This window comes from Paenibacillus sp. PL91 (assembly GCF_012935325.2).
GTDB lineage: Bacteria > Bacillota > Bacilli > Paenibacillales > Paenibacillaceae > Pristimantibacillus.
Map to the genome: position 1 here is coordinate 1 of NZ_JABBYG020000023.1, position 57,400 is coordinate 57,400.

Genomic DNA, 57,400 nt, shown 5'->3' on the forward strand with positions numbered 1-57,400 from the left:
TTAGACCGCAGGGTCTTGGGAGAGTAGGACGTCGCCAAGCACGAGAGACCTATCGCATGTGATGCGATAGGTTTTTTTGTTGTTTTTACGGTATGATAAGGAGATAGGGAAAAGGAGGGTATGAAAATGGCCAACGCAATTGAAATTAAGTATATGGGTGCAGAACAGTTTAGCGACAGCATGGCATTAATGCAATTTGCTTTCCAGTATGAGTATTCGGCTGATACGCTTGAGAAATTAAGAGAACATTTTATGAGTGAGCCTGCAGTATATTATGCCTCTTTCGTAGATCAGAAATTCGCTGCACAAGCTATAGTCCTTGATCTGCAAACGTATATTGGAGGAAAAGCATTTCCCATGGGCGGTGTTGCAGGTGTAGCAACTTGGCCAGAGTATAGAAGGCAGGGCTTGGTCTCTAAGATGCTTGTGCTGGCGTTAAAGGAAATGAAGGAAAAAGGCCAGCTTATTTCCATGCTCAGCCCCTTCGCGTTTGGCTTTTATCGTAAATTTGGATGGGAGATTTATACCGAACATAAAGCCTATACCATAAAGACCGAGCTGCTGCCGGCCAGAATTGCGTATGAAGGGCATATGGAGCGGTTTAGCGGAAATTACAGCTTGCTCAGCGATATTTATGAAGCCTATGCATCAAAATATAACGGATCGCTCAAGCGTACCGAGTTGTGGTGGAACAATCGCATTAGCAGGAAAAAGCCTGGTCAAATTGCTCTTTATCACGATAAGAGCGGAGAGCCGATGGGCTATGTGATCTATGAAGTGAAAAATAAGCGGCTAACCGTCCACGAGTTTATTTATTTAAATGAAGAGACAAGAGCAGCCTTGTGGTCATTTATTGCCCAGCATGACTCGATGATTAATGAAGTGACTATAACGGTGCCTTCAGATGACAAGCTTCCGTATCTACTGAGCAATCCAAGAATTCAGCAGGAAGTTATCCCTTATTTTATGGCTCGAATAGTAGATGCTGAAGCGTTCATTGGGCGATATGATTTTGAAATCGCTGCGAGTAACGATGATATCCCGATCGAGATCACCGACGAGCATGCGCCTTGGAATAATGGGTACTATTTGCTTGAAATAGCTCAAACTGGCATGGCTGCACTACGTCGATTGGATGAAAAACAAAGAATAGATGGAGCAATAAAAGTGGATATTGGTACTTTTACTTCCTTGCTGCTAGGGTACCTCAGACCGATGCAATTATCCCAATTGGGCCGTATTGAGGGAGATATCGCTTCGATTAAACGCTTACACGATCGTATTCCCGAACGAATAACGTATTTACCTGATTTTTTCTAAAGAAATAGCATGCTTGGCTTGTCCCAAATACAGTATTAAGTGGTTATAACAAAGCCGTTTATCAGCCTTGACAGCCTATACCCCCTCTGCTAATATTGCAATAATATATGTGAGACGTACTTAAAATTAAGGGAGGAACATACTCGTGTGGGAAACGAAATTCGCCAAAGAAGGGCTAACGTTTGACGACGTCCTGCTTATTCCGCGCAAATCAGAAGTGCTGCCTAGAGAAGTTGACATCTCGATTCGATTAAGCGAGAACATTAAGCTAAACATTCCGCTCATAAGCGCAGGTATGGACACCGTTACAGAAGCCGCATTGGCGATTGCAATAGCGCGTGAGGGTGGCATTGGCATTATCCATAAGAACATGTCGATTGCACAGCAAGCGGAGGAAGTAGACCGTGTTAAACGTTCGGAGAGCGGTGTAATCACGAATCCGTTTTCGCTTACCCCTGAACACCATGTTTATGACGCAGAAGAGCTGATGGGGAAATACCGCATCTCGGGTGTGCCGATTGTTGATCAAGACAAGAAGCTTGTCGGTATTTTGACAAACCGTGATTTGCGTTTCGTACATGATTATTCCATTAAAATAAATGAAGTAATGACTCGCAAAGATCTCGTTACGGCACCTGTCGGCACGACGCTGCAGGAAGCGGAAGTGCTTCTACAGAAGCATAAGATCGAGAAGCTGCCGCTTATCGATGAGTCAAACACGCTTAAAGGACTTATTACGATTAAAGACATCGAGAAAGCGATCCAGTTCCCGAATGCGGCGAAGGATAAGCACGGACGGTTGCTTTGCGGAGCGGCAGTCGGTATTTCGAAGGACACGATGGACCGGGCAGAAGCATTGGTACAATCGGGTATTGATGTTCTTGTCGTCGATTCGGCACACGGACACCACATCAACATTTTAGAAGCGGTTCGTAAGCTTCGTGCTACTTACCCAGATCTTACGATAATTGCAGGAAACGTTGCTACAGGCGATGCTACACGCGATCTAATCGAGGCAGGAGCATCTGTTGTTAAAGTAGGTATCGGACCTGGTTCGATCTGTACGACTCGTGTTATTGCAGGTATCGGCGTTCCGCAAATTACAGCGATCTATGACTGTGCAACGGTTGCTCGTGAATACAATATTCCGGTTATTGCAGACGGCGGTATTAAGTATTCAGGAGACATTACGAAAGCAATCGCATCTGGAGCAAGCGCGATTATGATCGGAAGCTTGTTCGCAGGAACGGCTGAGAGCCCAGGCGAAACTGAAATTTTCCAAGGACGCAGCTTTAAAGTATACCGTGGTATGGGCTCACTTGGCGCAATGAAGGAAGGAAGCAAAGACCGTTACTTCCAAGAGAACGAGAATAAGCTTGTTCCGGAAGGTATTGAAGGTCGCGTTCCTTACAAAGGACCGCTTGCTGACACCGTTCATCAATTGCTAGGCGGCTTGCGTTCAGGTATGGGCTATTGCGGAACAGCGTCTCTGGACGAGCTTAAGAACGATACGCAGTTCGTTCGTATTACGGGATCAGGTCTTCGTGAAAGCCATCCGCATGATGTGCAAATTACGAAGGAAGCTCCTAACTACTCTCTATAAGATTAGAAGCATAAGCTTCATCATAAACCAGGCAGGGAACGGCGATTCAATCGCTTTTCTTGTCTGGTTTTTTTATGAAGGATTACTCATTCTTTCAAGGCCTGCTAGAGGTTTAATTGTTAGGCTTTGATATGTTACAATTAACAACGGACAAACCAAGTGGGAAAAGGGGAGACGACGTTGAAGGAAATGGTAAGACCGGTTCGGTTAAAGTCGGTCATCGCTGCAAGTTTGGCGGTTTGGATGGTAATGCTGTCGCTTGGTTCTGCGGTGGCGCTGGCAAGTGGATATCAAGGAAGACCCAGTACGGAAAACTCTTTAGGCTTACAGGTCAAAGCTGCAATATTAATTGATGCGGATTCCGGTCAAGTATTGTATGAGGTTAATGCAGAGGAACCGCTTCCTGCGGCAAGTATGACCAAGCTAATGACGGAATATATCGTTCTTGAAGAAATATCGAATGAGCGCCTATCATGGGAGGATGTCGTGACGACTAGTGCGGAAGCAGCCTCTACCCCTCCGGATGGATCATCTGTATTTCTAGCACAAGGCGATCAACATACGGTTAGAGATTTATATAAAGCTATGGCAGTAGGCTCAGCCAACGATGCAACGATTGCACTTGCTTCGCAAATTGCTGGAAGTGAGCAGGGCTTTGTTACTAAAATGAATGAAGTAGCCGATAAGCTCGGCCTTAAAACAGCTATTTTTACAAGTGCAACGGGTCTTTCGGATACGACGGTCATTTCTGCGTCCGATATGGCCAAGCTTGCACAAATTATTTTGAGCACTCATCCCGAGTTTTTGGAATACTCGAAGATCCAGGAGTACAAGTTCCGTGAGCGTGACAAGGATCCGATCGTCAACATCAACTGGATGCTCGGCACGAACACGAACCAAACTGGCCTTAAGCATTTAGCGTATCAAGGCGTTGACGGGATGAAAACAGGCTTTATCAATTCAGCCGGCTACAACTTTACGGGTACCGTAAAGCAAGGCGAGCAGCGTTTTATTAGCGTCGTTATGGATACTGCGACCAAATCGGCTCGTTTTAACGAAACGGCGAAGATGTACAACTATGGCTTCAGCACGTTTGAGAAAAAGACGGTGCTTCCGCCAAAATCCGTGGTAGAAACGGTGAAAACAGTTAAGATTAAGAAGGGTAAAAAGAAAACCCTGCCTGTTGTAACGGAGAAGGATATCACGTTCATGGTTAAGAAGGGCGCTGAGCCTAAGATTGAGGTTGTTGACAGCAAAGTGAAAACAGAAGCTGAGCTTGTCGCACCGATTCCGGTGGGTACTGTTGTCGGAACAGTAACGTACAAGTACACCGATGCGGAAACGAAGCAAGAGCTGAAAAAAACCGTGAATCTGATTACGACTGAAGACGGACAAAAGGCTGGCTGGTTCCGCTTGATGTTCCGTGCAATTGGAGATTTTTTCGCTGGCTTGTTTAACGGAATCGTCAATCTGTTCTAATCCAAGCAGAAAACAAGGAAATAAAGTAAATCAAGGCTTGTCGATTAATCTTGGTTCCTGTAAAATCAATGGTTAGAACAACTTCGGTAATATACATTTATAATGGATGACAATAGGAGGATTTGTAACATGGAAACAGGTACATCGCGCGTAAAACGCGGCATGGCAGAAATGCAAAAAGGCGGCGTCATTATGGACGTTATGAGCGCCGAGCAAGCGAAGGTAGCAGAAGCAGCAGGAGCAACAGCGGTAATGGCGCTTGAGCGCGTCCCTTCTGAAATTCGTGCTGCAGGCGGAGTAGCTCGTATGGCTGATCCGACAATTGTAGAAGAAGTAATGAAGGTTGTTTCGATTCCAGTAATGGCAAAGGCTCGTATCGGCCATTATGTAGAAGCGAAAGTACTTGAATCATTGGGCGTTGATTATATCGACGAGAGCGAAGTACTTACGCCAGCTGATGAAGTGTTCCATATTAGCAAGCAAGAATTTACAATTCCGTTCGTATGCGGAGCCAAAGATCTTGGCGAAGCATTGCGCCGTATTCAAGAAGGAGCAGCAATGCTTCGCACGAAGGGTGAGCCAGGAACAGGCAACATCGTTGAAGCGGTTCGTCACCTTCGCTTGATCAACGGACAAATTCGCAAAATCCAAGGCTTGTCGAAGGACGAGCTTTACCACGAAGCTAAAATCCTTGGCGTAGCTTATGATTTGCTGCTTGGTGTTCATGAGACGGGCAAGCTTCCAGTCGTTAACTTCGCAGCAGGCGGAGTAGCAACACCATCCGATGCAGCTTTGATGATGCATCTTGGCGCAGACGGCGTATTCGTTGGTTCAGGTATTTTCACATCGGAAAACCCTGAGAAGTTCGCTCGTGCAATCGTTGAAGCGACTACACACTACCAGGATTACAAGCTTATTGCAGAAGTGTCGAAAAACTTGGGAGCACCGATGAAGGGTATCGAAATTTCCAAGCTTAACGCTGCTGAGCGTATGCAAGACCGCGGTATCTAATAGATGTAATATGCAGGTGCCGGCTTAGCGCGTATAGCGCTGCCGGCCCTTGCCCGTAAAGGAAGGCGAGTAGAGCAGATGAAGATAGGTGTTCTTGCGCTTCAAGGCGCAGTGGCAGAGCATATACGAAGCTTAGAAGCGGCGGGCGCGGAGGCGGTCGCCGTTAAGCGGGTTGAGCAGCTTGATGAGCTGCAAGGGCTTGTAATCCCTGGCGGCGAGAGCACGACAATCGGCAAGCTGATGCGGAAATACGGTTTTATGGAAGCAATTGCAGATTTCTCTGCACAGGGCAAGCCTTTGTTTGGTACTTGTGCGGGTCTTATCGTATTGGCCGACGAGATCGAAGGCCAAGAGGATGCGCATTTGCGCCTCATGGACATGACGGTTGCGCGTAATGCATTCGGACGCCAGCAGGAAAGCTTCGAGACGGATTTATCCGTTAAAGGTATCGATGAGCCCGTTCGGGCAGTCTTTATCCGTGCACCGCTGATCAAAAAGGTCGGATCTGGCGTAGAGGTGCTGTCAACGTACAGAGATGAGATCGTAACGGCAAGGCAGGGACATCTTCTTGCGGTTTCCTATCATCCAGAGCTTACGGATGACTATAGACTGCATGCTTACTTCGTCGATATGGTGAAGGAAGCAGCTGCAGGCAACGAATAGAGCTTTTACAATAATAAAATTACTCCCTTCAGAGAGGGGCTTTTGAGACGTGCTGGATGTGAAGTTGTTAAGAAACGAATTTGAGAAGGTCGAGACCGCGCTGCAAAATCGCGGAGCTTCGCTTGACCTCATTGCAAAATTTCCTGCGCTCGATACACGGCGCCGTGATCTTATCCAAGAGACGGAGAACCTGAAGAGCCGCCGGAATACAGTTTCGCAGGAAGTCGCTAAGCTCAAAAGAACAGGCGAGGACGCAGAATCGCTCATCATTGAGATGAGAGAGGTTGGCGATCGCATTAAAGAGCTTGACGATGAGCTACGCGAGCTGGATGTTCAAGTGATAGAGCTAACGCAAGCGATTCCGAACATTCCTAGCGACAGCGTGCCGATCGGCAAGTCGGAGGAAGATAATGTAGAGCTTCGCAAACATGGCGAAGTGCCAAGCTTTGAATTCGAGCCTAAGCCGCATTGGGAGCTTGCGCAGTCGCTTGGTATTCTAGACTTCGAACGCGCCGCTAAGGTAACAGGCTCGCGCTTTACCTTCTATCGCGGCTTGGGTGCGCGTCTCGAGCGTGCGCTTATTAGCTTTATGATGGACTTGCATAGCGACAAGCACGGTTATGAAGAGATTCTGCCGCCTTATATTGTTAATCGCGATAGCTTGATTGGTACGGGTCAGCTTCCGAAGTTCGAAGAGGATTTGTTCAAAATCGCGGATTCGGATTATTTCCTAATTCCGACGGCTGAGGTTCCGGTTACGAACCTGCATCGCGAGGAGATTTTGCCGGCTGAAGAGCTTCCTAAGTACTTTGTGGCATACAGCTCATGCTTCCGTTCGGAGGCGGGCTCGGCTGGGCGCGATACACGCGGCTTGATTCGTCAGCATCAGTTCAATAAGGTTGAGCTGATCAAATTGACGAAGCCAGAGGATTCCTACGATGAGCTTGAGAAAATGACCGCTAATGCCGAGAAGGTGCTGCAGCTGTTAGGATTACCGTATCGTGTTCTGACGCTTTGTACGGGCGATATGGGCTTCACAGCGGCCAAAACGTATGACCTTGAGGTGTGGCTGCCAAGCGCGGGCACGTACCGTGAAATATCATCATGCTCGAACGTAGAGGATTTTCAAGCACGTCGTGCGGGCATCCGTTTCCGGAGAGACTTGAAGAGCAAGCCGGAATTCGTGCACACGCTAAACGGATCGGGCTTAGCCATCGGTCGTACTTTTGCAGCGATCATCGAAAATTTCCAGCAAGCAGACGGTTCGGTAACGATTCCAGAAGTACTGCGTCCGTATATGGGTGGTATCAGCTCGATCGAGGCTGCTAAGCTTTAAAATTTTTTTGCCATATGGCCAAAATATAGTTGCATCTTTGTTTTGGCCTGTGGTATAATCTTTCTTGTGACAATTAAATGATGGAGAGATACCGAAGCGGTCATAACGGGGCAGTCTTGAAAACTGTTAGAGCGCAAGCTCACGTGGGTTCGAGTCCCACTCTCTCCTCCATATTTTTATCAGCTACATATGAACAAGCCCGGACGCTTTGCGTTTGGGCTTTTTTTGTTACTTAGCTCCCCGTATAAAATGAAGTCGCGCTTCGCATGTTATACGGTGTGGAGGTGCTTTAATTAATGGGCAAATCAGATGAGCTGCAAATGAATCAGGAAAACTTAGCAGATGCTTGGCGACAAACCTTGCCGGAGACGCTAAATAGTGCTGATCGCTGCAAGGTGCTGCCGGATGAAGCCGATTCGAAGTCGCTGCGCGTAACGATCGATACGGCTGGCCATCAAATGTATTCGTTTGATTTTAAAGTTACTTATGTAGACAGCCGCGAAGTGAAGGTCGAGTTTATTGACGTGGAGAAGGATAAGATCAATGTCGATGAACGTGGAGACGTCATTCAAGAGCTTATACAGGATTACACCAGACATTTGCATGAATGTGCACAAGCGCTGCAACGCTTGACGCACGCATAGAGGAGACCATCAATTATGACGAAAGCCAAAGGAACCGCCGATAAAAACTTATCGAATGTCGTGGATGCTCTAGAAATAGAGCCGGTCAACAGCCATCAGGCACAGCAGCTGCAGCAGGATAAGAACGACAGGCGTCATCAGGATGCGTTGAATCATGATCAGCCTGCGAATATGGAGCATCAAAAGAGTTAACTTGAAGGAGTGATTCTGAATGTCGAAGCCAGAAAGCATACCTGTGCCGGATAGCAATCCGCAGCAAAATAAAGCAAACCGCGATAACGGCGGGCAACAGGAGCCGTTATCCGGATCTAAGAAAACGAAGCAGCATAATCATGTGAGCCATAATAACCCGCAGGGGTAAATCACGCAATAGTCATTAATGAATAGATCAAACGTCCCGTTTCAGCATGCTGAAACGGGATTTTTTGGAGATAACTTCTAAAAGGGGCTTTTATAGTATAGAATGGAGGTGCTTATAAAAAGATAGGGGAGGAACTTTTTACATGAAAAAGGTACAGAAAATAGCGGTACTCTTGTTAGCCGTTATTTTGGTTGTGATCGCTGGCTGCAGCTCGGGTAAGCCGCCGAAGGAAGCTTTGCAAACGGCTATGATGAAAATCACAGAGGCGGACTCATATGCAGTTAAAATGTCATTTGGTTTAGATGAACTCGAAATTCCGCAGGATGCAGCGATGCAAGGCGACGCGGCAGCCACAGCTGCGGTCGTCGGGATGATTAAAGATGCGACGATTACTGTTGATTCCGTTTATCAGAAGAAGCCGCTGCGTACGGATTTGAATATGGAGATCGTGCTGCCTGGCGACATGGAAATGAAGCTGACGGTTCCGATGATTCTGACAGAAGAAACGCTGTATGTAAAAATACCGCAAATTCCGATGCTGCCGTTGCCTGAGACGATTACAGGCAAGTTCATTAAAATTGATCTCAAGGAGCTTGCAGAGCAGCAGGGCGCCGCTGGCGCGCTTGATCTTGCAACCCAGCAGAAGCTTGGCAAGGAAATCAGTGAAGTGCTGCTTAAGCATTTTGACGAGAAAACGTATTTTAGTGAGCCTAAAGCAGAGGAAGCTGGCCTGCCAGAGGGACTAAAAGCGGATCAAATCATTTCTTTTGAAATCAATGAGGGCAATTACCCGAAAACGGTGGATACCGTTGTGAACCAGGTTTTGCCTGAAGTGCTTGACGTGCTGCTTAAAAACGAAGCATCTTTAAAATCGCTGAACTTGGAGAAAGCTAGCGTTGAGAAGATGAAGGCGGATCTGGAGACAAACAAAGCGGATATCCTTGACACGCTCAAAAACGATGTCAAAGCGAAGACGCTTAATGTAACAGCCGCTATTTCGGATGGGTATCTTTCTTACCAATCGGGCAAATTCAATGTTGAAGCATCCGATAAAGAGAGCGGGCAGAATATGAAGCTTGGCCTTCATTATGACGTTACTTATTCCGATATCAACAAGGCACCGAGCTTCAAAAATGAAATTCCGACAGACGCCATTACGCTTGATGAGCTGACTCAGATGTTCCAAGCGCCAACTGGACTGTAAACGAGTCTAAAGCTGCTCCTGCACCACGCAGGAGGGTACAGAATATAAGAAAACGAGTCCTTAAGCGCTATCGCTTTTAAGGGCTCGTTTTTGTTTTTTTATTAATGCTAAGCGACCACCATCGATTTTTTCAAAAGCTCCTTCATCATTTGGGCCGCTTTCACTTTAACGTTCAGGCACGTTGATATTTCAAGCTGATAATTTCCGTTTATAAGCTCGCCGCGCAGCTGTTCCGCCGTATCGCAATCATTGTCTAATCGGTTAATGACGCTGCCGAATTGCAGAGGCTGATGGGAGTCGCTTCCCGCAATGGCAGGCAATCCTAACTCGTCTGCAAACTGCCGAACTTTATCCGCCATGCCAAAGCCGTATTGGAACAAATCCTTCGCGTTCACATCCAGTGCATCGAGGCGCTGAAGCGTCTCGGCGGCGTGATGAGTGAGCGGCGTACTTTCCCTCATCGGATGCGCGCCTATGCGAAGCAAAGGATAGCCATCCGTTCGATCAAGCAGCTCCTCAAGCGGCATGAAGCTGTCCTTCGCCGTATGCGGCTCAAGCTGCTGACGCAAATCCCGAATAATAGATCGATTTCCGATGACCAAAATATGTCCTTTATTCGCGACATCCACCTCCATACCGGAAAAAACCTTTAGCCCTTCCACGATATAGTAATCATTTCTATAGTCAAAATGCTGATCCAGCTGATCCATCATATCGGTAAAATTCAACGTGTTGAAATGCTCGGTCAGCGCCACGGCTTGCAGGCCATTCTCCTTCGCTTCATGAGCCATGGACAGGAAATAATCCATTGAAAATTGTGTTTTCTTTGACAGCTTGCCATGCGTATGCAAATCGATGTTCATCATCAGCGTGTAATCTCCATTCAGTCATTTTATTAGAAAGAAATGAATCGTCCAAGACTGCCCAAAGCGGCCATATACAGCAGGGAGCAGCCTAGAAAGACAAAATCAAGCGGGCGAACCCGCATATGCGAAAGCTTCAGCTTCTTCGCTTCGGGGCTGACTAACGCATACGTAAAGCCTCGCACCTCTAACGCTTCGACCGTCGTTCGTGTTCGCTTTGCCGTGTTCAAGATAAGCGGATAGAAAGCGCGTACGCCGATCTTAGCCATATAGATGAGTGAGCGAATGCGCAGGAAACCTTTATTGCGTGGCGCGCGGCCGCGCAGTCGGAACGAGTGAATCAGATTATGGTATTCCTCGATTAAGATCGGAAGCATCCGGTAGCCGTAGGAGACGCCGAAGCTGAATTGCCCCGGCATGCCCATGCTGAGCAGTGCATCGCTTAGCTTCTCGGGGTCCATGCTGGAGAAGACAGCAATGCTGGCCAGTGAGATGATCAATATTTTCAACGTTAGCGTCAAGAGAGGCCAAACACCTGCAAGGCTTCCGCCGAAGAAGAGCGACCCGAATAAAATATAGCTGATTTCACTGACAAGTCCGATGCCCATGATGATTAGGACGAGCGGGCTCACCTTCGAGGATATCGTAAGGGCGATCATCGGGATGAGCATGCCTAGCAATACCGCTTTATTATGGATAAACCACGGAGCTATGGCGAAAAAGGAATACCAGACGATCAGGACGCGCGGATCAAAGCGAGACAGCAAGGTCGACTGTCTGCCAAATGCAGTACGCATCAGCTCAATCTTTATTTGTTCTACGCTCAGTTTATCGAGCACGCTTTGCTTAAGTGCGTCCAACAGTAAAGCCCTCCTTGCTTAATTGGAGTTTTTGCGGCGATTGCTTCAGACCGCCGGCGAGGCGCGCAGTGAACTCGGCAACGGAAAGGCACGGCGGCTCCAGGCCGAGCCTTTGGCTAAGCTGCGTAATTTGCGGAGCAAGGAGTCCTGCTTGCTCGAGAATTGCAACGTGGCTGAATAACGAGCGCTGGTCGGTATCCAGCGCCACTTGGCCATTATGCATGACGATGACCCGATTCGCCCATTCGGCAACCAGCTGCATATCATGCGTCGCAATAATTGTCGTTTTCACATGATCATGCAGCTGGGCGAGCATATCGGTCATTTCGTGGCGGCTTGCTGCATCCAGGCTGGCCGTTGGCTCATCGAGCAGCATGACAGTTGGACGCATCGCAAGTCCGATAGCAAGTGTGGCTCTACGCTGCTGACCGCCGCTTAGCAGCCTGCCGTCACGCTCCTGTAGGCCGGTCAGCCGCAGCCGCTCCAAAATTTCATCGACAAAAGGGCGATAATCCGCACTGCCGCGCGCTTTTAAAAAATATTCCACATCCTTGCGAATGGAGTCTTCAATAAACATCTCCTCTGGGTTCTGATAAATATAGGAGACAAAATCGGAGAGCAGCTCCGGCGATGACTGTTTGGTGATATGCCCGCAGACTTCCAGAAGCCCAGTATTCGGGCGCCGAATGCCGGAGATAAGCTTAAGCAGCGTTGATTTGCCTGCGCCATTGTTGCCGACAAGAGCGATGCGGTCGCCTTCACGGAAGCGGATGGTCATGTTCCGGATGACCGGGTGCATCTCTCTGGTAATGGTTTTGTAGCCATAAGACACGTTCGTAAACGTGACGAGCGGTTCTTTAGCTTGCCATGAATCCGCAATCGCTTCCCTTTTATCGATTGTGCAGTCTGTAAGGGTTAAGGGCTGTGCGAAGCTGTTCTTAAAATATTCTGCAGCCTCGTCGATCGTAATCGGGTATAGCTGGTTATCAGATCGTTCAAGCATCAAAGCAGCTTCCGTATCGCGCACCGCGAGCGTAACCTGCGGCGGCAAAATATTTCGTGCTGCGAGCTCTTCAACGGCGGATAACGCTTCATGGACAGGCTTCATCCAGCGTATCGTTCCGCTATCCATAAGGACGACCTTATGGCAGTAGTCTGCAATAAATTCGGTATGATGCTCGATGACGATAATCGTCTTGCCATATTGCTCATTTAACATTTTGAGCTTGTCATAGATGAGTCTGGCATGGAAGGGATCGAGCTGCGCCACCGGCTCATCGACAATAATAATGTCAGGATCGAGGGAAAGCGCGCCTGCCAGCGCGGTAAGATGCTTTTGTCCGCCGCTTAGCTGCCAGATCCATTGTTCCCTCAGATGCTCGATGCCAAGCATGGCAAGAGCACGGAGTCCGCGCTCACGATAATCGGCAAACCCGTAATTAAGAGGGGCAAAAGAGGCCTCGTCGTAGACGGTTGGCCGCACGAGCTGATTCTCGAAATCTTGGAACACATAGGCGACCTTGCGTGATAAAGAGGATACCGATTCATTAGCTGCATGAAGGCCAGCCACCTCGATATTGCCGCTCAAATCGCCTACGTAATAGTTAGGAATGAGGCCATTTAAGCATTTGCAAAGTGTCGACTTGCCACTGCCGTTCGTACCGGCAATGGCGATAAACGCTCCGGGCTGAATCGACAGGCGAACGTTGTGAAGGGCCATGCCTTCCGCGCCTGGATATTGGAATTCAACGTCCTGCAGCGTGATAATTGGAGCCGCTTCCCGCGGCTCCTCTTGAATCGATGGATCAATGAATGGTCTCAAAGCTTGATATCCCCCGACGCAGATGCTGATTTGGATTTCGCGCGGAATGCGGCGAATAACGTGACGATAAGGACAAGAAACGCTGCTGAAATGCTAACCCACATGAAGCCGCTGCCGTATTGCTCGATAAATTCAGGCTCCCAAACGGCAATGTTAATGTCGGATTCCGCAAGAAATTCAGCAATTACGCCGATAAAGACAAATAGGATAGCGGCAATAAGCAGGCGAGGCGTCATGAGCTGGCCGAATGAGACTGAAACGCGGCTGTCGCGCGGCTTTAGGCCGAGAAGGGGCTCAATTTTGCCGTATAGGCGCGGTACGAGGAATAAGGTGGGCAGCAAAGAGAAGAAGATGCCGGTAATGAGCATCGCGTTCAGGAAGCCTAAGCCCTCAATGAGCAGAATGCTCTCGGGAATGCCGGGAACGGCCTCAAGCTCTTCGATACCGAACCAAACTTTACCGATGTCGACGATAGCGCCGAGCATTTGATCAATGCCAACGGCAACGAAGGAGGCAAGCGCAAGCTGCTTTCGATTGCGAGGGTCGCTTACGAGCAGGCCTGCTATGTACATGGCGAGGGTAAACTCAATAAACTTCTCCAGCTCGCCGAGCCCGCCGAATTGTCCCAGCAGCAGCTCGCCAAAGATCACCTCTCCGAACGAAGCGCCAAGGGCAGCATACAACGGATTAAACAAAATACATAAGGTTAACGGTATAAAGGCGAAGTACTCGACTTTCAGCTCTATCGGGCCGAGCTTGAGCTCGGGTATAAGCTCGGAGAACATGTTGGAAATGCCGTACAGGGACATGGATAGTATAAATACCATCAGCTTCTGAGATTGCGTTAACTCATAACGGCGCTTAGGCGCTGCTACCATTGTGATTCCTCCTAAAATGTGTTGTGAGGCGGAATCCGTTCTGAAGCCTCGATTCAAAGCGAATTCTCCTAAAATATAGGGGACAATTGTTATCGTGCGATCAACGAATTATATGGATTATGTAAAATAAAATACAAAAATAAAAATATGAAATAAAATTATCATTTATTATCAAAAGGTGTTATACTCCATTTAGAAAAGTAGATTTGTGAGGAGAGATAGGGAGGTAGCTGAATATGACAGCCTTTCAATTGCAAATGGATTTGGACAATATGTCAAAGAGTCAGCAATCGATTGCCAACTATGTGGTGGGTGCGCTGCACCACATTCCGTATTGTACGGAGGAGGATATCGCGCAGGCGGTAGGTGTAAGCACGGCTACGGTGTCGAGGTTTTGGCGGACGATTGGGTTCGCTAATTTAAAAGCTTTCAAAAAACAGCTGCTGCAAAGCGAGCATGCAACGCCTGCTCACAAGATGAAGCAAATTTTAAATAAGGTCGAGCATGAAGAGGCGGATGTCGCCAGCGAGATGCTGGAAATGGCGGCGGCTAACATAGAGGTTACTTCGAAGCGGGTAGAGCGGGAGCAGTTCCATAATGCAGTAGAGGCGATTCATAGCGCAAGGAAGGTTTATGTATTTGGCACAGGGGCGGCAGCTAGTTTAATAGAGCTAATACGATTCCGGTTGAACCGCGTTAGCGTGCAAATCGAAGGTATGGCGGGCAGCGGCAGCGAGCTGCTGGAATCGCTAGCTCATACGGGGCCTGAGGATGTTATGCTCATGTTTGGCTTCGTAAGGCGTTCGCCTGAATTAACGGTGCTGCTTGAGCATGCTCGGACGGCAGGCTATACAACGGTTCTTATTACTGACCTGCTCGTATCGGATATGCTGGAGCAGAGCGATATTGTGCTTCAGGTCGATCGTGGCGAGCTAGAGGGCTTTCATTCGATGGCAGCACCCGTAGCGCTCCTTGATGCGTTATCGGTTGCCGTAACGAAGCGGCGCGGGCCGCAGGCGCTGGAGCAGCTTGACCGGTTGCATGCGCTGCGGAAGAAATATGCTTCGCAGCTGCCTAAATAGAAAAGGCGCTGGAACCTATTGGTTCCGGCGCCTTCCTGTATTATTTGAAGAAACGAATCGTCAAGGGGTAACGGTAGCCGTTCCCTTCGGATGCGCGAATGGAACCGATGATGGTGAAAACGATCCAGAAAACAAACAAAATCGGAGTGGTGATAATGCCGATGAGTACAAAAATGAGCAGGCTGGAAATGATGGTGTAAATGGCATTGCTGATTTGAAAATTGAGCGATTCCTTGCCGTGCATATCTACGTAGCTGGATTGGTCCTTCTTCATAAGCCAGATGGCAAGCGGGCCAAGGATGTTGCCAAACGGAATGATGACTCCGCTGAAAGCGAGCAGATGGCAGAGCATACCGTACGTTTTTTCTTCTTTATGCAGCCCGAAAGGTTGATTCATTGTATAGTTCCTCCCTTTTGATAAGAACAGTTGATTAAATTGACTTATGTACTTATACGTTAGCGGGGCTGAAGGATATGCATAAATATATCAGCGAATAGGGGAATTGACAATCTTTTCTTTAAGTGAGGTTGAAATCTGCAATAGACCATTATATACTCTTATACATAGATATTCGATGCATAGAATTTCGATACTTAAGAGGGAGGAAGCCATGAAGATTAATAAGGAGCTTATGAAGGGCAGCACGGTTATTTTAATTTTAACGCTGCTTGAACGTAAGGAAATGTACGGCTATGAGATGGCCAAAGAAATTGAACGCAGCTCCAGCGGCGTATTTACCTTTAAGGAAGGCACGCTTTATCCGATTTTACATACGCTCGAGGTTGAGCAGCTGGTGGAATCGTATTGGAACGAGGAAGGCGGCCGCAAACGCAAATATTATCGTATTACAGAGCGTGGGAAAGGGCAGCTGGAGGAGAAGAAGCAGGAGTGGACGCTGTTTCGAACGACGGTGGATCGCGTGATCGGGGAGGGCCATGCATGAGCAAGGATAGCATTCAGCATGAGTCGGTTAAGCAATACGTAAGGCAAGTGTGCGGGCATGTTAAGGCAAGAGAGGTGCATCCTGATATTCAGCTTGAGATCACAGGTCATTTGGACGAGCTGGTGGAAGACAAGCTTGGCGACGGGCTGTCAGTGGAGGAGGCGACACGCCAGGCTTTAGCACAGATGGGTGATCCAGACCAAATCGGCAAGCGGCTGCATGCGGCGCATAAGCCAGTGATGGAGTGGGGGCTAGCTGCCTTAGTCGCTATTATGGTTGGCATTGGTTTGCTTGCTGTGTATGCGTTGCAGTTTGCTTATGGTGAACAAAGTACATCTCAATTCTTTTTTAAAAAAGTATTGTATACAGCGATAGGTGTTGTACTCGTCATCGGTATTTATTTTATGGATTATCGAAAATGGAGAAAGTACTCATGGTATCTCTACAGCGGTACTGTTTTGCTAATGGTAGCCTGTAATATAATCGGTACTGAGATTAATGGCATGAAACGCTGGATAGCGATTGGGGCGCATACCATTGACGTCTATGGCGTTTCTCCTTATTTGTTTATGATTGCTTTTGCAGGAATGCTAATGGACCGGAAGACGGAAAAGTTGGGATCATTAATAAAGTCACTGCATCTGGCTAAAATGATTCTTTTATATGCTTTCGTGCCTACGTTTTTGTATAGCCAAGCTCACTCCTTTCATGATTTCATCGTATATGGCTTTGGATTAATGATACTGATGCTGTATGTTGCTAAGAAATACAAAGTGTTCTTCATAAGCTTGGCTTCATTAGCGTTCATCGGTATAACATTGTTAACGCTCAATCCTTTTCGTTATCAAGCTGTATGGCATAGATACACGGCCCTCCTGAACCCAAATGCATCCAATGACTCACTTTATGTAACACATCGATCAATAGAGGCCATACTTTCAGGGGGAATGTGGGGACAAGGATTTGGCGCGAAAAATACAATGATTCCATTTGTTCAAAGCGAAATGGTTTTCACTTATTTGATGCATAGCCTCGGCTGGGTGTTTGGTTTTTGCATAGTGGTATTAACGCTAATACTAATTGGCAAAGCATTTAGCGTTGCAAGCATGCTCAAGGATCCTTACGCCAGAGGCCTAGTCGTTGGTTTATTTTCAGTAATAGGTATGCATTTCGGATGGAATATACTCATGTCATTGGGCCTTCTGCCGATAACGGCAATGACCATGCCATTCGTCTCGTATGGCGGAACAAACGGCATTATCGAATTAATGGCGATGGGATTAATTCTGAGCGTACACCGGAGAAGGAATATGATTAGCCGGCTAAATAGCGAGGCTCAAGCTTAAACCACAAAAAGAGGGCTATCCTGCTGTAGAAAATTCTACGGTTGGATAGCCCTCTTTTGTGATTAGAAGCTGCCCGGAGCGGGCGGGTATGGCGGATTGACGTGGTGATCTTTTTTGGATGCAGCAATGAATAGAAATACGGCCGTCGTTAGGTGCATGATCATGCCGAGAATGGGAATCCAAGCTAGAACCGATGTAACGATACCTAGAATGCTGCCTACGATCGGTTTATTATGCTGGGAGCAAAAAACAAGCGTCACAATGTGAAGAACAAGCGTTGCAAACAACAGGGTGTATCCTGAAAATATGACCAACGCGCCCCCTAGTACGGGAATGCCCAAAATAGCTTCAATTATAGCAGTTACTAATAACAGCGTACCTGCAGCCTTCATATTTATTCCTCCTAATCAGGTGATTAAAGATATTCATGGCAGAGTATGCAAAAACAGCATTTTGCTTACTTTTATTTGTTACGCAGCGAACAGCGTACAGGTTACAATTTTTCAACGCAAGAGTACATGAAAGTGCTCTTGAAGAAGGGCTGTTGCTTGAGCATAGTGGAGAGGACTACAAAAAAAGCCTCGCTGATTAACGAGACTCATTGAAAGACTGCCTGCGATTATAGGGTATTCCTGTTTGAATGGAAGGAAGCATCCTTGGTGAAAATCTCAGCATTATAAGCCGAAATTCGCTTGTTTATTTCATTGCGTATGTATTCGTGAGAGAAGGCTACTGTTTCTTCGAATCCTCGGCAATTATAGCGATAGCTAATGTTGCCATTAGAGCTGTTGTTCATACAAACGGTAATGCCTTTGCGGATTAGTGCCTTGGTGTTCATAGTCAAGTCAGCCTTTATTTGCAGCATAATAAGAGCTGCTGCTTTAGCGAATATAGAACGTAATGCCCGGGCTTTACGGTCCAGCTCGCGCCTATTTCGTTCGACTACGATAAGCGTTAGCGGGAGGATAATGGAATCGTGTATAAGCTGAATTTCCTCGCTTGCAGGTGGACGTTGTAGAGAAGGATCGTTTATCTCGAATAACGGCATGGCCATATGTAAATCACCTCATGCACATTATATGCGAACAAACGTTCTGTAGTCAACATATCGAAGCTATCATTTTTTACAACAAAAAACCTTCTACGATTATTCGCAGAAGGTCGTGTTGTATGCATGCGGGATAGTTAGCGTTGGTACCGTGCATAGGTGCTGGACCCTGCGGAGACTTATCCGTCACTGACAATACTGAAAAATTTGAAATGGCGCGCCCGAGAGGGCTCGAACCTCCCACCTAACGTTTAGGAAACGTTTGCTCTATCCGGATGAGCTACGGACGCGCAGCAATAGTTATTATAGCATGTGTGCTTTTAAGTAAGCAAGATTCCAAAAGCGGATGTAAATTTTGCATTTTTTGTCGAAAAACCTCTCAAATATTGTATGAAAAGCAGGATTTAAATGCCATGAAGGCGAATAGTTGGAGTGGTATTGAGCTCGAACGGCTGGAGGAGTGCTCTGCATGTATCAAAACTTCAAGGAACCCCACTCTTATAAATTAGATTTGTCGCCTGAACAGATGCTCAAGGTGATCTTCGAATATACAGCTAAAATTGCTAATGAGAAAAAATTGGAGTCCGTGCTCATTTTAATGGCGAATATGGGAAGAGAAATGGTCGTCGCCGACCGTTGTACCGTATGGCTCATTGATGCTGCGCGCAATGAGCTCTTTACAGTTGTCGCTCACGGTGTCGGGGAAATTCGTATACCTTATGGAAGCGGGCTCGTAGGAAGCTCGATTAGCACGGGGCAGCCTATTTTTATCGATGATGCTTATGAGGATCCGAGACATAATCCGGATAACGACCGGAAGACCGGGTATCGGACAAAGTCGATTATGACGATCCCTTTTCGCAACAATCAGGGAGAAGTCATCGGCGCTTATCAGGCTATCAATAAATTGACTGTCAAACAGACCTTTTCGGCACAGGATATGGATTATTTGTCGCTTGCTGCAGCCTATTCAGGAAAATCGCTAGAATCGATCTTGCTTCATGATGAAATTATCGAGACGCAAAAAGAAATTATTTTGGCGATGGGCAAAATCGGCGAGGGCCGCTCAAAGGAAACGGGCAATCATGTTAATCGTGTCGCCCACTATTCCTATATATTAGCGTTAGGCTTAGGAATGAGCGAGGCCGAAGCAGACATGCTTCGGAACGCCTCGCCGATGCATGATATCGGCAAAGTAGCCATACCTGATGCTATTTTGCAAAAGCCGGGGAAGCTATCGGATGAAGAGTTCGAGCAGATGAAGCAGCATTCTGATATCGGCTTTCGGCTTCTGCGAAATTCGAAGCGGCAGCTTCTTCGCGCAGCGGCAATCGTTGCTTTGCAGCATCATGAGAAATGGGACGGCTCAGGTTACCCGCAAGGCCTTAAAGGCGAAGACATACATATATACGGACGTATTACGGCGCTAGCGGATGTTTTCGATGCATTAGGCAGCTCACGTATCTATAAAGCGGCTTGGCCGCTGGATCGAATATTAGCGCTCATTACGGAAGAGCGAGGCCGCCATTTTGACCCGAGCGTGGTTGATGTGTTTTTTGAGCAGCTGCCTCGTATTCTTGAAGTGAGAGATCGTGAAGCCGATATTCCTGAAATCGATTAGCAGCAGTTGGCAGGACCTCGTTGGAGAATTCCAATGAGGTCTTTTTTTATGCTTGCGGAAGCGCTGGTGCGGCCGTATCGATTATTCGATTGCGTTAATGCTCCAGAAGTAACAGGAATATTACACAGGAATATGATGAATCAATCTAATCGACTCACGGGAGTGTGATTTTATTGATTTCGATAAGCCTATGCTTAATTGTCAAAAATGAAGAGAAAACACTCGGACGATGTCTTTCCTCCATGAAAGGCATCGCCGATGAGATTATTATTGTGGATACTGGCTCAACCGATTCGACGGAGCAGGTTGCGAGAGAATTCACCGACCGAATTGAGCATTTTACCTGGATCGATGATTTCGCAGCAGCTCGCAACTTTGCTTTTTCTTTGGCAACCCAATCACATATTATGTGGCTGGATGCGGATGATATATTGAAGGAATCTGATCGCCAGAAGCTAATAAGCTTGAAGCAGCATTTAAACCCGGACGTTGACTCGGTTTCGATGGAATATCATCTGGCGTTCGATGAGTTCGGCAACGTCACCACTAAATTAAGGCGGAATCGACTTGTGAAGCGGGAGCGCGCATTTAAATGGATTGGCCCGGTACACGAATACCTAGAGGTGTATGGTCACATCTTGCATAGTGACGTGGCGGTAACGCATAGCAGCATTCGCCATGACAGTGACCGCAATTTGAACATATATGAGCAGCGCTTAGCCAAAGGAGAAATCTTTGCACCGCGCGATCTGTTTTATTATGCCAACGAGCTTAAAGACCATGGAAAGTTTGAGGCTGCCATAAAATATTACAATAAATTTCTTGCGACGGAAAAAGGCTGGGTCGAGGATAACGTGGCTGCCTGCAGCAGGCTGGCCGATTGTTATGGCGAGATTCATGATACGCGCAATACGGTCGATTCGATCTTTCGCTCCTTTCATTATGATAAGCCGAGAGCGGAATTTTGCTGCCGATTAGGCTATTATTTCATGCAGAGAAGTGAGCCAAAGCTGGCCATTTATTGGTATAAGCTTGCGCTAACGACAGAAAAGCCGGAGGAGAGCTGGGGCTTTGAAAACATAGCCTGCTCCACATGGCTGCCGAATCTGCAGCTATGCGTCTGCTATGATCGCATTGGCGAGTACGAAAAAGCGTATGAGCATAACGAAAAGGCGGCCATTTTCAGACCAACGGATGAGCGGATTTTGGCGAACCGCTCGTATTTAATGAATCGCCTTGGTAAGAAGGCTGATATATAAAAGATGCTTACGCAATGTTCCATCAATCGAATACGCACATCAGGCGACCGCCTCCGAGATATAGGGAGAGGGCCGCTTTTTTTGTTGATATCATGACTAGGCTATTGACAACAATGAAAGGCGGGTGTATATTACATTGTATAAAACTTAATTGCATGAAATTGATAAGACGTTGTTGGTTCTGCTGAAGAGAATAGAACAAGAGGATTTGGGTAATAAGAAAGCATGATGTCATACCAAATGACGGAATGAAGCAAACCCATGCCGTTTCTTTTGCAGCTATTCGAACAGCAAGAACGAACAAACAAACCTAATTGGAGGAATTGAACATGAAAAATCTATACACAGCTACAGTAACGGCGACAGGTGGAAGAGACGGCAAGCTCGTATCGAGCGATAATATTTTGAATCTTGAAGTGAGAGCTCCTAAGGAGCTTGGAGGAGTAGGCGGAGCGACCAATCCAGAGCAGCTTTTTGCGGCAGGCTATGCGGCATGCTTTGAGAGCGCGCTTAACCTAGTGGCTCGAATGAAGAAAATTAAAGTGGAAAAAACAGAAGTGACTGCACATGTTACGCTTGGCAAGGATGATGACGGAGGCTATGAGCTTGGAGTGAAGATGGATGTTTCGGTTGCAGGTGTAGAGCTGGATGTAGCTAAGGAATTGGTTGAAGCGGCTCACCAAGTATGTCCATATTCGAGAGCAACTCGCGGCAACATCAACGTGGAGCTTAATCATGTTTAATTCATAATCAACTGCTCATATCAAAAAAAAATCCGGAGACGATCTCCGGATTTTTTCTATGTTAGCGGACCTTTTATCGCAGCAGCGAAACCCAAACCACAGCTTGCCGTCAGCGTAAGCTGTGGATTCCATAGGCCTCGTTTGTGCTTTTATTTCGTGATGGACTGCTTGCCGGATAGCTCGATAGACTTCTGAACAAGCACGGCCATGGCATCGACACAATGCTTTGCGATCTCGCTCTGAATGGGAATACACGATAGCTCGGTGCATGCGATAATGACGCATTGACATTGGTCATGCTCCAAAAGATGCTGGATAATGCCTTCAAACTCTGAAGGCTCAACCGGCAAATTGCGTTTAACCTTATTGTAGATAATATCCATCACATGTTCTTGAACCTCTTCACTGGGCTCATGGAGCTGCATATTGTACTGATCGCAGCCTTTGCGGTATACACCGCTGCTTACGGTTCCATTCGTTGCTAAAATGCCGACCTTGCAGTGCTCGCCATATGCATCGTAGATCACTTTAAGCGACTCATCCACCATGTTGATGATGTTGATGCTGGTCATCTTCTGCATTTCGTCATAGAAATAATGGGACGTATTGCAAGGGATTGCAATATTCGATACGCCGGTTGCTTCAAGCAGCTTCAAATCCTTCGCGACCGCTTCGAGAAACAACTCGCCTTTCTGGCTCAATATGACACTCGTCCGATCGGGCAAAGTGGCATGATTGAGGATAACCATATTGATATGGTCCTGATCACGGTCTGCTGCAGTCTGTTCGATCACATGGTCAAAAAATACCGATGTTGCTTTCGGGCCCATTCCGCCTATGACACCTAAGCTTTTAGCTTCCATAGTTCAACCTACTTTTAATGAAGTGTTTAATTGATTGATAACCTTTTAATTACCGACAATCATAGCATGGCTTCCCATTTCATCATAGCTGTTAAAGAAACTGTCCGCATCGTAGGTCACTTGTCCCTTTAACGGGTTCATGACATGCACGATGCCGTCCTCGTAGCCATTAAGCACGACAACATGCAAATTAACTGGAGCCGAGTGATATTCACCCGTATCATTGAAGTACCAGCCATAATTCATTTTTGGCGGCGTGAGATCAAGCGTAATCCAAGTGACGACAGGAATGCCTTTATCAAGCTGCTCCATGATTTGCTCCCGCGTGCTCCCGCTTATATCAGCCGTGCTGCTGCTTCTTCCTATGGCATCAAAATACAGATTGGCCGCCTCTACGATAGGAGGAGCGAAGCTGAAAAATCCGCCTTTAAGCTGCCTTGGATCGCCTGCATATGCTTGGTATGGATCGGGTCCATAAAGTTTATTGTTCTTAGAGGAAAAAGGCTGCTTTGGCAAATATACGTCCGCCATCTCCGTCTTTGTAGCCTCATAGCCATAATAATTGAGTACAGCGGTTAAAGAAGTAATCTCGCAGCCATTAGGCAGCTCAGGCTTCTGCATAACGGTATCCACATCGATATATACCTTCTTAATCTCGATCGTGCCATCGTCTTTTCTCTCGAAATCCTTTACATGCAAAAGCACGGGATTGGTAACAGGAAGCTGCTGCTCGGGTGCATTCACCGTCAAGCGGTGCTCTTCCTCCGACAATTGATAGGGCGTGCTGACCTTCTGCTGCTTAATTGTATAGCTTGTGCCATAATCAAGCAAACTAGACGTTGCCTTGCCTGTTGCGTCCGTAGTCAATGTATCGATGACTTTGGTGCTGCCGGCAGCTGTAATCGTAAATACGGCGCCTTTAATCGGCTGTTCAGCAGCCTCATCCGTATTAACGATGGTAAGGGTACCTTGCTCGATCTTGGGTGAAGGAGCGGCGGTTGGCGTTTGCTTGGCCGTTTCCTTGTTTATTTTTGCAGCGTCTTCTTTATTAAACAACGTATAAACGAAAAAGATAATACCCAGTAACACCAGTAGCTTTACGATTCTCTTCATGATGGAGTTCCCTTTACTGTATCGCTGTATTAGTTGCTACAGTGCGTAGCGGTCATGGCAGCCTCGAATGCGCTAGCCGGTTACGCTTGCTCGAAGAACGTCTTGTGCCATATAAGGAATACGTATACCGTCCAAATATACCTGGCATAATTCTGCTTGCCCGAGTAATGAGCATCTAAATACTTCAGCAGCTCATCGGTATGAAAGAAAAGCTTAGCCCGGTCGGAGAGAAACATATCCTTCACGAGCTTATAATATTTTTCTTGCCTGAGCCAGTGTCTAATCGGTACGGGGAACCCGACCTTTGGCCGGTTCGCCCATTCATCTGGCAGCACTTCCTTCGCCGCCGTACGCAAGGCATGCTTCGTATTGCCCTTATGCACGCGATGTTCTGCGGGCAGCTTGGAAGCGAGGTCCATCACCATTTTATCTAAAAAAGGAACCCGCAGCTCAATGGAGTGCGCAAGGCTCATTTTATCTGCCTTAAGAAGAATGTCGCCCGGAAGCCAAAGCTTCAGATCGACATATTGCATTTTTGTAATATCGTCCTTGCCGCGCACATGTTTATATACTTCCTTTGTGATGCTTTGTACGGAAGGTCCATGCTTAAAGTCATCCTTCAATACGGCTATCGCATCAGCTTCATCAAACACATAAGCCTGTCCGATAAAACGTTCCTCAACACGCTGCCCGCCTTTTACCACAAAGGAGGTGATTCTGTGTTTTGGCAGCTTGCTGCCGAGTAGGGAGAGCGAACGCCTTACTACAAATGGCAGCTTTTTATATTTTTTCATGGCTGGCGTCGTGTCGTACCAATCATATCCACCAAAAATTTCGTCCGCGCCTTCGCCCGAGAGAACAACGGTCACATGCTTGCTCGCCAGCTCCGCTAAGAAATACAAAGGTACAGAAGAAGGATTGGACTGCGGCTCATCCATATGATATTGAATCGTTGGCAGCAGCTCGAAGCACTCATCGGCCGTAACCAGCTTTTTATGATTTTCGATGTCTAAAATATCAGATAATTCCTCAGCAAGATTCGTCTCGTTAAAATTCCCCTCGTAATCCTGGAAGCCGACAGAAAACGTCTTGTTTGGCTTAAGCAAGGCGGTAATATAGCTGGAATCAATGCCGCCGGACAAGAAAGAGCCGACTTTAACATCGCTAATCTGGTGATAATCAACCGATTCCTTCATCGTGCTTTTAATTTGGTCGACGTAATTGGCAAGGCTATTCTCTTCTGCCTCAAAGCTAGCGTCCCAATAGGGCTTAATCTCAAGAGACCCTTTGTTATAAATCATATAATGACCTGGCTTTAGCTTATACACGCCTTTGAAGAACGTCTCATCCATGACCGAATATTGAAAGGTGAGATACGGCTTTAGCGCATCCTTGTTCAGCTCTTTTTGGAAAGCGGGCTGCATTAAAAAGGCTTTGATTTCCGAGCCGAATAGGAAAGAGTGGTCCGATGTGTTTTGCGTATAATAAAGCGGCTTGATGCCAAAAAAATCTCTGGCAAGAAACATCGTTTCCTTATTCGTATCCCAGATCGCAAAAGCAAACATGCCCCGGAGCTTCTGCAGCAGCCGAACGCCGTACTCTTCATAAGCGTGAATGATGACCTCGCTGTCCGTATGGCTTACAAAGGTGTGTCCCTTAAGCAGCAGGTCTTCGCGAAGCTCCTGATAATTGTAGATTTCCCCGTTAAAAACAAGCACGCAGCTCTTGTCCTCGTTGTACATCGGTTGGCCGGCTTCTTCAGACATATCAATAATTTTCAGGCGCCGAAATCCTAATGTTACCTCTTCATCGGAATAGATGCCGCCGCTGTCGGGGCCTCTATGAACGATGGTATCCATCATATCTCTAATGATGGACACCTGATCAACGTCTGGACGACTGTCTGCAAAACCTACAAAACCACACATATGCAATACCTTTCATTTACTTTATTTTCAGGGCACCGTCACTTTGTTCTTTGTTTGATTTCCTTTACGATTTCCGTCTCATTAAAAGGAATTTCCGTCTTGCCGATAATTTGCGTCGTTTCATGGCCTTTGCCGGCGATTAGAATAACATCGTCTTTTCTGCTGATTTCAATCGCAAACGCAATCGCGTCTCTGCGGTCGACAATAGCCTCGTAAGCGCCATTATGCGCTTCGATGCCTTCAACTATTTCCCGGATAATAAGCGTATTGTCCTGCTCCTTCGGATTATCCGAGGTTATGACGGAGAAATCGGCGAACGTAGCGGCAACCTTGGCCATCGCTCTGCGCTTATCCGTGCCGGATTCACCGTCAGAGGCATAAACGCCGAACACGAGAATGATTCTGCCCTTGGCAAAAGGCCGGATCGTCGTCAAAGCCTTCTCCAGACTGTCCTCCGTATGCGCAAAGTCGACGATGATTTTGGTGTCTTCATCCTGATAAACGACCTCTAGCCGGCCTTTGATGCCTTCAACGGCAACAATCCCGTCCGCGATCTGCTGCAAGCTGAATTGGTTGCAATAAGCGGTTGCGATAGCTGCTAAGCTATTGTAAACGTAGATTGTTCCCGGGAGATTCACCTTAATAGCGATGCTGCCTTTTGGCGTGTTAACGGTGTAAGTCGTATAGTCAGCAAAATATTGAATGTCCGACGGATAAATGTCTGCTTCCTGCTCGATGGCGTATGTAAGGAGCCTTGGACCGCTGCTCTTCAATCGATCGATAAGGATTCTGCCGTACGGATCATCCGCATTAATGATGTTATAATCCGTCGTCATCGCAAATAATTTGGCCTTCGCTTCGAAATATTCCTCCATCGTGTGATGAAGCTCGAGATGATCTGGCGTCAGATTGGTAAAGATGCCGGTATTGAAGCTGGAATGAGCAACGCGGCTCAAATTGAGCGCATGCGAGGAGACCTCCATCACGCAATGCTTCATATGGGATTCGATCATATTGGCGAAGATGCGCTGCAAATTCAGTGACTCTGGCGTCGTATTTTTATTTTGGAACACCTTGTCGCCGATAACTGTACCGATTGTGCCGATAATGCCAAGAGAAGTTCCCGTTTGCTCGAAGATTGATTTCAGAAAATAGGTGGTCGACGTCTTTCCGTTTGTCCCTGTGATGCCAATTAGGTTCATTTGCTCCGTAGGACGCTGATAGAAGTTGGCAGCAATCCGGGCAAGCGCTTCGCGCGTATTGGCAACCTGCAGCACCGTTATATCAGCTTCGATTAGGACATCCTTCTCTACAACAATCGTGCTCGCGCCAAGCGCAATCGCCTTATCAATGAATTGATGCCCATCTACCGAAAAACCGGAAATCGCAACAAATACGCCATTAGCCTGAGTCTCTCTGGAGTCATAGGCTACGGAGCTTATTTCTATATGTACATCGCCTTTTATGAGCGTGTAATCAAGATCTTTCAGTAAAGAGGTCAATAACATCCGATCAGCTCCATTCTAGTGACCATTTCCTTTGTGTGCGGGTTATTTTCTTAGAAGCTTCTTCGTTAGTTTTCCGCCAATGATAGCAGCATAGGAGAAGGCCGGCTTAGGGTCCTTCCAATCCCAAATCGCATAAGCCTTAGGCTTAAACAACGATACGAATACTTGCTTCCACGTCAGCTGCCCCGTCTTGATATAGTCGCGAACGGCAAGCATGTCCTCATATCCGTACCAGAATACGCGGTTCGTATTCTCTTTGACGGCTTTGGGAGGCACAATGTTGCCGCCTGTCAGTTCTTGATAAGTAATCCAAGGAATGTTCACACCTACCTTATACAGCAGGTTGTTCAGGTTGGTGATTCGGCAATTGACCTCGATCAGATAAAACTTGCCGGTTTCGGCGTCCTTCTTGAACTCGATTTCCGCAAAGCCCTTCCATTTCATCTTCTCTAGGAAAGGAGCGCCGATATCGAACAGCTCCTGTACGTACCTTTGTCCCGTATAGACCGATGCGCCAAAGTTTATCGGATATTGGCGGAATTTCTGGCAGGTTACCCAGTGCGTTACTTTGGAATCTTGGTTTAAATAAGCGTCAAAGGTATACATGTGATCGTCAAAGCCTGGAATGATACGCTGTACGATCACCTCCAAGCTCGCTTCCTTTGCTTTTGAGAGTGCATCCTCGAGTTCAGCGCGGTTATGCACCTTGAATAGCTTCCTTCTAAATTTCGCGACGAAGGAAGGCGAATCGGTGGGCTTCACAATACAAGGAAACTTGATGATCTCGTCGATCTTTTCGAAGAAGCGGTCTTCATCCACTCGAACCGTTTCCGGTACGGCAACGCCGTTTTCGAGGGAGAGTCGCTGTAGTACTTCTTTATTCATCATATCTGAATATATGCCTGGAACGTCTTGCGGAATGAGATAATGCTCTCTCAGCTCCTCCAAATGCTCATCTATGACCTCCAGATAGGAATCATGGCAAGGAATTAGAACAGGAGGCGCGCTTTGCTTGCGGGCATAATCCTTCAGGAAACGAATGAAGGCAGCTGTATCTTCTTTATAGTGTGGAGAAATTAATCTCTCGGACGTATATTTTGAATCCGCGCCGTAGGTATCTTTAGTAGAATAATCAACAGCAACCGTATGTACGCCGTTAATACCAAGGCAACGAATCGTGCTTAAACCAATATAATAATTACAACCTAAAATAACTGCTTTATTATTCACAAAGGCACATCCCGACATCCGAATTTATGTTTATTTTATATGCAATACTTCATATGTTTTAAATAATTTTACTTCATAGTTTCTTATAATACAAATGGATTTATCCTCATAATCATGGACGGCAAGCGGTTTTTAGCGTCTATATAGGGGCATAGAAAAACAAGAGCAGACGCATGAGTTGCGCCTGCTCAATTAGTAGTAAAACGCTAGTAGTTAGTGCGATAAAATGGAAATATTTATTGTATTCGCCAACAGATTTATCTGTAATTCGACAACTGCAAAAGCATGCAGCCGCAACGATTTTTCGGGATATTTGTCGTTAAATCGCATAACGAAATCGTGCAGCATATAAGTAACTTGCCGCCCCATATTGATTTTCGAGCTGCTGTAAGTTATTGCTGACAATTGGCTGGAAGGCATAAAAATCTCTTTGCTGTCTCAGTAAACGAGAGAAAACGAGCGAGCGTAAAAGAGTTTGAGGCTTATCGACAGGATATATTTGGTATACATTTGGTATACATTTCACTGCAAAAAGTAAGGTGCAAATCACAAAAAAATGATGGTTTTGATTGTGCATATCATTTAGCATATGCGCACATTTAACTAGTCCCTTAAGAATAGAATGGTTAAATTCCCAAAAAATATTTGATTTTTTTAGTAATAAAGAACTATAAAATGGAACAAATAACTTCATTTTGTCGAATAATGCCCGAAAATTGTCTGCGTTCGTCGACAAGTTTTTACAAACTCCTTATAACTCAAAGAGTATAATAGATCCAATACCACACGAGTGCTAGATAAGGAGCGTGCCCCGAAGCGAGCTATGGACAAAAAACACTTGCTTATACAATTGCAGTCGCTGCGGCTAAAGCTTCATGAAATAGCCGAAGCACGCGGCAGTTTAACAGATCCGGATGTTCTGGCGATAAGCGAAGAGGCCGATCAACTTATTGTTGCGTTGCAGCATATACAAAAAAACGAAATAACCCCTATTACAATACGCCGCGACAATTAGCAGAGTCAGCTATCTCTCTCGCAGTCGACGGAAAAATTGCGTTAACAACGAAGCGCATTCAGGCTGTAAAATACCACTAGTGAGCTCCGTTTCATGGTTGAAACGGGGCTCTTGCAGTAAATTCATGAGCGTGCCGGCACAACCCGCCTTCGGATCCGTTGTTCCGTATACGACACGCTTAACCCGGGATTGAACAATTGCACCTGCACACATGGGACAAGGCTCCAATGTGACATACAACGTACAATCTAACAATCTCCAAGCGCCGATGCGTTCGCAGGCGTCACGAATGGCCACCATTTCAGCATGCGCGGTTGGATCAAACCGTGTTTCGCGCAAATTGTAGCCTCTCCCGATAATTTCATTGTTTCTAACGATAACGGCTCCGATAGGCACCTCACCGATTTGCTCAGCTTTATTGGCTTCTGCGATGGCTTCCAGCATCCAATTTTGATCTTCAAGCTCTCTATTCATAAACAATAACCCCTTTACAAAAAATCATTATACACCGAACAAATATTCTGTTGTTAACATGTGGTGGATAACTTTGTGGATAACTGACACGATATGCACATAAATACTCACAATTTATTCAGTACTGTGCACAATGGCTGTTAGTAATGTGTATAAGCTGTTAATAAAAACGTTTTCGAGTAAAAGGATGTGTCATTCATTGTCAATTAAGATGAAATTCTCCGTCTTGATTACGCTTATTGTGTTGACGTTTTTTATTTGCCATCATTTCCTAAACGAATATTCGATGATTCGTGATATGCGAGAGCAAGCACGTAATTCCATGAAGGATACCTCGATGCATATTGCGAATTCCTTCACCTCCTACGAGAATCAAACGGGAACAGGCTTTAAGCCTGTCGAAGGAGATCGTACCGGACCTGATCATATTTTTAACATCGTAAAATCATTAAATCCAAATATAAAGGAAATTACCGTATTTGAGCAAGACTCGTTGTCGGTTTCTTTCGGTGCCTACTCGTATATGGATTCAAAGACCGACCATTCCATTATAGCCGAAGTGAAGAACACAGGCTTTGTGCTTCGAAAAATGAAAATCAACGGCAAGACTTATTTTCGGAGCTTCTATTTTACGGAAAGCATGGGCAATTATATTATAAGCGTCGTCTATGATGGAGAAGGTATCCAGGATCGCATTAGTAAGGAACGCAATGATACGTTAATCTATACAGGCATCATTATGGTACTCGTGCTCATCATCAGCTATTGGCTAGTTGGTGTTATGATCAGGCCGCTCAAGGATATTTTGTGGAAGGTGAACGAGGTTTCTTCGGCTCGCTTCCAGCAGCCGATTCGCATCAAGCGGAAGGATGAATTTGGGCTGCTTGCGCTCAAAGTCAATGCAATGTCGCAAAACTTAAGCATTTATATGAACAAGCTGCGCAAAGCATTTGAGGAAAACCGGCGTATGAAGGAGCATTTGGAATCCTTTATCAATCACACAAGCGATGCCATTCATCTTAATGACTTGGACGGGAGGGTCATTCAGGTAAACCGCGCTTTCGAGCTTCTCTTCGGCTACGAGGAGGAGGAGGCGATCGGGCTCATCTATCCGATTCTTCCGGAATCGCACCGAGCGGAGCTGCTGCATACGCTGAACCAGCTATTATCGGGCAAGGTGCTGCCCGCGCAGGAGACGATGCGAGTCACCAAGTCGGGTGAGTTGATTCCGGTTAGCGTCACGATTTCGCCTATTCGGGATTCAGACGGAACGATTCGTGCCTTTGCCAGCATTTCAAGGGATATGCGCAGTCGCAACAAGATGGAGGAGCTGCTGCGCAGATCGGAGAAGCTCACGACAGTCGGGCAGCTTGCTGCAGGAGTTGCCCATGAAATCCGAAATCCTCTTACGACGCTGCGCGGCTTTCTGCAGCTGCAGCAGGAGAGCAAGAAGCTTGCGCTATCCCACGTAGCCCTCATGCTGTCTGAGCTGGACCGGATTAATCTGATCGTCGGAGAGTTTTTGATTTTGGCCAAGCCGCAAGCAACGAGGTTCGTAACCAAGGACGTGAGAAATGTCCTCCAGGATGTATTTGCACTAATGAACAGTGAAGCCCTGCTTCATAATATTGAGTTTCGTGTTTCCTTTACAGAGGATCAGTGCCTGATTTCATGCGAGGAAAATCAATTAAAGCAGGTATTCATTAATTTGCTGAAAAATGCGATTGAAGCGATGCCGGGCGGCGGGGAAATCCATATTCTTATTGCACACAAGCGTGAGCATATTTCAATTACAATAACAGACGAAGGCACGGGAATACCTGACGAGATCATACCTAAAATCGGCGATCCTTTCTTTACTGGCAAGGAGACGGGAACTGGGCTTGGCATTATGGTAAGCCAGCGGATCATCAACAGCCACCGCGGCACGATGGATATCAAAAGCCAGGTTAACGTAGGAACAACGATACATGTCATGCTTCCAGCTTTGAAAGAAGAAGCGGAGAACGGTATACTAGAACCATAACAATAGATCGGGCTTCTCATGGGTCAAGAAAGGGGGAACCTAAGTTGAAGCAAAGTTCCGGCACGGAGGAGTTAAGCAAGCCACGTTCGTCTCATGGCGGGGAAAGAGGCTACACCTCACTATTGGCTGGGGCAACCGGCCTAATTGGCTCTGCTTTGCTCAAGCAGCTGATCCAAGATCCGTTAGTGCGCAGCGTTACGGTTCTCACTAGACGCCCTATAGAGGTGACAGGGCTAGGCCGTGCAAACGAGCTTTCCAAGCTAAATATAATACTCGCATCTTTGGATGAGCTGGATGAGGCGCTGGAGCAGGTAAGCGCCGATGTTGTATTTTGCACGCTAGGCACAACGATAAAGATAGCCAAGACGCGAGAAGCGTTCCGCAAGGTGGACTATGAATATCCGCTTGCTCTGGCACGCTTCGCTGAGCGAACAAACGCTTCTTTATTTTCCGTCGTTACGGCAATGGGAGCATCCTCAAGCTCAAGCGTGTTTTACAGCCGGGTGAAGGGTGAGCTGCAGGATGCGCTTTCTGGGCTTAGCATTCCGGATGTTCATGTATTTCAGCCTTCTCTTCTGCTAGGTGAGAGGGCATCAGCTCGCCTCGGGGAATCCATCGGCGCTTGGGCTTCGAAAGGTTTGCGATTCGCCATGGTTGGCCCACTGCGCAAGTATCGGCCGATTAAAGGCGAGGATGTCGCGCGTGCAATGAACCTTGCGGCAAGTGAGACTATAATGAAGAAGGCTGAACGCAAAGAGAATGCGACAGCAGCTATGCATTATTATCCATCGGATAAAATTGCCGATCTGGCAGTACATACAACGGGGTGAAACAGCTTTGAGAATTAATAAGTTTATTAGCGAAACGGGTTATTGCTCCAGACGAGAGGCGGATAAGCTCGTAGACAGCGGGCGAGTAACGATTAATGGGGCTAAGGCGCAGCTAGGCAGCCAGGCTGAGCCAGGTGATGATGTGCGAGTGGATGGCCGCAAAATTGGCGAGCAGAAGCGCCATGTCTACATTGCGCTCAATAAGCCGGTTGGCATTACGAGTACGACAGAGCTTCATATTAAAGGAAACATTGTCGATTTTGTCGGCCATACGGAACGTATTTTCCCGATTGGAAGGCTGGATAAGGATTCCGAAGGCTTGATTCTTCTTACGAATGACGGAGACATTGTAAATCCGATTCTCCGTTCGGAGGGCAAGCACGAGAAGGAATATTTGGTAACGGTGGATAAGCCGGTAACGGAGGCATTTTTGAAAGGAATGGCAAGCGGCGTTCATATTTTGGGCAGCATGACGCTGCCTTGCGTCGTAACGAGAGTGACGGACCGCGTGTTCCGAATTATATTGACGGAAGGACGCAATCGTCAAATTCGAAGAATGTGCGAAGCGTTCGGCTACCATGTGAGAAGGCTGCAGCGGCAGCGGATCATGAACATTCATTTAGGCGGGCTGCAGGTCGGAAAGTGGAGAGATTTAACTGAATCCGAGAAGGCAGCATTGTTTGAGACGTTAAGCTATGAACCGGTGTAACCCAAACAGGCAATAAGATGAAAATCCCCTGAACCGCACGCGTTAAGCGAGTGGCTGCAGGGGATTTTTTTGCTTGCTTATTTGACGGTCAGGCTTTGCGCATTGGTCGCGTCCGCATACGTGTGAATAATGGAAACCTCGACGCGGCGGTTTTTGGCTTTGCCGGCTGCCGTTTTGTTGTCAGCTACCGGTCGATACTCGCCATAGCCGATGGCGCTGAAGCGTTCTGGCTTCAATTGTTTATTTTCGAGTAAAATATCCATGAAACGAATGGCTCTCATCGAGCTTAGATCCCAGTTCGACTTGAAGAAGACGGTCGAGATGGGGGTTGTATCCGTATGCCCGGAGACGATGACCTCGTAATCAGGATACTGCTGCAGCATTTTGCCGATTGCGATGGCGAGTGCCTTCGATTCCGGCTTAACGTTCGCTTGCGCCGGGGCAAATAGAGCATTGTCGCTGATCGTGATCATAAGCTGGGAAAGATTAAGCTTCGTTTCTAGATCGGTTGTTAGGCCGTTCTTCTTGATATACGCATCAACCTTCTTCTTCAGATCCTCAAGATCCTTTTGCTCCTGCTTCACGAGCTCTTCGCGAGCCTTCTCAGCATCAGTCTGATTTTTGCTTTGATCCTTGGAATCGATCTTGCCGCCCTCTTCATCCTGCTTCTTCCCGTCATCCTCGCCGCTCTTTACGATGGCCGTTTCGGTGAGGACGCCGCTGCCTGTGCTGAGTGCAATGTTAAAGGCTTTGGACATTTCTTCAAATTTCTTCACGTCGACGGAGTTCATGGAATACAACACTATAAAGAGCGCAAGCAGCAGGGTGAGCAAATCGGCATAAGGAATGAGCCAGGATTCATCAACATGCTCCTCGTGTTCTTCGTGTCTATGCTTTCTGCTCAACGGCGCCTTCCTCCTTCTCCCTCATCTTCAATCTTTCTGTAGGTGTAAGGAAAACAGACAGCTTCTGATTAATGGCAATAGTCGATACGCCGGATTGGATGGACAGAAGGCCTTCAACCATCATAAGACGGATTTGGATTTCCTTCTTAGACATGCGCTTCAACTTATTAGAAATAGGATGCCAGAGCACGTAACCGGTGAAAATACCTAGCAAGGTAGCGATAAATGCGCCGGCTATGGCGTGAGCCAATTTATCCATATCACTCATATCCGCGAGTGCGGCAATCAAGCCGACAACCGCGCCAAGCACCCCTAGTGTAGGCGCATAGGTACCGGCTTGCGTGAAAATTAGTGCGCCGGCTTTATGACGGTCCTCTGTCGCGGCGATATCCTCAAGCAGCACGTCGCGTACGAAGTCTTGATCGTTGCCGTCAATAATCATACGCATTCCGTTGCGAAGGAACGTATCTTCAATTTCATCGACCTTTGCTTCAAGCGCAAGCAAGCCTTCACGGCGTGTAATCGAAGCCCATTCCATGAAACGCTGTATCAATTCATCACGCTGAGGCAGCTTTTGCTCTGTGAATACCATTTTGAACAGCTTGCCGACTTTGGAGAGTTCGGACATGGGAAAGGCGATCATAACAGAGGCTACCGTTCCCAAAATAATAATCATATAGGCAGCGGGATTCAAAAGAGACGTCAGGTGTGCTCCTTTTAAGACCATCCCTCCGAGTACAGCGACTAAACCTAGCACAAGACCGATAATTGTTGAATTTTTCATCATACACCCCGTCCAAATCATTTTCGACATTTCTCTACTTCTACTATTATCGTCAAATGGGTATTCTGAAGTTAGAGTAAAAGGAAGGATTTGAAGGCGAACCCGTTAAAATTTGATAAAATGCGGTAGAATAGTAGAGAGATGTGTACAAAAAATGACGATGGTAAAGGTGGTATATCCAAATGGGCGTTAGACATGCAAGAGAATACGCAGATATATTGAAGGATTTGACAACAGCTGTGGCTGAAATCGAGGGAAGCTATACTTTTTTTGAAATGGAGCCTGCCGAATGGGCGGTCCTGCCTACCGAGGATCGGCTCGAGGTGATGGAAGCTTTGGCGGATGATGTTTTCTTCGGCTTAGGGGAGGACCCCGTTATCGAGGTAGGCAGCGGTGTCATTACTTATAACAGCAAGCATCATATTATTGAAGTGTCGCATGACGATAAAGTGACGCAAATTATTAGATTGATATAACTTCCGACACATTCCTGCAAAAAACGAGGAGATTGCCTGTCGGATCTTTACAAATTATGTCGATTACATTACAATATTATTCAGTGTATGACAGATAATTTAACATGTAGTTCACATAGAGGAGATCGCTATGAAGGAGTGCCCATCATCGTTGCCGCTGCCCGAAGCGCTTGGCTTAGACGGTGAAACGCTAGCCGCTTTTTATCAGCCCATTATAGCGATGGATACAAGAAAAATTATAGGCTATGAGGTGCTTGGCCGTGCAGTCAAGGGTGATTCGGTTCGCAGCCTCGGGCCTTTTTTCTGTAACGCGCAGGTAGCGGAAGAGGACCATATCGTCGTGGATCGGCTCCTGCGCGAGCAGGCATTCTCAAAGCTGGCAAAGACGGAAGAGAAGCCGCTGCTGTTCATTAATTTGAAGCCGTCTTGGATTTATCGGTATGAGGAGAACGGAGAGCTCTACACGTTGTCGCTGCTTGATAAGTACGGCATTGATCCGAAGCGAATTGTGATTGAGATTACCGAGGAGAGCTTTCACGGTTCGATGGAAGGACTTCGTGCCGTCGTTGATATTTACCGCTCACGAGGCTGTTTAATCGCTATCGATGATGTGGGCAGCGGCTTCAGCAGCACGGACCGCATTGCTCATATTCAGCCTAATTTGCTCAAAATTGATATTCATATGATCAAGAAGAGCGCGACGCATGACGGTTATTTCGGCGTGCTTCGCTCCTTCTCCGATCTAGCCGAGCAAATTGGAGCGTCGCTGCTTGTCGAAGGCGTGGAGACGCGTGAGGATTTGAGCCGCTCGATTCAGGCAGGCGCTCGTTATGTGCAGGGCTTTATGTTCGCGAGAGCAGAGCCAGAGTTCCGTGAGCCGGATTGCTTTGCGACGATTATTGAGTCGGAGCTTGAGCAGCGCCTGCTGCATTACTTAGGGGCTGAGCGCTATTGGCAGAGAAAATCCGAGCAGCTAGCGGAGCAGCTTGTCGAGGTTGTGAATAAGGCATGTGTTCCAGAGCAGAAGGATGATTGGATAGAGCTGCTCTTGCACAAGCTTTACGACCATTGTATAAGGGTTTATTTGTGCAACGAGGACGGCATTCAGCTGTCCTCCAATTATTATCGCGAATCGGACAAGGACTGGCAGCGCGAGGAGCAGTATCGCGGTGCGAACTGGAGCTGGCGGCCTTACTTTGTTCCTAACCTCGTTTTGCTGAACGAGAACCGCCGTGCTATCGTATCTCGCGCCTATACAGATCTGGAATCTCACGCTTGGATTCGAACCGTTTCGGTGCTCGTTGCACCCGGACTTATTTTATTTATGGATTTTAAGGATACGGAACGGGAAGTCCAGCGGCTTTAATTTCGGGAAACCTCTTCGTAAACCATACAGTGGCATTCGGCAAAGCCAGTGGGGGTCGAGCGCGAATAAGTATCCGTAATGCGGAAGCCGGCGCGTTCGTAAGCACGAGCTGCACGCGTGTTCCAAGTGAGCACCTCTAGATCAATTTCATTTTGCGGCGCGCGCCGCTTTGCCTCTGCAACGATGAGCCGTGTGAAGGCGGGGCCGAGTCCATGGCTGCAGAGGTCGGGACGCAGGCCAAGGCCAAGCCGGGTTACTCCCGTTAAAGGGAAAAATTGCGCAAAACCAATTAGCTTCTGTTGACCATCTAAAACTGCGGCATATTGCGCTGCGCGAAGGACGGGATCGCCAAATTCGATCCCGTCCTTTTTCATTTGCCCCCAATCGGGCCAATTGTAAATATCGTAAGGCGCTTCATAAATCCAGCTGCATATTTCCTCGGCAAGACCCGTTTCAAGCGGACATATGGTCATTTCAAGTGGATCTCGTTTATAATGGATGGAGCTTTGTTTGTTCGTCACAGGTCAGTCGCCTCCGATCGATCCATTCGTTTAAAGTGAAGAATGAATGAAACAAATTTATTATAGCAGATAGACGCAGCGAGAACGTGCGTATATAAGGAGAACCTTAAGCATGAAAAAGTTACTTTGGCTTGGCTGCTTGTCATACTTGATCATCGGCGTTGCCCATGTCGTGGGCGGGACTATTTTGGAACAGCTCATTGAATATTATAGCTTGACCTATAAAGACGGCGGGCAATGGATTATGAATCAGTTTCTTGGATTTTTGGTAGGTGTGCTGCTGGCGCCCTCTATTACGACAAGAATCGGGAAGAGGGGGGCTGTGCTGCTCGCGATCGGCATATTGACGCTTAGCGAGGCGGCCTATAGTCTATTGCTCCCATGGGGATGGATGCTCGCGATTGCTCCGCTAGCGGGCTTCGGCTTCGGCATGACGGAGGCAGTCGTCGGCGCGATGATCATCGATTTGGCAAAGAACGGCAAGGCCTCTGCCATGAGCCGATTGGAAACTTTTTTTGGCGTAGGCGCTTTATTAATCCCGATTGCAGCTGCATACCTGATTCAACAGAACGTCTGGCAGGTGTCTTTTCCGATATTGGCCGCAATGTCAGGCATAACGTTTGTATTGTGGCTAACGATGTCATTCGGGGAGCTTGATGATCAGCTTGGATATATTCCGAGAGCTGCGGCAGAGCCGGACAAAGCTAACGTTGCTGCGGTTGTCCCTTCTGCTTCGGAATCGTCAGCCTTCTTTGGTTATCCGAGAAAAGCATTGCCGTTTTTGCTGTTATCGGCGTTATTTTTTATGATTTATGTCGGCATGGAGATGAGCTTCTCCAACTATTTGCCGTCTATTCTTATCGTCCGCTCAGGCGTTGAAGAATCGAGTGCGGCTGCCGCGCTCAGTCTGTTCTGGGGAACGATGGTGCTTGGGCGCCTTTTTGCAGGCGTGCTTGCCGATCGGATGGGGTATTCGCGTTATTTGCTCATCGCTACGGCAGGCGCCTCGGTCGTCTTTGTTTTTATGGCGGTCATGGGGCAACTCAGCTGGATGCTGGTATTTGTCGCGCTAAGCGGCTTATTCTTCTCAGGCATCTTCGGCATCGCCCTTGTTTATGCCAATGAGCTCATTCCGGGAATGACCGAGCGGACAACGAGCTTGCTTGTGGCATGCGGCGGCCTTGGCGGCGCTATTTTCCCAAGAGTGACCGGCTGGTTTATGGACCAGTATAACGTACAATCCACGCTATGGTATATTAGCTTGCTTGTCGTGCTGATGCTGCTTCTGCTGGCGGCTATGCTTGTGCTGGGAAGAAGAGAGGCGCAGCGCGGGTTATAGCTCTTGCTTGACATCAATCCGTCTAATGATCAAATAAATGTTAAAAACCTCCACAATCGCTGTTTCAAAGCGGCGGTGGAGGTTTATTTATTAGCAAACACAACATTAAAGGCATGATTGTCCGAACGAAAGCCAGCCAAAGCCGTGCCAGCTATTTGAGAATGGTCTTGTACACCTCGATGGCTCGCGCGCGCGACGCTTTTAGATCCACGATGGCGCCGCTTAGCGGCTGATGAATCTCTTTGTCCGAGAGATGGGCGAGATGAGGCAGCCAGCGACGGATGTAGCTGCCGCTAGGGTCATAGGTGCGCGACTGCGTCTCGGGATTCATGATGCGGAAGTAAGGCGCTGCATCATAACCTAGCGATGAGCACCACAGCCAGCCGCCGCGATTAAGCGTATTGTCATAGTCGCTTAAGTGAAGGCGAAAGTGCTGCTCCCCAAGCGTAAACGGACAAAGCAGGTTTTTCGTGAGAAACATCGCCGTTACCATTCGAAGCCGATTTGGCATTTCCCCCGTGCGGTTCAGCTGCGTCATGGCTGCGTCGATGATCGGAATGCCGGTGGCAGCAGTAGACCAGGCCTCAAAAAAAGTATCAGTGAGCGGGGACAAGTTCATCAGCTGCTCATAATGGAAGTAGTCTTCATGATACATGGCTTGGTACAAGTAGAAATCACGCCAAGCGAGCTGACGGGTCCAAGCTTCGGCACCGGGCAAGCCCTGCGTAAGCTCGTAGGATTGACGCGCCGAGATGGCGCCGGTGTTCAAGAAGCGAGCGAGCCCGCTAGTATGCTCCTCTGCGTAAATGTCCCGTCTGCCCGCATAAGAGGCGAGGCGCTCGCGTACAAATCGATCCAGCATGGCTGACGATTTTTGCGAGCCTTCCACTCTCGTGCCTCCAAGCGCATGAGAAATGACATCTGGCAGCGCGAATTGAATAGCGACTTTGCTATTGATTTCGGCTAAGGTCGCGAGATCCTGAATCGTCGTATCGCCCACCGAGCTGTAATGCTCCAGCATAAAGCTGCTCCACATGCGGTAGAAGGGCGTAAACACCTTATAAGGCTCGGATCGCCGAGCGAAAGCAGGGAAAGCTTCTAAATCGGCAAGCGGCGCATCTGCAATCGACATCCAGCGGCGATTCAAGCCTCGGACTGTCAGCTGAAGCTGCTCGTCGCGATGGCGTGAATAAGGCGTGTAGTCGGCATGAACGATGACCTCATCTATCGGATGCGCCTCTAAGAGCGCTTCGGTAATCGAAGCAGGGTCGCCATGCAGCACATGCAGCTCTTTCCCCGCGTTGGAATAGCTGTGCAGCAGGGAGGCGGCTTGCGCCATAAAATTACGACCGCTATGACTGTTTAATCTGCCTCCGCCCGTTAGGACAGGATCTATGATTAGCAAATGAATGCCCTGCGTATCTTTTTTTCTCAAATAATCGAATGCGCGCAAATCTTCGGTACGCAAATCCTTGCGATGAATAAATAAATACATGATGAGACTGCTCCTCCTCCCTTAGCGGCGCAATAACAGCAAAGCCGCATGTCATTTGTCGCTTGAGGACAAACAACTGCGGCTTTGCTGAGTGAGTCTACCCGTGCAACTCTCATACAGAGAGGAAATAGGTTACTCTATTGTCCGTCGGCGTATGCTTGGAAAGAGTCCGTATCCATGACACGACGAGCAGTCACAAAACGATTTTCATAATAAGAGGAGTTAAGTTTGTCTGTCACAACGCCTCTGCTAGAAGAGGAGTGTGCGAACTTGCCATCTCCTATGTAAATGCCTACGTGGGATACCGTGCTGTTGTTTCCGCCGACAGTGTCGAAGAAAACAAGGTCTCCCGGAATAAGGTCCTCTTTAGCAACCTTATCGCCTGATTTTGCTTGCGAGCCAGATGTGCGTGGAAGCTCAATGCCCATTTTTTCGAACACATAGCTCGTAAAACCGGAGCAATCAAAGCCTTTCGACGACGTTCCGCCGCTTTTGTACGGTGAACCGATAAGATCATTGATGAAGCCGTTTAGTTTTGAGTCTGCGAAAGCGCTCCCAGCCTGGAAAGCGAGTACGAGAACGAGACCCAGTAGTAATGCGGTAACCTTTTTCAATTGTGAAACTCCTTCCAATGCCGACGAGGTTAGCTGTGGGGTTCGGTTGAAGGCTCCCTATGACTCCTCAGGCGCTGACAAAGCTCAGACGTCGGAATCAATTCACCCAGAGTGGTTCCCCCGTTTTCCAATAGGAAATTAGGCAGTTTTTTATTGCTCTTGAGAATTATTCGATTATTTTCATTGATCTCCTGCCTTTCCTGACTATTTCTAATAATTCTCATGTAACCTTTTGACTATTTGCTTCGTTTAACCGTTTTTTGTGTAAAATAAACACTCATTAGTAGTTCTTTCTAACTAAATGCAATGACTCAATTTCATTAATTATGTGGATCAGGCGTAAAATATACCGATTTGTCCCCTTGGCATCCTGTCTTAAAGACTATTCAATCATGCGGATAATGGCGGTATTATAGCATTTTGCGGAGAAAGATTAAAAAACTCTCATGCGAAGAATTTCGAGTGAAAACTTCAGTTTGCGGCATGAAAAAGGAGCTGTCCCTCAAGATATATCATCTTGAAAGACAACTCCATCTACATGTAGACAAGCTATTATTTCGCAGTAATGATTTTTTCAGAGATAAGCTGCGCGCCTTCGTTCTTCTGCTCCATCCAGAACCGGAGCTTGTATTTGCCTGAAAGCTTAAAGTCATAGGAGACCAGCTTTGAGCTGAACCAGAAGGTATCTTTTTCGACGAATTCCTTGAAATCATCATCCGATTGGCTGCGGCCGTCAATGGTCGTTTCTTTATCATTAGGATCAACAATGGTGACCTTGAATTCAGAGATAGCAACATTCAAATTATCGATTTGCGCTTGCACCAGAAACTTCTGAACAGTACCTTTATCGACTTGCCCAAACATCGTTCGTTTCTCATTCATCAAAAACATATGAACATTCGGCTTCTGAATGACAAGCTTCTTCTCGCTCCCCTTCCACTGCGTGAAGGCCTGCAAGGAATCGCTCAAGGAACGGATATTGATATAAACCTTATCATCGACTAATAAACCATCTTCAATGGATTGCTTATTATTAAAAAGCAGCGTTACTTTTTGTAACATTTTGTCTGCTGCAACCAATGTACCGCCCGATAATAGCAAAACCATGGATAATAAAATCAGTTTTTTACGCATCATTTATGTGTATCCTCCATTGTTCATTTACTTTCATGTATATATACAGAAATGCCATGATTTAGTTGCGGTCTGTCTAAAAATAAAAAAAGCCTCGTATCCACAATAATTTGTGGAGCCGAAGGCTTCTTCAGGTTAGGTTTGTTTCGTCTGCAGACAATCATACTGTGCGGCTATGGTCCATACCTTCATTAATGTTTTCACGAGGTAATAACCTTGATGAAGGATGAGCGCGAACAAGCCGGCCCAAAGCATCGATAAGCTGGTGACAACGAGTCCGGCAGCTGCTCCGATCCCCCACATGATGAGTGAAATGGCGGCGAAGGAGATAAAGTTTCGGAGAGCCTTCCATAAGGAGCGGAATACGCCCTCGCCCGATGTGGCGCCGAATTGCATAGCAAGAAACAGGAGATGCAGCACCGTTCCCCACAGCAGCCACAGGCCGGCGCCAGGCAGCACGGCTCCCAGCAGCTCCGGAATGGAGCCGCTCTCCAGAAGCGCATCGAGCCCGCGCGGGAGCAGCCACCAAGCGGGGGCCAGCGATAAGACGCTTTCCATCCAGTAGAGAAGGACAACAGCCTTCCAATTTTTGCGAATGCCCTCTAGAAACCGGGTTCCTCCATCTAATCTCGTTTGATTCAGCGAGTAGAACAGACCGGCGTTAAACAAGGGCGTAAGCAGCATTCTAATAACCATAAGGCTGCCCAGCGTCCACACGTACGGAGTGATCAGATCGGTCTTGAACAGCTGGAACTGGGCTTCGGTCAAGAAGAGCTGGGCAGCGGTGTCAGAAGGATAGGAGCTCGGATACCGCCGCAGCAGCGGCGAGACGACCGAATCAATGAAGCGATAGAGGAAAAACCCCCATAGCAGCTGATACAAAAATAATAATATAACGAGATAAAAATGTTTAACCGCGAGTTGCCAGCCTTGCTTCACATGTATCTTCATCGTTTATCGCTCCTTGAACGCAATTACTTACCAGCTCAGCGATCCGAACAGCCCTTCGAGCAGCTTGACTGCGCCGATGCTCCACCTCGTACGCTTATCCTCCGGCAGCTCGGCCTGCATATAGTTGTTGATGAGCTTATTGTCGAGTACGTTGCTGTGACCCGGATCGATCATCGCCCATTTAAGCGGCGCGGAATGCAGCTGTGTATATTGAATGTGAGACTCTTCGGCACTCCATAGCTTCGTTATTTTACTGCCGTCGGTGAACTGCAAAACGACCTTTATCTCTCCGTTGCTGCCGCCGTTCTTCTTGACAAGCACAACCGACTCGTACATATTTGCGCCATCCTGCGTAACCGGGCGAACGTGGATCGATTCGACCGAAAAATCGGCCATTTGGTCGTCGCACACATATTGGCTGAAGTAATCATGCCATTTCTCCTTCGTCACGGTCTCTACTACACGCTGGAAGTCGGCAGTGGAAGGATGCTTAAACTTATACTTTTGGAAATAGGTCCGTAAAATCTTTTGCATCGTTCTGGAGCCAACTTGATTCTCGATGCCAACGAGCACGAGCTTCGCTCGCATATATACGTTCTCGGCATATTGCGTGTGGCTGCCGTAGGCCCAGGATGGCTGCTTGAGCGGCGCAGGATTGGTCATGTAGCTGGCTTCCATAGGCAGATTCGCTTCCATTCCGTACGTCGTCTCCATAACCTTGTCCTCGGCGTAGGACGTAAAGCCCTCGTCGAGCCAAGCTTCCTCGAACTCATTGGAGGCGACCATGCCGTACCAATATTGGTGACCAATCTCATGCACGACCGTTCGCTCCAGATCATAGCCGGGATTTTCCTTCTCGGCTGCGAATGCGGTAATAAGCGTTGGATACTCCATGCCTCCAGCACCGTTTGCCCCTTTGGGAGGCACGACGATCGACAGCGTGCTGTATGGGTATTCGCCATACCATTTCGCGTAGCTTGCAAGCGCGGATTTAGCGGCATGCATATAACGATCCTTAAGCTTGGCATGGCTTGGATCCAGATAGAGCTTAATCCGTACTCCAGGTATGCCTGTATCGGAGTAGGCGGTTTCCTCATAGACGAAGTCCGGGGATGCCGACCATGCAAAGTCATGAACGTCATCGGCATAAAATTGGTAAACCTTCATTTGATCCTTGATTTCAATCGCCTTCGTCTGGAAGCCGGTTGCCGCAACCGTGTAGGCTTCGGGTACTTTAATCCGAACGCTGTATATGCCAAAGTCGCTGTAAAATTCGGAGTTGCCATGGTATTGATGAACGTTCCAGCCTTCAGATGTTCGACCTCTCGTGCCGACAGTCTCATAAACCGAGATTTTGGGAAACCATTGCCCCGCCATTACGAAATTACCAGAGTAGCCCATTCTTGCGAATACCTCAGGCAGCTTCACCTCATACCCCATGCGCAGCGTAACGGACTTGCCTGGAGCAATAGGCTCTGGCAGCCGAATTTTGGCTAAGGTGAAGTCGTTCGAATTGCCGTCGTCGGGCTGTACGTATTGCAGACGAGGCAGAAGACTCTCGCCATTAAGCGTTTCTAGCGTATTCAGCTTCATAAAGCCCTGGCTGTTCGTAGTTGCTTTGTCCTGGCGCAGCTTGCCGCCGGATTCCTGCATAAATGTTGATTTGTCTGATTGGAAGGCATTCGGGTAAAGATTGAAATAGAGCTCGGACACTGTTTTTTTGCCGGGGTTGGTCCAGGTTACGGTCTGATCGCCATTCAAGCGCTTCGCATCATTTAGCAAATGAACGTTGATATGGTACTCAACGACACGTTTGCTGAGCGCTTGCGGCTTAGGTGTCATGACCGTATTCGGCTCCTGTACAAGCGGCGGCTTGGCCGAGTTTTGAGCAGGGGCAGGTGTTTGCTTGGCTTTGGCGGCGGGGGCGAAAGCATAAGTATATTGGGATTGCCAAGCAGTCCCGAAGCCATGCTGCACAGACAAGCCGAGCAGCACAGCTGCGAGTATTACGAGTAAAATGCGTTTGAAATAGCGTGGAGTCATTGAACGTTTCCCTCCCGTTGACAAGCATCTACAGCATGTATATGTTTGCTTTTCAAGGATTATTAGCTAAAATGGAATTATTGTATTGGGGAAGGTGTGAATACGCATGACGGAAGAACAAGGGCAACCGGCCGAGCCGGAAAAGAAGGAAAAGAAATCACTGTCGCTCAACGTAGTGAGCAGCAAAAAACATAAAGGCTTTGGAGCAGGAACGATCGATTTGAGCGCTGTAGCTTGTGTAATCATTGATGATGGCGTCGCTTATATCGATGTTGGCGCAATGCATGCGAAGAGCAAGGTCGAGCGCGGCATTAAGTTTACGCCGAATAAAGAGGATACGCCGAATGGCCGCCAATGCTGGATCGTATGGGTTGCGGTCGACCGCAATGAGGAAGGGTCCTACTATGCAGGCGCGACGGCATGCGAGATGCTGATCGATTCCGAGGCTCGCCGTGGATGGAAGATTCTTCCTGACCACGTGAACAAGCTGGATCAAGCGCTCAAACGGCGCTACAATTTGGGCGAGCTAGGCGATGTGGAGAAAGCGGCGCTTCGCAAGCTGCTTGAGGAGCATAACCTAGAGTGGTGGGATCGTTCACCGGAAGAGCTTAAGCAAGCGTTGAACGCGTAACAGCAGGCTTAGCCCGCGCATGGCAGGAGCATAACGTCAATAAAGGATGAGAACCTCATCGTTCGTAGAGCCACTCTTGCGAATGATGAGGTTTTCCGCGTTGTAAGAGGCTCGCCGGAAACACTTAAAAAGTTTTTTGGCTGCATGTGCAGGGTATGAAGGGCGAGCTGACGTCTATAAGATTGGGAAGGAGGGGAGCGACATTCAAGACGAGGATTGGATCAGAACGGTACAAAAGGGCGGGCCCGAGCATTATGGCCCTTTCGTGCAGGCATATGGTCCGTATATATATAGAACAGTCTTCGCCGTACTTCATTCTCCGCATGATGCGGAGGATATAACGCAGGAAGTGCTGCTGCAAATTTATCGCTCCCTTCCGAATTGCCGATTGGACGGGCTCAAGACCTGGATTACCCGTATTGCCGTTAATCGAGCGATCGATTTCAAACGAAGCAAAGCCCGCAGACCGGAAGAGCTGATTGATAGCGAGGAAATGTCGGACAAGCTGCAAGAGGATGCCGCGTCGATGCCGGCTGCCGAGCAGCTCGCAATTGAGCAGGAGGATAGGCAGCACGTTCGCGAACGCGTTGGAGAAATGCCGGATAATTATCGTGAGGTCGTAACCGCTTATTATATGGAAGACAAATCCTATGAACAAATTGCGGCTGAGACTGGATTGGAACTCAAAAGCGTAGAGTCAAGGCTATACCGAGCAAGAAGCTGGATGAGGCGCCATTGGCGGAAGGAGGATTTCGAATGAGGAATGAGCACATATCGCCGGATCAAATGTTTTGCTACGTAAACGACGCCCTAAATGAGGTTGAGCGTATGCAGGCGGAGCTGCATCTGACTGCTTGCGATTCTTGCTTGCAGCTATTTATAGCTATCATGGAATCAACCGAGAATGAAGCATTCCTTCCCTCGCCGGATATGGAGCTAATGGAGGAGCGTGTCGTGGCGCAGTTAGTAAGCGAGCAGGTTCTTCATAGTGAAAATGCTGAACAACCGCTTAAGACCAGCGAGGTGAAGCAGAAGCCTCGCCGTCTCCGCCAATGGCTGCAGCATCCGGCGACGCATTATACGATTGCCGCCTCGATAACGCTGCTGCTGCTCGCCAGTGGAACCTTTGCCTCCTTCTCTCAGAAGCTGGCGCAGCTGGACGTGAATTTGAATGTCAATATAAATGTGAATGTTCAGCCAACAGAGCCGCCTATGCAGCCGGAATCGACAACCAAGCAATCGGAATCATGGTCGGACAAAATGGTCAACCAGACCGGATCATGGCTGGATGGGCTGCAAGCGACACGTTATAAATAAATGGACAAGGAAAGGACTGAAACAGCAATGAGCAAAAGCCCTTTAGCGGCGTTTTTACTTTCGTTTATACCAGGCGTAGGGCATGGCTATATTGGCCGCCCGGTACGCGCCGTCTTGTATGGAGGAGCTTTCTTTGGCCCATTAGGATTGCTTCTTCTATTAGCCATTACCAATTCGGGCATCGATGATGGGTTTGGTTTTTTCCTGCTCTTTGTCGCTATACTTAGCGGGTTTATTAACATGGTCGATATGCTCTTCACCCTTTTACTAGGAAAAGGACCTCTGGGGGGACAACCGAACCACCATCATCCCTATGATCCTTATGCCGAGCATAGTGCTGGTTATGTGCCGTTAAATCTGGAGTATCAGCGTGAGAAGACGCGTACGATTATGCTATCCTTTATTCCGGGCCTTGGGCATATGAGTATCGGTCTCATGCAGCGCGGCATTACGTTTATGATCTCGTTCATTGGCTGGTTTGCGATTATCGTCTTCTTGAGCATGATCACGCATAGAGCTGAGCTGCTGGTCTTCTTGCTGGCGCTGCCCGTTATATGGGTATACAGCATGTTTGATGCGATCGGCAAGCTGCATGCCAAGCAGCGCGGGGAAATTCTCCTTGACCGTGCCATATTCGAGGACATGGAGTCATATATCGCCTCCGGACGCAAGAGCAAGGTGCTGGCCATTGCCTTATCGATTTTTCCGGGAGCGGGGCATCTCTATTTGGGCTTGCAGAAGCGGGGGCTTCAGCTCATGGGCGGCTTCCTCTTGACCATCTATATTATGGACAATATGCGCTTGTCGCTGTTCTTCTTCCTCCTTCCGCTGTTCTGGTGCTTCGCATTTTTTGATGCGCTGCAGCAGACGTCACGCTACGAACGCCAGACGCTTGTCGATGAGCCTGTGCTGACGCAGCTGGTGCCCTATCAGCGCTGGTTCGGCATCGCACTGCTGGGCTTTGGCGTTTACTATTTGCTGGATCAAGTCGCACTAGAGGCAACTTATCGCATTTCGGCAAAAATGTATGCGCAATACAAGCAGCTCAAGTATATGGTTCCAACGGTTGCAGTAGCGTTCATCATGATTATTATTGGCCAGCGTCTAGCCTTTGGCAGAAACAAAATGACGCATTTAGGAAAAGGCGCTCCGCCTGCGATCCCTACATCGCTTAGCAAGCGAGAGGAGGAGTCGCGGTGAGTACGGCGAACCTATCTAATCCGGCAGTTCAAGCACAAGGCGGCATACGCACTTGGCGCGTCGGCTCGCTGTCGATGGGCGTGACGCTGATGCTCATGGGTACGGCGCTGGCTGTATCCCTCTGGCAGGATATCGAAGCCTATGACGTGCTCATGTGGGTAGCGCCGGTTGTTTTTATAATGCTGGGCGCAGAGTTGCTGCTCTATCTGAAGTTTTCCAGCAGCGAGCGGGCAATCGTGCGTTATGACTGGATAAGTGTCTTTTTTGTCGGGGTGATCGGAACGGCAAGCCTCGGACTCTCTCTGCTTATGTCGACCGGTTTGTTCGATGAGCTTCAGCGCGGGCTGCAAATGACGCAGCGTTCGGCGTTTGTTGACGCCAAAGCGGTGAAGGTGCCTGCGGAGGTCGACAAAATCGTCATCCATTCGTTAAGCAGCGTAGAATATGGAGAAAGTGATGCACGCGAGCTGAAGCTTTTTGGGCAGGTAAAGTACTGGTCCGCCGAGAAGCTGGAGAGTTTGGATCATAAAATGATGCAAACCAATATCGTCGGCAAAACGATGTATGTGATGATTGGGGCGGTTGAACATCGGGATGGCAGGTTAGTCTCCGACACCGTTAACGAGGAGCTCACGCTAACTGTGCCGAAAGGCGTCGAGGTCGTGCAGCGTGGACGGTGATCCGCATAAATAACGAGCAGTCTGATTCGAGAATATCTCGTCTTAGACGGCTCGTTTTGATTTAGGGGCTCATCTGCCCAGGCTATCCATGACCTGCGCAACAGGAGCGAGAATACGATAGGAGCCGCGAAGAGGAACGTAGCCAAGCTTGCGATTGATGTGAAGGATTGGTTCGTTGAGCGAATCATTGTCCGTTCGAATATACGAGGCGCGCTTTAGCTGTGCTAGCTCTATCGCTTTTATTTTTAGGGCAAGCGCTATCTTCTTGCCGCGATAGGCTCTGCTCACGCCGGTATATTCATGATACATGCCGTTCGTACTGGCATTGTGCAAAACGTTCGTAATGCCGACGAAGGTATCGCCATCAGCAGCGATGATGACTCGCTCAGGCGCATAGCCGTCCACCATCAAATACCATTTGCGCCACTCCCCAAATTCCGGCACAGCACCCATAAAGCCAGGGATATCCACTAGCGTTTCCTTGTACAGCTCATACAGCTTGTGCTCGCTTTCCTCGCCAGGCTCATCGGCTAAAGTCAGAAAGCGCAGTCCTGCAGGTTCAGGCATGGCAGGAATATCGGCTAAAGGCTTTCCTTCATCGCAATCCAGCTGCAGAAGCGATTGAAACGCGTGGCGCTCGATAACAAAGGCACGCCGATTCGCAAAGCGGAGCGCAGCCTCGTTGTCGTCCCAGACTTCCGTTATAAGCGCGGTTGCGCCGATTTTCAGCGCCCAATACCCGATATGCTGAAGCAGCAGCTGCCCTATTCCGCGATTGCGGTACGCCTCATCCACCACAAGTGTGTTGCACAAATAGCCCGGCTCTGTCCATGGTGCTCGCCATGACCAGGCATAGCCCACCATTTCTCCTGTCTCCGTTACCGCAACCTGACGCTCCCGATCGTATCCGGCGAGGAGCCCGTTCTCATCCATCCAGGTGTGCCCGACCTCATAAAGCTTCTGATCTGCCTCAAGCAGATTAGCTGCTGTTGTCGGTTCCGACCATACTTGATTCAACAATTCCGCAAGCCGCTCATAATCATTCGGCAGCTGCAGAGGACGAAGCTTAATGGACATGCTGGTTGCCTCGCTTTCATTTGAACAATCTTATAACATGATTATCCCACGGTGCGCTCAAGCGTCGAAAGGGAGAGTTTGGTTATAATCAAAAAGGCTGCGCCACCGTTAATTCAACGATGACACAGCCTTTATTGGGTTTATCCTCTACGGCTGCTGATGATCAGCCAACCGCATTGTATGTCATAATCCAGACGGAGCCAGCGACGATTGTCATCAAGATGACGAGGCCGAATATAAGCGCCATGAGATTGAAGCGCGGCTTCTCCTCATCGCGGATATGCATGAAGAAGATCAATTGAACAGCGAACTGCAAAACCGCCATGATCAGAATAAGCACGGTTGTAGCCGTTTTATTGAGTAGATCATTCATTACGACAACGAGCGGTATAATCGTCAGAATGATGGAGAATAGAAAACCGATGACATAAGACTTCATCGACCCGCCATGGGAGCCGTGCGCATCCTGCGCATGCGTGTTATGCTTTTCCATCCTACATCACCCCCATCAAGTAAACGATCGTGAATACGAAGATCCATACGACGTCCAAGAAATGCCAGTACAAGCTGATAATGCTTACCTTGCGCTTGGTAACCGGCGTGATTCCGCGGCGGCTTAGCTGAACGATCAGCGCGACCATCCAGACAAGGCCGACCGAAACGTGAAGTCCATGCGTCCCGACTAGGACGTAGAAGGCGGACCAATAGGCGCTCGTTCCAATATTAGCGCCCTCATGCACCAAATGCATGAACTCGTTCACTTCAAGGAATACGAACGATGCGCCAAGCAAAGCAGTAATCGCGAGCCAGAGAATCAAGCCGCGCTTGTTGCCTTTGTTCATTTCAAGAACGGCTATGCCGCTCGTGAAGCTGCTTGTCAGGAGAATGAAGGTCGAGATGATAATGCCGTTCATTTCGAGCAATTCCGCGCCTGTCGGTCCGCCGTCCGTATTGAGACGGAGGACGACAAAGGTAGCGAACAACGTACCGAATAAAATAACGTCGGTTATTAGAAACAGCCAGAAGCCGAACAATTTCATCGATTCTTGATCGTGATGGTCATCATGGTGACCGCCGCCGTGACCGGCACCGTGTCCGCCATGTGCTCCTGCTGGAGTGGAAACTGCATGTGCCATTATTTTGTCCCCCTTAACGCTGCTTCCGTGCGCTCAATCTCATCTACCGGAATGTAGTAATCGGTATCGTACGAGAACGAACGAACAAGCATACATATGGCTACGCCGATTAGACCCGGTATCGCCATCCACAGCCAATCCCATACGAATCCGAAGCCGGCTGTAAACCAGCATAGCGACATGATGAACGGGATGCCCGAGTTTTTAGGCATATGAATCGGCTCAAGCGGAGCGAGCGGCTTGGCAGGCTGCCCATTCGCAATGCGCTGCTTCTCTTCCCACCACTCATCTTGGCTCGTAACCTGCGGCAAGCGAGCAAAGTTATAAAGCGGTGCTGGCGAAGGAATCGACCATTCCAGCGTACGGCCATCCCATGCGTCGCCGTCTTTCTCTTTCTTGAAAAACTTAATGCTGTGCGCGATTTGCCACACTTGGAAAATAAACGCGATACCCATTAAGAAGGCACCTACTGTCGATACAACGTTAAGCGGCTGCCAACCCATATCGAAGTCGTATGCGTTGAAGCGGCGTGTCATACCCATCAAGCCAAGCGCGTATTGCGGCATGAAACAAACGTAGAAGCCGATGTTCCAGAACCAGAATGCCCATTTGCCAAGCCCCTCATGCAAGCGGAAGCCGAACATTTTTGGCCACCAGTAGTAGAGACCCGCGAAATAACCGAACACGACACCGCCGATAAGCACCTGATGGAAATGCGCGATCAGGAAGTAGCTGTTATGGAACTGGAAGTCAGCCGGTGCAACCGATAGGAGTACCCCGGTCATCCCGCCGACGACAAAGCACGGTATAAACGCAACCGTCCACATCATCGGAGTCGTGAATTTAATTCGGCCCCGATACATCGTAAACAGCCAGTTGAATATTTTTACCCCGGTCGGTATGGCGATTAGCATCGTCGTTAAGGCAAAGAATGCATTGACGTTTGCGCCGGAGCCCATGGTGAAGAAGTGATGCGCCCAAGTGAAGAAAGAGAAGAAGCTGATCGACATAAGGGCGAATACCATCGATTTGTATCCGAAGAGCTTTTTCTTCGAGAACGCCGAGACGATCTCGGAGAATATGCCGAATGCCGGCAAAATTACGATATATACTTCGGGATGTCCCCACATCCAGATGAGGTTGATATACATCATCGGATTGCCGCCGCCGTCGAGCGTAAAGAAATGCGCGCCGAGATAGCGGTCAATGAACAGTAGGAACAGCGTAACGGTCAAAATCGGGAATGCGAACATAATGGTAATACAAGACGAGAGAACCGACCATACGAACATCGGCATTTGCATAAGCTTCATGCCAGGCGCACGCATTTTCAAGATCGTGACGACAAAGTTAATACCGGTTGCCAAGGAGCCGATACCTGAAATCTGAATACCCCAGATATAGAAGTCCTGTCCGAGTCCCGGACTGCCCGAGAGCTCAGAGAGCGGCGGATATGCGAGCCAGCCTGCATCAGGCGAGCCGCCGATAATAAAGGAAACATTAAACAGCATCGCTCCAAAGAAGAACATCCAGAAGCTTAGGGAGTTCAGGAACGGAAAGGCGACGTCGCGCGCTCCGATTTGCAGAGGAACGACGATATTGAATAGACCGAACATAAGCGGCATCGCCATGAACAAAATCATGATTACGCCATGCGTCGTGAATATCTGGTTATAATGCTCCGGAACCAAGAACTCAAGCTCCGGTGCGGCTAGCTGAACCCGCATGAGCAGCGCATCGACGCCGCCGCGGAACAGCATGAGAATGGAGGCGATGATGTACATGATGCCGATCTTCTTATGATCGACGCTAGTCAGCCATTCGGTCCAAAGCCAGCGCCATTTTTTGAAAAAGGTAAGAACGAATATGATGGCGACAATCGACAATCCGATCGACACTTGAGCCCCTAGAATAAGCGGATCGCCAGTAACGAAAAATTCGGATGCGAAGTCTTTAATTTTGTCTAACATTTGGGGTCCTCCTAAAAGTTTGTGGAACAAACTCGCTTCAAAAGCATTCGCTTGTTACTGGTTTAATGACCCGCATGGCTATGTGCGTTAGAGTCATTGCTGCTTGCGTCCGTATCAGCCGGTGCTTTCTCTTCATCAGCGGTTGCCTCAGACTGTACGGCTTCGCCGCCATGATGCTGATGAGCGCCACCGCCGCCGTTTATATACTGCATGACTACTTTATTGAACAAGCCTTCAGGGAAGCTGGAGAATAGCTGTACATCCGATGTGCTTGGCTCGGTTAGCTTCTCGAAGCCTTCCATAGTCAGAGCCGGAGACGACGCTTTTACTTCGCTTACCCACGCCTTATAATCTTCCTCCGAGGTAGCATCGACCTTAAAGGTCATTTTCGCAAAATCTTTACCCGTGAAGTTTGCGCCGGAGCCATAATAGCTGCCTTGCTCATCCGCTTGAAGGAATAGGGTCATGGCCATGCCGGACATGGAATAAATTTGCCCGCCGAGCTGTGGAACCCAGAAGGAGTTCATCGCCGTGTCGGACGTGACTTGAAACTTAATCGGCACATCTTCCGGTATCTTGATGTAGTTGACCGTCGCAATATCCTCATCGGGATATTTGAACAGCCATTTCCAGTCGAGCGATGTGACTTGAATGGTAATGGGCGCCTTAGCAGATTCAATCGGCTTGGAAGGCTCAAGCGCATAGGTGTATTTAACAGTGACGATTGCAAGGATTAGGATGGCGACAATCGGAATGCTCCACCATGTAATCTCTAGCTTCGTGCTATGCTCCCAGTTTGGCTTATAGGAAGCCTTGCTGCCTGGTTTATCGCGGTACCGCCAGACGATAACGGCTGTCAGGATGAGTACAGGCACGATGATAACCGCACACAGAATGGTAGAAAAATAAATCAAGTCTTTTTGAGACTCGCCGATTGGCCCTTTCGGATCGAGCACAATGTATTGCTCACCGCAGCCGGAAAGCATAACGGCCATTAACATAATAAGTACGGGTGTCAGCATGCGAAGATACGGTCTCATCATCAGTTCAACTCCTCAAAATTACTGCTTACGACTACAATAGCAGATCCGCAACGGAATAACTGCGGGGTTAACAATTACGTCAAGAATTCGTCTTTTTTCTGTAATAGAAAGTTCACTGCTTAGACAACTGTTACATTTAGGAGCATTTTTAGGGCCAATCGCTTTACCGATGATTACCCAAATTCATCCCTTTTGTCTCATGTCCAAAACAAATAGACAGCCCCATCCGGTCATCGACCAAATAGGACTGTCTATTTGCTCCGCTAGGTGCGGCCATTATTTGCGGTTATGCTCGCTCAAATCATTCGACGGCTGTTCTTGATTCAGGCGTGCGTGGACGAGTCCAATCGCTGTGCCGATGACATAAATATGAACGCTGCCGATTAGGAATCCGATGCCGACCATAAGTCCGACATTTTGATCACTGAAGTGGCTTAAATTGGCTACACTGAGCAAAACGCCAATAGATAGAACAACCCAAGCAATTGCTGTCATCGCTTTAACAAGGCGCTTGACATCCGACTTTGAAGGCTGAACATGGCTAATTGTTGCTGTTTTCGTTGTCATATTGAACACTCCCGGTTACATTGTAAGTGTTTTCTTATGTTTACTATAACACAACACCATGCTTTTGTTCAAAGAAAATTCACTTTTTGATCATAAATCGGACAAAAATGTGCGAAGGTCATGGCATCGGCATAAACGGAAGCTTCAATAGGATATGAAAGAAGCAATCTTTTTAATCAGTCCACCAGCGCTTCAGATCAGACCACCAAGAACGTCGTCCCGCCTTTGCTCCGTCTCCCGCGGAATCGCTGCCATCCTCGCCCGCAGACTCACCGCATACGGCAGTAGGCTCCGTACCGCTAAGGAACGTTTCGAGTCGCCTGTTCGGGCAGCTGCCCTCGGCCAGCTTTCCGCTGGTCGGATCAATGTACACCGTAACGACGCCTTCCGGAATCGGAAAGATCTTCGGCGGCACAGAGGCAAGCGCCTGTTCGGTAAACTTGGCGAATATTGGAGCTGCGCGATATGCCTCGGCTACGGTTAGCTTGCGATCCTTGTCGTAGCCGACCCATACGGCTGTCGCCAGCTCAGGCGTGTAGCCTACGAGCCATGCATCCGTAGGTGTCGTGCCTGTCTTGCCTGCAACAGGACGCTTAATAATAGAAGAGACCCGGAATGCGGTGCCGCCTTCTTCAAACACGCTCTCCATTAAGCTGGTCATCACATAAGCTTCCGCAGCGGTCACCGCTTGCTCGGATTTATGTTCCGCTTCATATAAAACTTGGCCCTTGCGGTCCTCGATCCGAATAATCGCGATTGGCTCCTCATGGATGCCGCCGTTTGCGAACGTGCCGAAGGCGGAAGCCATCTCAAACGGGCTGACCGGGAAGGTGCCAAGCGCAAGGGACGGAACCGGCTGCATCGGACTATCAACGCCGAGCTTCCGCGCGGTCTCGATGACTTTATCTGCGCCAACGGTCATGATCGTGTTGACCGCATAAATATTATCCGAGCTTGCCAGCGCCTTTCGCATATCGATTAACTCATTCAAATACTTATCGCCGTAGTTGCGAGGCTCGTATGTCTTGCGGCCTTCATCATAAGTGAACACGGTCGGTTCGCTCTTATAGCGTGTCATGGGCGACATATACCCGCTCTGCAGGGCGGTTAAATACAAGAAAGCCTTGAAGGAGGAGCCAGGCTGGCGCGTTTTGGCAAATACGCGGTTGTACTGGTTCTTCTTGTAGTTTCTGCCGCCGACCATCGCTTTGATATAACCGTTGCGCGGATCAATGGCAATAAGAGCGGCCTGCTGCTCCGAGCTTTGTGGAATCCCATCCGCAATGACCTCTTCGGCTGTCGATTGGGCTTCCGGATCAAGCGTCGTATAGATCGTAATCCCGCCCTCATTGAGCAAATGCTCGTTGATGCCAAGCTTGTCGACAGCTATATACCTTATATAGTCACGAAAGTACGGCGCGAACCCCTCCTGCTCGCCAGAGCCGAGCGTCTGGAAATTGAGCACCTCCGCATATGCGGCATCCGCCTGCTCGGATGTGATGGAGCCCCCTTCGAGCATCGCCTGCAAAATGGTAAGCTGACGGTCCTTCGCGTTTTTCATATTCAGGTAAGGGGAATAATATTTTGGCCCCTTCGGTATGCCGGCCAGCATGGCGCTTTCTGCAAGCGAGAGCTCGGAGGCATGCTTATTGAAATACATCATCGCAGCGGCTTCAATGCCGTAGGAGCCATGGCCGTAATAAATTTGATTCAGGTACATGCCGAGAATTTCATCCTTGGAGTAGCTCATTTCGAGCTGAACGGTATACATTGCTTCCTTCACTTTGCGCTGCCAGGTTCGCTCATGCGTCAAATACAGATTGCGTGCAAGCTGCTGAGTGAGTGTGCTCGCCCCTTGCCGCGCGGACAAGCTCTGAACGTTCACCATAACGGCGCGCGCCATTCCCTTCATATCAAAGCCGCGATGATCGTAGAAGCGGCGATCTTCAATCGCAAGCGTCGCTTCAACAACATAATGCGAAATATCCGACAGCTGCACGGAGCGGCGATTCTCGCCGGCATGGAAGGTGTCGATGACGTTGCCATGCAGATCGAGCATTTGGGATGTTTGGCTGATAGCGGCGACAGGCAGCGTCTGCATGCTCAAATAAATGAGCGTGCCCACCATGATGAGCAGCAATAGAGTTAGAGCGGCAGCAGTCCATCGCAGCCACTTTTTCATTTTCAAGAATTGGGAAAGGAACCTCTCGGTTATAATAGGAAAAGCAGGACGGCGTCTTGGCTTGCCCTGCTGGTTGGAAGGCTTTTTCATGGAGCGGGCTCCCTTCAGCGCATAGCTTCACTTTTCCTTAGTATGGAAAAACGGGGAACACCCTATTCACGCGGAGCGGGCGGATCATTAAATTTT

The 57,400-nt window shown here is 48.2% G+C and carries 57 protein-coding genes, 2 tRNA genes and 1 riboswitch; of the genes, 29 read left to right on the forward strand and 30 right to left on the reverse strand.

Going from position 1 to position 57,400, the window contains the following annotated elements:
* Positions 1–126: 126 nt before the first annotated feature.
* The 11 genes from HI950_RS30680 to HI950_RS30730 all read left to right on the forward strand — a co-directional run bounded on the left by HI950_RS30680 (position 127) and on the right by HI950_RS30730 (position 9,621).
* Complete coding sequence (locus HI950_RS30680) at positions 127–1,320, forward strand: GNAT family N-acetyltransferase (RefSeq protein WP_169090262.1); 1,194 nt, start codon at positions 127–129, stop codon at positions 1,318–1,320.
* A 145-nt stretch (positions 1,321–1,465) separates the two neighbouring features.
* Positions 1,466–2,923, forward strand: coding sequence for an IMP dehydrogenase (guaB, locus tag HI950_RS30685; RefSeq protein ID WP_169090260.1), 1,458 nt, complete (start codon positions 1,466–1,468; stop codon positions 2,921–2,923).
* A 189-nt stretch (positions 2,924–3,112) separates the two neighbouring features.
* A complete protein-coding gene (locus HI950_RS30690; RefSeq protein ID WP_169090284.1) occupies positions 3,113–4,402 on the forward strand; it encodes a D-alanyl-D-alanine carboxypeptidase family protein in 1,290 nt (429 codons plus the stop codon).
* A gap of 129 nt (positions 4,403–4,531) precedes the next feature.
* The gene (gene pdxS / locus HI950_RS30695) at positions 4,532–5,413 is read left to right on the forward strand and encodes a pyridoxal 5'-phosphate synthase lyase subunit PdxS (RefSeq protein ID WP_110774076.1); all 882 of its coding nucleotides are present in this window, start codon (positions 4,532–4,534) and stop codon (positions 5,411–5,413) included.
* Positions 5,414–5,491: 78 nt separating this feature from the next.
* Positions 5,492–6,076, forward strand: a complete 585-nt coding sequence (gene pdxT, locus HI950_RS30700) for a pyridoxal 5'-phosphate synthase glutaminase subunit PdxT (RefSeq protein WP_169090257.1) — start codon at positions 5,492–5,494, stop codon at positions 6,074–6,076.
* Positions 6,077–6,125: 49 nt separating this feature from the next.
* Positions 6,126–7,412, forward strand: coding sequence for a serine--tRNA ligase (gene serS / locus HI950_RS30705; protein WP_169090255.1), 1,287 nt, complete (start codon positions 6,126–6,128; stop codon positions 7,410–7,412).
* 82 nt (positions 7,413–7,494) lie between these two features.
* Positions 7,495–7,583: transfer RNA gene (locus HI950_RS30710), tRNA-Ser, on the forward strand.
* A 125-nt stretch (positions 7,584–7,708) separates the two neighbouring features.
* Positions 7,709–8,056 (forward strand): hypothetical protein, encoded by a 348-nt coding sequence (locus tag HI950_RS30715; protein ID WP_169090254.1) that lies wholly within the window; start codon positions 7,709–7,711, stop codon positions 8,054–8,056.
* A gap of 15 nt (positions 8,057–8,071) precedes the next feature.
* A complete protein-coding gene (locus tag HI950_RS30720) occupies positions 8,072–8,248 on the forward strand; it encodes a hypothetical protein (protein WP_169090252.1) in 177 nt (58 codons plus the stop codon).
* A 19-nt stretch (positions 8,249–8,267) separates the two neighbouring features.
* Positions 8,268–8,417, forward strand: a complete 150-nt coding sequence (locus HI950_RS30725; RefSeq protein WP_169090250.1) for a small acid-soluble spore protein P — start codon at positions 8,268–8,270, stop codon at positions 8,415–8,417.
* Positions 8,418–8,559: 142 nt separating this feature from the next.
* Complete coding sequence (locus tag HI950_RS30730) at positions 8,560–9,621, forward strand: hypothetical protein (protein ID WP_169090248.1); 1,062 nt, start codon at positions 8,560–8,562, stop codon at positions 9,619–9,621.
* Between the two features lie 107 nt (positions 9,622–9,728).
* Here the strand turns inward: HI950_RS30730 and HI950_RS30735 are convergent, their stop codons facing one another.
* The 4 genes from HI950_RS30735 to HI950_RS30750 form a co-directional block, all read right to left on the reverse strand.
* Positions 9,729–10,487, reverse strand: a complete 759-nt coding sequence (locus HI950_RS30735) for a PHP domain-containing protein (protein ID WP_317618481.1) — start codon at positions 10,485–10,487, stop codon at positions 9,729–9,731.
* A 29-nt stretch (positions 10,488–10,516) separates the two neighbouring features.
* Positions 10,517–11,344: an energy-coupling factor transporter transmembrane component T family protein gene (locus HI950_RS30740; protein WP_223285620.1), complete on the reverse strand. Its 828-nt coding sequence runs from the start codon at positions 11,342–11,344 to the stop codon at positions 10,517–10,519.
* Positions 11,331–13,064 carry an ATP-binding cassette domain-containing protein gene (locus HI950_RS30745; protein WP_169090278.1) on the reverse strand — a complete coding sequence of 578 codons (1,734 nt, stop codon included), beginning with the start codon at positions 13,062–13,064 and terminating at the stop codon, positions 11,331–11,333. Before HI950_RS30745 ends, HI950_RS30740 begins: the two co-directional genes overlap by 14 nt.
* Positions 13,065–13,162: 98 nt before the next feature.
* Positions 13,163–14,044 (reverse strand): DUF8171 family membrane protein, encoded by an 882-nt coding sequence (locus tag HI950_RS30750; RefSeq protein ID WP_169090246.1) that lies wholly within the window; start codon positions 14,042–14,044, stop codon positions 13,163–13,165.
* Between the two features lie 236 nt (positions 14,045–14,280).
* Between HI950_RS30750 and HI950_RS30755 the strand changes: the two genes are divergently transcribed.
* On the forward strand, positions 14,281–15,126 hold the full coding sequence (locus HI950_RS30755; RefSeq protein WP_169090243.1) for a MurR/RpiR family transcriptional regulator: 846 nt from the start codon (positions 14,281–14,283) through the stop codon (positions 15,124–15,126).
* A 40-nt stretch (positions 15,127–15,166) separates the two neighbouring features.
* Here the strand turns inward: HI950_RS30755 and HI950_RS30760 are convergent, their stop codons facing one another.
* Positions 15,167–15,523 (reverse strand): DUF4870 domain-containing protein, encoded by a 357-nt coding sequence (locus tag HI950_RS30760; RefSeq protein ID WP_169090241.1) that lies wholly within the window; start codon positions 15,521–15,523, stop codon positions 15,167–15,169.
* 214 nt (positions 15,524–15,737) lie between these two features.
* Between HI950_RS30760 and HI950_RS30765 the strand changes: the two genes are divergently transcribed.
* Both HI950_RS30765 and HI950_RS30770 read left to right on the forward strand, forming a co-directional pair.
* Positions 15,738–16,070: a PadR family transcriptional regulator gene (locus tag HI950_RS30765; RefSeq protein ID WP_169090239.1), complete on the forward strand. Its 333-nt coding sequence runs from the start codon at positions 15,738–15,740 to the stop codon at positions 16,068–16,070.
* A complete protein-coding gene (locus HI950_RS30770) occupies positions 16,067–17,416 on the forward strand; it encodes an FtsW/RodA/SpoVE family cell cycle protein (RefSeq protein ID WP_169090237.1) in 1,350 nt (449 codons plus the stop codon). The genes HI950_RS30765 and HI950_RS30770 overlap by 4 nt, the downstream gene beginning before the upstream one ends.
* Positions 17,417–17,478: 62 nt before the next feature.
* Here HI950_RS30770 and HI950_RS30775 read toward each other — a convergent pair whose 3' ends face one another.
* From HI950_RS30775 to HI950_RS30785, 3 genes are all read right to left on the reverse strand, one after another.
* Positions 17,479–17,808, reverse strand: a complete 330-nt coding sequence (locus HI950_RS30775) for a hypothetical protein (protein ID WP_169090235.1) — start codon at positions 17,806–17,808, stop codon at positions 17,479–17,481.
* A gap of 227 nt (positions 17,809–18,035) precedes the next feature.
* Complete coding sequence (locus tag HI950_RS30780) at positions 18,036–18,470, reverse strand: YhjD family protein (RefSeq protein ID WP_169090232.1); 435 nt, start codon at positions 18,468–18,470, stop codon at positions 18,036–18,038.
* Between the two features lie 207 nt (positions 18,471–18,677).
* Positions 18,678–18,754: transfer RNA gene (locus HI950_RS30785), tRNA-Arg, on the reverse strand.
* 179 nt (positions 18,755–18,933) lie between these two features.
* Between HI950_RS30785 and HI950_RS30790 the strand changes: the two genes are divergently transcribed.
* The 3 genes from HI950_RS30790 to HI950_RS30800 all read left to right on the forward strand — a co-directional run bounded on the left by HI950_RS30790 (position 18,934) and on the right by HI950_RS30800 (position 22,087).
* Positions 18,934–20,085, forward strand: a complete 1,152-nt coding sequence (locus HI950_RS30790) for an HD domain-containing phosphohydrolase (protein ID WP_169090230.1) — start codon at positions 18,934–18,936, stop codon at positions 20,083–20,085.
* 173 nt (positions 20,086–20,258) lie between these two features.
* Positions 20,259–21,344 (forward strand): tetratricopeptide repeat-containing glycosyltransferase family 2 protein, encoded by a 1,086-nt coding sequence (locus HI950_RS30795; protein WP_169090228.1) that lies wholly within the window; start codon positions 20,259–20,261, stop codon positions 21,342–21,344.
* A gap of 329 nt (positions 21,345–21,673) precedes the next feature.
* Positions 21,674–22,087 carry an organic hydroperoxide resistance protein gene (locus tag HI950_RS30800; protein ID WP_169090226.1) on the forward strand — a complete coding sequence of 138 codons (414 nt, stop codon included), beginning with the start codon at positions 21,674–21,676 and terminating at the stop codon, positions 22,085–22,087.
* A gap of 149 nt (positions 22,088–22,236) precedes the next feature.
* Here HI950_RS30800 and HI950_RS30805 read toward each other — a convergent pair whose 3' ends face one another.
* From HI950_RS30805 to HI950_RS30830, 6 genes are all read right to left on the reverse strand, one after another.
* Complete coding sequence (locus tag HI950_RS30805; RefSeq protein ID WP_169090224.1) at positions 22,237–22,950, reverse strand: aspartate/glutamate racemase family protein; 714 nt, start codon at positions 22,948–22,950, stop codon at positions 22,237–22,239.
* A gap of 45 nt (positions 22,951–22,995) precedes the next feature.
* Complete coding sequence (locus HI950_RS30810; RefSeq protein ID WP_169090222.1) at positions 22,996–24,063, reverse strand: C39 family peptidase; 1,068 nt, start codon at positions 24,061–24,063, stop codon at positions 22,996–22,998.
* An 80-nt stretch (positions 24,064–24,143) separates the two neighbouring features.
* Positions 24,144–25,991, reverse strand: coding sequence for an asparagine synthase (glutamine-hydrolyzing) (gene asnB, locus HI950_RS30815; RefSeq protein WP_169090220.1), 1,848 nt, complete (start codon positions 25,989–25,991; stop codon positions 24,144–24,146).
* 38 nt (positions 25,992–26,029) lie between these two features.
* Positions 26,030–27,499, reverse strand: coding sequence for a UDP-N-acetylmuramoyl-L-alanyl-D-glutamate--2,6-diaminopimelate ligase (locus HI950_RS30820; protein WP_169090218.1), 1,470 nt, complete (start codon positions 27,497–27,499; stop codon positions 26,030–26,032).
* Between the two features lie 42 nt (positions 27,500–27,541).
* Entirely contained in the window at positions 27,542–28,729 is a 1,188-nt protein-coding gene (locus tag HI950_RS30825; RefSeq protein ID WP_169090216.1) for a carboxylate--amine ligase, read from the reverse strand.
* Between the two features lie 319 nt (positions 28,730–29,048).
* Positions 29,049–29,465 (reverse strand): hypothetical protein, encoded by a 417-nt coding sequence (locus HI950_RS30830; protein ID WP_169090214.1) that lies wholly within the window; start codon positions 29,463–29,465, stop codon positions 29,049–29,051.
* 87 nt (positions 29,466–29,552) lie between these two features.
* Between HI950_RS30830 and HI950_RS30835 the strand changes: the two genes are divergently transcribed.
* The gene (locus HI950_RS30835; RefSeq protein WP_169090212.1) at positions 29,553–29,744 is read left to right on the forward strand and encodes an aspartyl-phosphate phosphatase Spo0E family protein; all 192 of its coding nucleotides are present in this window, start codon (positions 29,553–29,555) and stop codon (positions 29,742–29,744) included.
* 9 nt (positions 29,745–29,753) lie between these two features.
* On the opposite strand, the gene tadA is transcribed toward HI950_RS30835, so the two are convergent.
* On the reverse strand, positions 29,754–30,218 hold the full coding sequence (gene tadA, locus HI950_RS30840) for a tRNA adenosine(34) deaminase TadA (protein WP_169090210.1): 465 nt from the start codon (positions 30,216–30,218) through the stop codon (positions 29,754–29,756).
* Positions 30,219–30,417: 199 nt separating this feature from the next.
* On the opposite strand from tadA, the gene HI950_RS30845 reads away from it, so the two are divergent.
* From HI950_RS30845 to rluF, 3 genes are read left to right on the forward strand one after another with little or no spacing between them, the layout of a single operon-like run.
* Positions 30,418–32,244 carry an ATP-binding protein gene (locus tag HI950_RS30845; protein WP_223285621.1) on the forward strand — a complete coding sequence of 609 codons (1,827 nt, stop codon included), beginning with the start codon at positions 30,418–30,420 and terminating at the stop codon, positions 32,242–32,244.
* A gap of 44 nt (positions 32,245–32,288) precedes the next feature.
* Positions 32,289–33,074: an NAD(P)H-binding protein gene (locus HI950_RS30850; RefSeq protein WP_169090208.1), complete on the forward strand. Its 786-nt coding sequence runs from the start codon at positions 32,289–32,291 to the stop codon at positions 33,072–33,074.
* Positions 33,075–33,081: 7 nt separating this feature from the next.
* Positions 33,082–33,783, forward strand: coding sequence for a 23S rRNA pseudouridine(2604) synthase RluF (gene rluF, locus HI950_RS30855; RefSeq protein ID WP_169090206.1), 702 nt, complete (start codon positions 33,082–33,084; stop codon positions 33,781–33,783).
* A 77-nt stretch (positions 33,784–33,860) separates the two neighbouring features.
* On the opposite strand, the gene HI950_RS30860 is transcribed toward rluF, so the two are convergent.
* On the reverse strand, positions 33,861–34,688 hold the full coding sequence (locus tag HI950_RS30860; RefSeq protein WP_169090204.1) for a flagellar motor protein MotB: 828 nt from the start codon (positions 34,686–34,688) through the stop codon (positions 33,861–33,863).
* Positions 34,672–35,472, reverse strand: coding sequence for a flagellar motor stator protein MotA (motA, locus tag HI950_RS30865; RefSeq protein WP_169090274.1), 801 nt, complete (start codon positions 35,470–35,472; stop codon positions 34,672–34,674). Before motA ends, HI950_RS30860 begins: the two co-directional genes overlap by 17 nt.
* 182 nt (positions 35,473–35,654) lie before the next feature.
* Between motA and HI950_RS30870 the strand changes: the two genes are divergently transcribed.
* On the forward strand, positions 35,655–35,948 hold the full coding sequence (locus tag HI950_RS30870; protein WP_169090202.1) for a hypothetical protein: 294 nt from the start codon (positions 35,655–35,657) through the stop codon (positions 35,946–35,948).
* Between the two features lie 130 nt (positions 35,949–36,078).
* Complete coding sequence (locus HI950_RS30875; RefSeq protein ID WP_169090201.1) at positions 36,079–37,314, forward strand: EAL domain-containing protein; 1,236 nt, start codon at positions 36,079–36,081, stop codon at positions 37,312–37,314.
* Here the strand turns inward: HI950_RS30875 and HI950_RS30880 are convergent.
* The gene (locus tag HI950_RS30880) at positions 37,311–37,787 is read right to left on the reverse strand and encodes a GNAT family N-acetyltransferase (protein ID WP_169090272.1); all 477 of its coding nucleotides are present in this window, start codon (positions 37,785–37,787) and stop codon (positions 37,311–37,313) included. The genes HI950_RS30875 and HI950_RS30880 overlap by 4 nt on opposite strands.
* Before the next feature lie 160 nt (positions 37,788–37,947).
* Here HI950_RS30880 and HI950_RS30885 point away from each other — a divergent pair, with 160 nt between their 5' ends.
* Positions 37,948–39,174, forward strand: a complete 1,227-nt coding sequence (locus tag HI950_RS30885) for an MFS transporter (protein WP_169090199.1) — start codon at positions 37,948–37,950, stop codon at positions 39,172–39,174.
* Positions 39,175–39,325: 151 nt separating this feature from the next.
* Here the strand turns inward: HI950_RS30885 and HI950_RS30890 are convergent, their stop codons facing one another.
* The 5 genes from HI950_RS30890 to HI950_RS30910 all read right to left on the reverse strand — a co-directional run bounded on the left by HI950_RS30890 (position 39,326) and on the right by HI950_RS30910 (position 45,411).
* Positions 39,326–40,669: a cryptochrome/photolyase family protein gene (locus HI950_RS30890; RefSeq protein ID WP_169090196.1), complete on the reverse strand. Its 1,344-nt coding sequence runs from the start codon at positions 40,667–40,669 to the stop codon at positions 39,326–39,328.
* A 137-nt stretch (positions 40,670–40,806) separates the two neighbouring features.
* Positions 40,807–41,283, reverse strand: a complete 477-nt coding sequence (locus tag HI950_RS30895) for a C40 family peptidase (RefSeq protein ID WP_169090194.1) — start codon at positions 41,281–41,283, stop codon at positions 40,807–40,809.
* A gap of 3 nt (positions 41,284–41,286) precedes the next feature.
* Positions 41,287–41,438: riboswitch (cyclic di-AMP (ydaO/yuaA leader) on the reverse strand.
* 397 nt (positions 41,439–41,835) lie between these two features.
* Positions 41,836–42,420, reverse strand: a complete 585-nt coding sequence (locus tag HI950_RS30900) for a hypothetical protein (protein ID WP_169090192.1) — start codon at positions 42,418–42,420, stop codon at positions 41,836–41,838.
* Positions 42,421–42,552: 132 nt separating this feature from the next.
* Positions 42,553–43,368, reverse strand: a complete 816-nt coding sequence (locus tag HI950_RS30905) for a hypothetical protein (RefSeq protein ID WP_169090190.1) — start codon at positions 43,366–43,368, stop codon at positions 42,553–42,555.
* A gap of 27 nt (positions 43,369–43,395) precedes the next feature.
* Positions 43,396–45,411, reverse strand: coding sequence for a M1 family metallopeptidase (locus HI950_RS30910; protein WP_169090188.1), 2,016 nt, complete (start codon positions 45,409–45,411; stop codon positions 43,396–43,398).
* 106 nt (positions 45,412–45,517) lie between these two features.
* Here HI950_RS30910 and HI950_RS30915 point away from each other — a divergent pair, with 106 nt between their 5' ends.
* From HI950_RS30915 to HI950_RS30935, 5 genes are all read left to right on the forward strand, one after another.
* Positions 45,518–46,042: a YwhD family protein gene (locus HI950_RS30915; protein ID WP_169090186.1), complete on the forward strand. Its 525-nt coding sequence runs from the start codon at positions 45,518–45,520 to the stop codon at positions 46,040–46,042.
* 136 nt (positions 46,043–46,178) lie between these two features.
* On the forward strand, positions 46,179–46,802 hold the full coding sequence (locus tag HI950_RS30920) for an RNA polymerase sigma factor (RefSeq protein WP_191297159.1): 624 nt from the start codon (positions 46,179–46,181) through the stop codon (positions 46,800–46,802).
* Entirely contained in the window at positions 46,799–47,359 is a 561-nt protein-coding gene (locus HI950_RS30925; RefSeq protein ID WP_169090184.1) for a hypothetical protein, read from the forward strand. The genes HI950_RS30920 and HI950_RS30925 overlap by 4 nt, the downstream gene beginning before the upstream one ends.
* Before the next feature lie 27 nt (positions 47,360–47,386).
* Positions 47,387–48,559, forward strand: coding sequence for a hypothetical protein (locus tag HI950_RS30930; RefSeq protein ID WP_169090182.1), 1,173 nt, complete (start codon positions 47,387–47,389; stop codon positions 48,557–48,559).
* The gene (locus HI950_RS30935) at positions 48,556–49,239 is read left to right on the forward strand and encodes a hypothetical protein (RefSeq protein WP_169090180.1); all 684 of its coding nucleotides are present in this window, start codon (positions 48,556–48,558) and stop codon (positions 49,237–49,239) included. Before HI950_RS30930 ends, HI950_RS30935 begins: the two co-directional genes overlap by 4 nt.
* Positions 49,240–49,308: 69 nt before the next feature.
* Here the strand turns inward: HI950_RS30935 and HI950_RS30940 are convergent, their stop codons facing one another.
* The 7 genes from HI950_RS30940 to HI950_RS30970 all read right to left on the reverse strand — a co-directional run bounded on the left by HI950_RS30940 (position 49,309) and on the right by HI950_RS30970 (position 57,304).
* Positions 49,309–50,316, reverse strand: coding sequence for a GNAT family N-acetyltransferase (locus HI950_RS30940; RefSeq protein ID WP_169090178.1), 1,008 nt, complete (start codon positions 50,314–50,316; stop codon positions 49,309–49,311).
* Positions 50,317–50,479: 163 nt separating this feature from the next.
* Positions 50,480–50,809, reverse strand: a complete 330-nt coding sequence (gene cyoD / locus HI950_RS30945) for a cytochrome o ubiquinol oxidase subunit IV (RefSeq protein WP_169090176.1) — start codon at positions 50,807–50,809, stop codon at positions 50,480–50,482.
* Between the two features lies 1 nt (position 50,810).
* The gene (gene cyoC / locus HI950_RS30950) at positions 50,811–51,452 is read right to left on the reverse strand and encodes a cytochrome o ubiquinol oxidase subunit III (RefSeq protein ID WP_169090174.1); all 642 of its coding nucleotides are present in this window, start codon (positions 51,450–51,452) and stop codon (positions 50,811–50,813) included.
* Positions 51,452–53,422 carry a cbb3-type cytochrome c oxidase subunit I gene (locus HI950_RS30955; RefSeq protein ID WP_169090172.1) on the reverse strand — a complete coding sequence of 657 codons (1,971 nt, stop codon included), beginning with the start codon at positions 53,420–53,422 and terminating at the stop codon, positions 51,452–51,454. The genes cyoC and HI950_RS30955 overlap by 1 nt, the downstream gene beginning before the upstream one ends.
* Before the next feature lie 62 nt (positions 53,423–53,484).
* Complete coding sequence (gene cyoA, locus HI950_RS30960) at positions 53,485–54,465, reverse strand: ubiquinol oxidase subunit II (RefSeq protein ID WP_223285622.1); 981 nt, start codon at positions 54,463–54,465, stop codon at positions 53,485–53,487.
* A gap of 276 nt (positions 54,466–54,741) precedes the next feature.
* Positions 54,742–55,032, reverse strand: a complete 291-nt coding sequence (locus tag HI950_RS30965) for a hypothetical protein (RefSeq protein WP_169090170.1) — start codon at positions 55,030–55,032, stop codon at positions 54,742–54,744.
* Positions 55,033–55,204: 172 nt separating this feature from the next.
* A complete protein-coding gene (locus HI950_RS30970) occupies positions 55,205–57,304 on the reverse strand; it encodes a transglycosylase domain-containing protein (RefSeq protein ID WP_169090168.1) in 2,100 nt (699 codons plus the stop codon).
* Positions 57,305–57,400: the final 96 nt, after the last annotated feature.

Bases quoted from the DNA above. Each gene is read 5' to 3' on its own strand.
- HI950_RS30755 (WP_169090243.1), top strand. From the start codon at position 14,281: ATGACAGCCTTTCAATTGCAAATGGATTTGGACAATATGTCAAAGAGT.
- HI950_RS30925 (WP_169090184.1), top strand. From the start codon at position 46,799: ATGAGGAATGAGCACATATCGCCGGATCAAATGTTTTGCTACGTAAAC.
- HI950_RS30930 (WP_169090182.1), top strand. From the start codon at position 47,387: ATGAGCAAAAGCCCTTTAGCGGCGTTTTTACTTTCGTTTATACCAGGC.
- HI950_RS30880 (WP_169090272.1), bottom strand. From the start codon at position 37,787: ATGACCATATGTCCGCTTGAAACGGGTCTTGCCGAGGAAATATGCAGC.
- HI950_RS30775 (WP_169090235.1), bottom strand. From the start codon at position 17,808: ATGAAGGCTGCAGGTACGCTGTTATTAGTAACTGCTATAATTGAAGCT.
- HI950_RS30765 (WP_169090239.1), top strand. From the start codon at position 15,738: ATGAAGATTAATAAGGAGCTTATGAAGGGCAGCACGGTTATTTTAATT.
- HI950_RS30885 (WP_169090199.1), top strand. From the start codon at position 37,948: ATGAAAAAGTTACTTTGGCTTGGCTGCTTGTCATACTTGATCATCGGC.
- pdxT (WP_169090257.1), top strand. From the start codon at position 5,492: ATGAAGATAGGTGTTCTTGCGCTTCAAGGCGCAGTGGCAGAGCATATA.
- motA (WP_169090274.1), bottom strand. From the start codon at position 35,472: ATGAAAAATTCAACAATTATCGGTCTTGTGCTAGGTTTAGTCGCTGTA.
- HI950_RS30970 (WP_169090168.1), bottom strand. From the start codon at position 57,304: ATGAAAAAGCCTTCCAACCAGCAGGGCAAGCCAAGACGCCGTCCTGCT.
- cyoD (WP_169090176.1), bottom strand. From the start codon at position 50,809: ATGGAAAAGCATAACACGCATGCGCAGGATGCGCACGGCTCCCATGGC.
- HI950_RS30955 (WP_169090172.1), bottom strand. From the start codon at position 53,422: ATGTTAGACAAAATTAAAGACTTCGCATCCGAATTTTTCGTTACTGGC.
- HI950_RS30780 (WP_169090232.1), bottom strand. From the start codon at position 18,470: ATGGCCATGCCGTTATTCGAGATAAACGATCCTTCTCTACAACGTCCA.
- HI950_RS30835 (WP_169090212.1), top strand. From the start codon at position 29,553: ATGGACAAAAAACACTTGCTTATACAATTGCAGTCGCTGCGGCTAAAG.
- tadA (WP_169090210.1), bottom strand. From the start codon at position 30,218: ATGAATAGAGAGCTTGAAGATCAAAATTGGATGCTGGAAGCCATCGCA.
- HI950_RS30725 (WP_169090250.1), top strand. From the start codon at position 8,268: ATGTCGAAGCCAGAAAGCATACCTGTGCCGGATAGCAATCCGCAGCAA.
- HI950_RS30910 (WP_169090188.1), bottom strand. From the start codon at position 45,411: ATGACTCCACGCTATTTCAAACGCATTTTACTCGTAATACTCGCAGCT.
- HI950_RS30750 (WP_169090246.1), bottom strand. From the start codon at position 14,044: ATGGTAGCAGCGCCTAAGCGCCGTTATGAGTTAACGCAATCTCAGAAG.
- HI950_RS30720 (WP_169090252.1), top strand. From the start codon at position 8,072: ATGACGAAAGCCAAAGGAACCGCCGATAAAAACTTATCGAATGTCGTG.
- HI950_RS30730 (WP_169090248.1), top strand. From the start codon at position 8,560: ATGAAAAAGGTACAGAAAATAGCGGTACTCTTGTTAGCCGTTATTTTG.
- HI950_RS30735 (WP_317618481.1), bottom strand. From the start codon at position 10,487: ATGATGAACATCGATTTGCATACGCATGGCAAGCTGTCAAAGAAAACA.
- HI950_RS30680 (WP_169090262.1), top strand. From the start codon at position 127: ATGGCCAACGCAATTGAAATTAAGTATATGGGTGCAGAACAGTTTAGC.
- HI950_RS30715 (WP_169090254.1), top strand. From the start codon at position 7,709: ATGGGCAAATCAGATGAGCTGCAAATGAATCAGGAAAACTTAGCAGAT.
- HI950_RS30770 (WP_169090237.1), top strand. From the start codon at position 16,067: ATGAGCAAGGATAGCATTCAGCATGAGTCGGTTAAGCAATACGTAAGG.
- HI950_RS30940 (WP_169090178.1), bottom strand. From the start codon at position 50,316: ATGTCCATTAAGCTTCGTCCTCTGCAGCTGCCGAATGATTATGAGCGG.
- cyoA (WP_223285622.1), bottom strand. From the start codon at position 54,465: ATGATGAGACCGTATCTTCGCATGCTGACACCCGTACTTATTATGTTA.
- cyoC (WP_169090174.1), bottom strand. From the start codon at position 51,452: ATGGCACATGCAGTTTCCACTCCAGCAGGAGCACATGGCGGACACGGT.
- HI950_RS30875 (WP_169090201.1), top strand. From the start codon at position 36,079: ATGAAGGAGTGCCCATCATCGTTGCCGCTGCCCGAAGCGCTTGGCTTA.
- HI950_RS30690 (WP_169090284.1), top strand. From the start codon at position 3,113: ATGGTAAGACCGGTTCGGTTAAAGTCGGTCATCGCTGCAAGTTTGGCG.
- asnB (WP_169090220.1), bottom strand. From the start codon at position 25,991: ATGTGTGGTTTTGTAGGTTTTGCAGACAGTCGTCCAGACGTTGATCAG.
- HI950_RS30820 (WP_169090218.1), bottom strand. From the start codon at position 27,499: ATGTTATTGACCTCTTTACTGAAAGATCTTGATTACACGCTCATAAAA.
- pdxS (WP_110774076.1), top strand. From the start codon at position 4,532: ATGGAAACAGGTACATCGCGCGTAAAACGCGGCATGGCAGAAATGCAA.
- HI950_RS30800 (WP_169090226.1), top strand. From the start codon at position 21,674: ATGAAAAATCTATACACAGCTACAGTAACGGCGACAGGTGGAAGAGAC.
- HI950_RS30810 (WP_169090222.1), bottom strand. From the start codon at position 24,063: ATGAAGAGAATCGTAAAGCTACTGGTGTTACTGGGTATTATCTTTTTC.
- HI950_RS30965 (WP_169090170.1), bottom strand. From the start codon at position 55,032: ATGACAACGAAAACAGCAACAATTAGCCATGTTCAGCCTTCAAAGTCG.
- HI950_RS30790 (WP_169090230.1), top strand. From the start codon at position 18,934: ATGTATCAAAACTTCAAGGAACCCCACTCTTATAAATTAGATTTGTCG.
- HI950_RS30805 (WP_169090224.1), bottom strand. From the start codon at position 22,950: ATGGAAGCTAAAAGCTTAGGTGTCATAGGCGGAATGGGCCCGAAAGCA.
- HI950_RS30905 (WP_169090190.1), bottom strand. From the start codon at position 43,368: ATGAAGATACATGTGAAGCAAGGCTGGCAACTCGCGGTTAAACATTTT.
- HI950_RS30890 (WP_169090196.1), bottom strand. From the start codon at position 40,669: ATGTATTTATTTATTCATCGCAAGGATTTGCGTACCGAAGATTTGCGC.
- HI950_RS30915 (WP_169090186.1), top strand. From the start codon at position 45,518: ATGACGGAAGAACAAGGGCAACCGGCCGAGCCGGAAAAGAAGGAAAAG.
- HI950_RS30900 (WP_169090192.1), bottom strand. From the start codon at position 42,420: ATGATGCGTAAAAAACTGATTTTATTATCCATGGTTTTGCTATTATCG.
- HI950_RS30745 (WP_169090278.1), bottom strand. From the start codon at position 13,064: ATGGCCCTTCACAACGTTCGCCTGTCGATTCAGCCCGGAGCGTTTATC.
- HI950_RS30870 (WP_169090202.1), top strand. From the start codon at position 35,655: ATGGGCGTTAGACATGCAAGAGAATACGCAGATATATTGAAGGATTTG.
- HI950_RS30760 (WP_169090241.1), bottom strand. From the start codon at position 15,523: ATGAATCAACCTTTCGGGCTGCATAAAGAAGAAAAAACGTACGGTATG.